The organism is Myxococcus sp. CA051A (assembly GCF_013336705.1).
Taxonomy (GTDB): domain Bacteria; phylum Myxococcota; class Myxococcia; order Myxococcales; family Myxococcaceae; genus Myxococcus; species Myxococcus llanfairpwllgwyngyllgogerychwyrndrobwllllantysiliogogogochensis.
Window position 1 is genome coordinate 228,459 of record NZ_JABUMS010000012.1, and the last position, 57,671, is coordinate 286,129.

General features: G+C 69.5%; 46 protein-coding genes (2 of these 46 cut by a window edge). 25 read left to right on the plus strand and 21 right to left on the minus strand.

The window, feature by feature from the left end; translation table 11 throughout:
- From HUA74_RS31060 to HUA74_RS31090, 7 genes are all read left to right on the plus strand, one after another.
- A protein-coding gene (locus HUA74_RS31060) for a SulP family inorganic anion transporter (RefSeq protein WP_174457439.1) crosses the window boundary here: on the plus strand, positions 1-1,107 show its 3' portion. It extends 540 nt beyond the left edge of the window; the window shows 1,107 of its 1,647 coding nt (coding positions 541-1,647); the start codon falls outside the window, past its left edge; its stop codon occupies positions 1,105-1,107.
- A 9-nt stretch (positions 1,108-1,116) separates the two neighbouring features.
- Positions 1,117-4,698 (plus strand): DUF2309 domain-containing protein, encoded by a 3,582-nt coding sequence (locus tag HUA74_RS31065; RefSeq protein WP_174457440.1) that lies wholly within the window; start codon positions 1,117-1,119, stop codon positions 4,696-4,698.
- Positions 4,685-6,040 (plus strand): NADH-quinone oxidoreductase subunit L, encoded by a 1,356-nt coding sequence (locus HUA74_RS31070; RefSeq protein WP_174457441.1) that lies wholly within the window; start codon positions 4,685-4,687, stop codon positions 6,038-6,040. The genes HUA74_RS31065 and HUA74_RS31070 overlap by 14 nt, the downstream gene beginning before the upstream one ends.
- On the plus strand, positions 6,037-7,500 hold the full coding sequence (locus HUA74_RS31075; RefSeq protein WP_174457442.1) for a proton-conducting transporter membrane subunit: 1,464 nt from the start codon (positions 6,037-6,039) through the stop codon (positions 7,498-7,500). Before HUA74_RS31070 ends, HUA74_RS31075 begins: the two co-directional genes overlap by 4 nt.
- Before the next feature lie 111 nt (positions 7,501-7,611).
- Complete coding sequence (locus tag HUA74_RS31080) at positions 7,612-8,325, plus strand: hypothetical protein (RefSeq protein WP_174457443.1); 714 nt, start codon at positions 7,612-7,614, stop codon at positions 8,323-8,325.
- A gap of 93 nt (positions 8,326-8,418) precedes the next feature.
- Positions 8,419-9,762, plus strand: coding sequence for a TIGR00366 family protein (locus HUA74_RS31085; RefSeq protein WP_174457444.1), 1,344 nt, complete (start codon positions 8,419-8,421; stop codon positions 9,760-9,762).
- 93 nt (positions 9,763-9,855) lie between these two features.
- Positions 9,856-10,365, plus strand: a complete 510-nt coding sequence (locus tag HUA74_RS31090) for a hypothetical protein (RefSeq protein WP_141641836.1) — start codon at positions 9,856-9,858, stop codon at positions 10,363-10,365.
- 105 nt (positions 10,366-10,470) lie between these two features.
- Here HUA74_RS31090 and HUA74_RS31095 read toward each other — a convergent pair whose 3' ends face one another.
- From HUA74_RS31095 to HUA74_RS31110, 4 genes are all read right to left on the minus strand, one after another.
- The gene (locus HUA74_RS31095) at positions 10,471-12,279 is read right to left on the minus strand and encodes a DUF4397 domain-containing protein (RefSeq protein WP_174457445.1); all 1,809 of its coding nucleotides are present in this window, start codon (positions 12,277-12,279) and stop codon (positions 10,471-10,473) included.
- Positions 12,280-12,332: 53 nt separating this feature from the next.
- Complete coding sequence (locus tag HUA74_RS31100) at positions 12,333-15,092, minus strand: hypothetical protein (protein ID WP_254625315.1); 2,760 nt, start codon at positions 15,090-15,092, stop codon at positions 12,333-12,335.
- A 218-nt stretch (positions 15,093-15,310) separates the two neighbouring features.
- Entirely contained in the window at positions 15,311-16,351 is a 1,041-nt protein-coding gene (locus HUA74_RS31105) for a Virginiamycin B lyase (RefSeq protein ID WP_217443604.1), read from the minus strand.
- 134 nt (positions 16,352-16,485) lie between these two features.
- Complete coding sequence (locus tag HUA74_RS31110) at positions 16,486-17,643, minus strand: substrate-binding domain-containing protein (RefSeq protein WP_174457447.1); 1,158 nt, start codon at positions 17,641-17,643, stop codon at positions 16,486-16,488.
- Positions 17,644-18,469: 826 nt separating this feature from the next.
- On the opposite strand from HUA74_RS31110, the gene HUA74_RS31115 reads away from it, so the two are divergent.
- Positions 18,470-19,555: a hypothetical protein gene (locus tag HUA74_RS31115; protein WP_254625316.1), complete on the plus strand. Its 1,086-nt coding sequence runs from the start codon at positions 18,470-18,472 to the stop codon at positions 19,553-19,555.
- A gap of 290 nt (positions 19,556-19,845) precedes the next feature.
- The gene (locus HUA74_RS31120; protein ID WP_174457448.1) at positions 19,846-22,374 is read left to right on the plus strand and encodes a sodium-translocating pyrophosphatase; all 2,529 of its coding nucleotides are present in this window, start codon (positions 19,846-19,848) and stop codon (positions 22,372-22,374) included.
- Positions 22,375-22,443: 69 nt separating this feature from the next.
- Here HUA74_RS31120 and HUA74_RS31125 read toward each other — a convergent pair whose 3' ends face one another.
- Positions 22,444-22,998, minus strand: a complete 555-nt coding sequence (locus HUA74_RS31125) for a hypothetical protein (RefSeq protein WP_174457449.1) — start codon at positions 22,996-22,998, stop codon at positions 22,444-22,446.
- 253 nt (positions 22,999-23,251) lie between these two features.
- Here HUA74_RS31125 and HUA74_RS31130 point away from each other — a divergent pair, with 253 nt between their 5' ends.
- The 3 genes from HUA74_RS31130 (at position 23,252) to HUA74_RS31140 (ending at position 24,754) form a co-directional block, all read left to right on the plus strand.
- Positions 23,252-23,455: a cold-shock protein gene (locus tag HUA74_RS31130; protein WP_015346287.1), complete on the plus strand. Its 204-nt coding sequence runs from the start codon at positions 23,252-23,254 to the stop codon at positions 23,453-23,455.
- Positions 23,456-23,562: 107 nt separating this feature from the next.
- Positions 23,563-24,129: a DUF99 family protein gene (locus HUA74_RS31135; RefSeq protein WP_174457450.1), complete on the plus strand. Its 567-nt coding sequence runs from the start codon at positions 23,563-23,565 to the stop codon at positions 24,127-24,129.
- A gap of 205 nt (positions 24,130-24,334) precedes the next feature.
- The gene (locus HUA74_RS31140; protein WP_141645432.1) at positions 24,335-24,754 is read left to right on the plus strand and encodes a hypothetical protein; all 420 of its coding nucleotides are present in this window, start codon (positions 24,335-24,337) and stop codon (positions 24,752-24,754) included.
- Positions 24,755-24,894: 140 nt separating this feature from the next.
- Here HUA74_RS31140 and HUA74_RS31145 read toward each other — a convergent pair whose 3' ends face one another.
- The 3 genes from HUA74_RS31145 to HUA74_RS31155 form a co-directional block, all read right to left on the minus strand.
- The gene (locus tag HUA74_RS31145; RefSeq protein ID WP_174457451.1) at positions 24,895-25,371 is read right to left on the minus strand and encodes an NUDIX hydrolase; all 477 of its coding nucleotides are present in this window, start codon (positions 25,369-25,371) and stop codon (positions 24,895-24,897) included.
- An 80-nt stretch (positions 25,372-25,451) separates the two neighbouring features.
- Positions 25,452-25,937 carry a hypothetical protein gene (locus HUA74_RS31150; protein WP_141645430.1) on the minus strand — a complete coding sequence of 162 codons (486 nt, stop codon included), beginning with the start codon at positions 25,935-25,937 and terminating at the stop codon, positions 25,452-25,454.
- The gene (locus HUA74_RS31155; RefSeq protein ID WP_174457452.1) at positions 25,921-26,478 is read right to left on the minus strand and encodes a DUF2378 family protein; all 558 of its coding nucleotides are present in this window, start codon (positions 26,476-26,478) and stop codon (positions 25,921-25,923) included. The genes HUA74_RS31150 and HUA74_RS31155 overlap by 17 nt, the downstream gene beginning before the upstream one ends.
- 80 nt (positions 26,479-26,558) lie before the next feature.
- Between HUA74_RS31155 and HUA74_RS31160 the strand changes: the two genes are divergently transcribed.
- From HUA74_RS31160 to HUA74_RS31170, 3 genes are all read left to right on the plus strand, one after another.
- Positions 26,559-27,284 (plus strand): hypothetical protein, encoded by a 726-nt coding sequence (locus HUA74_RS31160; protein WP_254613969.1) that lies wholly within the window; start codon positions 26,559-26,561, stop codon positions 27,282-27,284.
- A 78-nt stretch (positions 27,285-27,362) separates the two neighbouring features.
- Positions 27,363-27,818, plus strand: a complete 456-nt coding sequence (locus HUA74_RS31165) for a hypothetical protein (RefSeq protein ID WP_174457454.1) — start codon at positions 27,363-27,365, stop codon at positions 27,816-27,818.
- A gap of 6 nt (positions 27,819-27,824) precedes the next feature.
- Positions 27,825-28,322 carry a hypothetical protein gene (locus HUA74_RS31170; protein WP_174457455.1) on the plus strand — a complete coding sequence of 166 codons (498 nt, stop codon included), beginning with the start codon at positions 27,825-27,827 and terminating at the stop codon, positions 28,320-28,322.
- Positions 28,323-28,369: 47 nt separating this feature from the next.
- Here the strand turns inward: HUA74_RS31170 and HUA74_RS31175 are convergent, their stop codons facing one another.
- The 4 genes from HUA74_RS31175 to HUA74_RS31190 form a co-directional block, all read right to left on the minus strand.
- Positions 28,370-31,483, minus strand: coding sequence for an efflux RND transporter permease subunit (locus HUA74_RS31175; RefSeq protein ID WP_141645425.1), 3,114 nt, complete (start codon positions 31,481-31,483; stop codon positions 28,370-28,372).
- Between the two features lie 13 nt (positions 31,484-31,496).
- Positions 31,497-32,609, minus strand: coding sequence for an efflux RND transporter periplasmic adaptor subunit (locus HUA74_RS31180; protein WP_141645424.1), 1,113 nt, complete (start codon positions 32,607-32,609; stop codon positions 31,497-31,499).
- Positions 32,606-33,334 carry a TetR/AcrR family transcriptional regulator gene (locus HUA74_RS31185; RefSeq protein ID WP_246137434.1) on the minus strand — a complete coding sequence of 243 codons (729 nt, stop codon included), beginning with the start codon at positions 33,332-33,334 and terminating at the stop codon, positions 32,606-32,608. The genes HUA74_RS31180 and HUA74_RS31185 overlap by 4 nt, the downstream gene beginning before the upstream one ends.
- Positions 33,335-33,467: 133 nt before the next feature.
- The gene (locus tag HUA74_RS31190) at positions 33,468-34,166 is read right to left on the minus strand and encodes a DUF2293 domain-containing protein (RefSeq protein WP_174457456.1); all 699 of its coding nucleotides are present in this window, start codon (positions 34,164-34,166) and stop codon (positions 33,468-33,470) included.
- 112 nt (positions 34,167-34,278) lie between these two features.
- Between HUA74_RS31190 and rnz the strand changes: the two genes are divergently transcribed.
- A complete protein-coding gene (gene rnz / locus HUA74_RS31195) occupies positions 34,279-35,205 on the plus strand; it encodes a ribonuclease Z (RefSeq protein ID WP_141645421.1) in 927 nt (308 codons plus the stop codon).
- A gap of 34 nt (positions 35,206-35,239) precedes the next feature.
- On the opposite strand, the gene HUA74_RS31200 is transcribed toward rnz, so the two are convergent.
- Complete coding sequence (locus tag HUA74_RS31200; protein ID WP_141645420.1) at positions 35,240-35,770, minus strand: hypothetical protein; 531 nt, start codon at positions 35,768-35,770, stop codon at positions 35,240-35,242.
- Between the two features lie 360 nt (positions 35,771-36,130).
- Between HUA74_RS31200 and HUA74_RS31205 the strand changes: the two genes are divergently transcribed.
- Positions 36,131-37,816 (plus strand): amidohydrolase, encoded by a 1,686-nt coding sequence (locus HUA74_RS31205; protein ID WP_174457457.1) that lies wholly within the window; start codon positions 36,131-36,133, stop codon positions 37,814-37,816.
- Between the two features lie 7 nt (positions 37,817-37,823).
- On the opposite strand, the gene HUA74_RS31210 is transcribed toward HUA74_RS31205, so the two are convergent.
- Positions 37,824-39,824: a hypothetical protein gene (locus HUA74_RS31210; protein ID WP_174457458.1), complete on the minus strand. Its 2,001-nt coding sequence runs from the start codon at positions 39,822-39,824 to the stop codon at positions 37,824-37,826.
- A gap of 105 nt (positions 39,825-39,929) precedes the next feature.
- On the opposite strand from HUA74_RS31210, the gene HUA74_RS31215 reads away from it, so the two are divergent.
- Entirely contained in the window at positions 39,930-41,159 is a 1,230-nt protein-coding gene (locus tag HUA74_RS31215) for a DUF6068 family protein (RefSeq protein ID WP_174457459.1), read from the plus strand.
- Entirely contained in the window at positions 41,147-41,479 is a 333-nt protein-coding gene (locus tag HUA74_RS31220; protein WP_174457460.1) for a DUF4286 family protein, read from the plus strand. Before HUA74_RS31215 ends, HUA74_RS31220 begins: the two co-directional genes overlap by 13 nt.
- A gap of 1,090 nt (positions 41,480-42,569) precedes the next feature.
- On the opposite strand, the gene HUA74_RS31225 is transcribed toward HUA74_RS31220, so the two are convergent.
- The 3 genes from HUA74_RS31225 to HUA74_RS31235 form a co-directional block, all read right to left on the minus strand.
- Positions 42,570-43,115 carry a GNAT family N-acetyltransferase gene (locus HUA74_RS31225; RefSeq protein ID WP_174457461.1) on the minus strand — a complete coding sequence of 182 codons (546 nt, stop codon included), beginning with the start codon at positions 43,113-43,115 and terminating at the stop codon, positions 42,570-42,572.
- 472 nt (positions 43,116-43,587) lie between these two features.
- Complete coding sequence (locus tag HUA74_RS31230) at positions 43,588-44,025, minus strand: organic hydroperoxide resistance protein (RefSeq protein WP_174457462.1); 438 nt, start codon at positions 44,023-44,025, stop codon at positions 43,588-43,590.
- 295 nt (positions 44,026-44,320) lie between these two features.
- The gene (locus HUA74_RS31235; protein WP_141645412.1) at positions 44,321-45,922 is read right to left on the minus strand and encodes a S8 family serine peptidase; all 1,602 of its coding nucleotides are present in this window, start codon (positions 45,920-45,922) and stop codon (positions 44,321-44,323) included.
- Between the two features lie 184 nt (positions 45,923-46,106).
- Here HUA74_RS31235 and HUA74_RS31240 point away from each other — a divergent pair, with 184 nt between their 5' ends.
- Positions 46,107-46,892, plus strand: a complete 786-nt coding sequence (locus tag HUA74_RS31240; protein ID WP_174457463.1) for a HipA family kinase — start codon at positions 46,107-46,109, stop codon at positions 46,890-46,892.
- Entirely contained in the window at positions 46,870-47,268 is a 399-nt protein-coding gene (locus tag HUA74_RS31245) for a DUF3037 domain-containing protein (protein WP_174457464.1), read from the plus strand. The genes HUA74_RS31240 and HUA74_RS31245 overlap by 23 nt, the downstream gene beginning before the upstream one ends.
- 17 nt (positions 47,269-47,285) lie before the next feature.
- On the opposite strand, the gene HUA74_RS31250 is transcribed toward HUA74_RS31245, so the two are convergent.
- The gene (locus tag HUA74_RS31250) at positions 47,286-47,855 is read right to left on the minus strand and encodes a hypothetical protein (RefSeq protein ID WP_141645409.1); all 570 of its coding nucleotides are present in this window, start codon (positions 47,853-47,855) and stop codon (positions 47,286-47,288) included.
- 237 nt (positions 47,856-48,092) lie between these two features.
- Here HUA74_RS31250 and HUA74_RS31255 point away from each other — a divergent pair, with 237 nt between their 5' ends.
- Complete coding sequence (locus tag HUA74_RS31255) at positions 48,093-49,091, plus strand: endonuclease/exonuclease/phosphatase family protein (RefSeq protein WP_141645408.1); 999 nt, start codon at positions 48,093-48,095, stop codon at positions 49,089-49,091.
- Positions 49,092-49,104: 13 nt separating this feature from the next.
- Here the strand turns inward: HUA74_RS31255 and HUA74_RS31260 are convergent, their stop codons facing one another.
- Positions 49,105-50,034 carry a DnaJ domain-containing protein gene (locus tag HUA74_RS31260; protein WP_174457465.1) on the minus strand — a complete coding sequence of 310 codons (930 nt, stop codon included), beginning with the start codon at positions 50,032-50,034 and terminating at the stop codon, positions 49,105-49,107.
- Between the two features lie 138 nt (positions 50,035-50,172).
- Between HUA74_RS31260 and HUA74_RS31265 the strand changes: the two genes are divergently transcribed.
- The 3 genes from HUA74_RS31265 (at position 50,173) to HUA74_RS31275 (ending at position 55,268) form a co-directional block, all read left to right on the plus strand.
- On the plus strand, positions 50,173-52,815 hold the full coding sequence (locus HUA74_RS31265) for a M1 family aminopeptidase (RefSeq protein WP_174457466.1): 2,643 nt from the start codon (positions 50,173-50,175) through the stop codon (positions 52,813-52,815).
- 187 nt (positions 52,816-53,002) lie between these two features.
- On the plus strand, positions 53,003-54,946 hold the full coding sequence (locus HUA74_RS31270; protein ID WP_174457467.1) for a PAS domain-containing protein: 1,944 nt from the start codon (positions 53,003-53,005) through the stop codon (positions 54,944-54,946).
- Between the two features lie 154 nt (positions 54,947-55,100).
- A complete protein-coding gene (locus HUA74_RS31275; protein ID WP_174457468.1) occupies positions 55,101-55,268 on the plus strand; it encodes a hypothetical protein in 168 nt (55 codons plus the stop codon).
- Here HUA74_RS31275 and HUA74_RS31280 read toward each other — a convergent pair.
- Positions 55,262-55,864, minus strand: a complete 603-nt coding sequence (locus HUA74_RS31280; RefSeq protein ID WP_174457469.1) for a hypothetical protein — start codon at positions 55,862-55,864, stop codon at positions 55,262-55,264. The two genes, HUA74_RS31275 and HUA74_RS31280, sit on opposite strands and share 7 nt — an antisense overlap.
- Positions 55,865-55,969: 105 nt before the next feature.
- Positions 55,970-57,671 carry the 3' portion of a CHAT domain-containing protein gene (locus tag HUA74_RS31285; RefSeq protein ID WP_174457470.1) on the minus strand. Its footprint extends 1,280 nt past the window's final position, so only the last 1,702 of its 2,982 coding nucleotides appear in the window; its start codon lies beyond the right edge, outside the window — the gene reads right to left on this strand; its stop codon occupies positions 55,970-55,972.

The window sequence follows — 57,671 nt, forward strand, 5'->3', positions numbered from 1 at the left end:
ATTGCCCTCATCGGAGGGCTCAGCCTCCTGTTGCTGTTCGGCCATGCGGCGCTCTCCCGGCGGGTGGCGTGGCTCAAGCGGGTGCCGGCGCCCCTGCTGGTGCTGGCCGTCGCTGTACCGCTGGCGCTCGGGTTCGACCTGGAGCACGCGCACACGTTCACGTTCTCCCATGCCGTCTTCTCGGTGGGGCCAGGCCATCTGGTGAACCTGCCGAGCAACCTGCTCGCGGCCATCACCTTCCCGGACTTCTCCGCCGTGCCGAGCGCGCTGGGGCTCAAGTACGTGGTGATGTTCGCGTTGGTGGGCAGCGTGGAGTCGCTGTTGACGGTGAAGGCGGTGGACCTGCTGGCCCCGGAGCAGCGCCGCTCGGATTTGGACAAGGACTTGTTGGCCACGGGCCTGGGCAATCTGGTGGCGGGGTTGCTGGGCGGGCTGCCGATGATTTCAGAGGTGGTGCGCAGCTCCGCCAACCTGGGCTACGGCGCGAGGAGCCGGCTGTCGAACTTCTTCCACGGCGTGTTCCTGTGGGGGTTCGTGGCCTTCGCGCCGGGACTCATCCACCGCATTCCGTTGGCCGCGCTCGCGGGGATGCTCATCTTCACGGGCGTCCGACTCGCGTCGCTGGGTGAGCTGGTGAAGGCGTACCGGATTGGTGCGGAGCAAGTGCTCATCTTCTGCTTCACGCTCATCGTCACGCTGGCCACGGACCTGCTGGTGGGCGTGGCCTCGGGCATCGTCCTGAAAGCGGGCGTGCATCTGCTCAACGGGGCTTCACCGAGGGAGCTCTTCCGCCCCGACATCCAGGAGCAGGTGGGCGCGGACCAGGTGGTGCTGCGGGTGCGGAGCGCGGCGGTGTTCACCAACTTCCTGACGTTCAAGAAGCTGCTGAACCGGCACGCTCTCGTCCGGCTCATCGAGGTGGACCTGACGGAAGCCCGCCTCGTGGACCACACGGTGATGCAGCGGCTGCACGAGCTGGAGGCGGAGCTGTCGCGAGAGGGGCGGCAGCTTCGAGTGCTCGGGTTGGAGCAACACCGGGGAATGTCCTCGCATCCGCTGTCCGCGCGGAAGAAGGCGCCGAGCGGCAACCTGGGGCTCACGCCCTGAGGGGACACCATGAGCCACGCTCCCTGTCCCACTTCGTCCCCGTCCCCGGAGGACCGGGGTTCAAGGCTGCGCGCCGCGCTGGCCCGCGCCAGCCACGTCCTTCCCGCCCAGGGTCCCATCGGCGTGTTCGTGCACCACAACACGCTGCACGCGTATCAACACCTCCCGTTCCACGAGGCGGTGGCCAGCGCGAGCAAGACGTTCGGCGCGGAGGGGTATCTGTCCGAGGCGCGCTTCCTCGAGTTGTACCGGCGAGGCCGCATCACCGACGAGGACTTGCGAGCAGTGCTCGCTGAGCCCGAGCACCGCGTGCCGCCATGTCCTTTCTCCGCCGATGCGGAGAGACAGAGCGCCGCACTCACGGCGCAGGACGCGGCTCCCGCCGAGCAAGCGGCGCGGTTCGCGGACTCAACGAAATGGAGTGCCTTCTTCACCAACGAGCCATGCTCGGCGCAGGCGGTCGCGGCCCCAACAGGACAGGCTGTCCACTTCACCCTCGAGCCAGGCCTGGCACCGGCCGCTCGGCGAGACGCACGCGCACCTGCGTCGAGACTTTTACGGGACGCACAATCGGTGCTGGGAGGCTTGCCGCCACGCGCCCCCATGGAGCTGATGCGGCTCGCCCTGCTCCACCCCGTGGAAGTGGAGTCGGAGGCGTCACTGCGCTGGAAGCTGGAGGAGCACTCCGCCGCGTACCGCCTTCGAGCGGACCTCTCTCCGACGACGCGTCACGCGCTGCTGGAGCGCTCAGCCCAGGGGCTGCGCATCTGGATGGACCGGGTGGGACGAGGCCGGACGATGACGGAGCTGGCGTGCGCGCTGCTCGGTCCCGACGTGGAGTCCACCGTTCGCGCGGTGGCGAGCCACGTCCCCCGTCCTCTTCCCGTGGACGTGGCGCTGCGACTGCTGGGCATCCCCGCAGCCTGTGCGAGCGCATATGTCGACCGGGTCTCCGCCCTGCTCGATGGAGAGACCTCGTTCACGAGGGAAGGCTGGTTGAGCGCGGAGGCGTCCTGCGTCACTTCGGCGCTGGCCTCGGCCTTCGGAGGTGATGGGAGCCTGGGCTCACTCCGTGAGCGCATGGAGACCAATCCCGAGCCCTTCGCGGTGAGCGCCCTCTGGTCCAGTTGCCGCACGCCGCTGCTGACGAGCAAGGGACACGACAAGCCTCCGCTGACAGAAGTGCGCAGCCACCGCGAGTTGCTGTGCGAGGCCACGGGCGAGGATGTGAACGACCTGCTTCATCCCCTGCTCATCCGTGCCTGCGCGGCCTTCCTGGACGAAGGCGTCTCGCACTGGAACCTGCCAAACCGGGAGCACGGCTTCCACGCGGCATGGAGGTCGATGACGCGCGATGGGCTCGGCGCCGCACCGGACTGGCTGGAGGGACTGGAAGACGAACCGTCACTCGCGCCAGAGGATGCCGTACTGGAGGCACTCGACGCGCTGGGTGTTCCCGACGCCGACTGGGAGCCCTATCTCGTCCGCGTGCTGCTCGCGCTGCCGGGCTGGGCGGGGATGTTTCATCGACTGGAGCACCACCCCGGGGACCGCCCCAGTGGAGCACCACCCGCGCGACTGATGGACTTCGTCGCGGTGCGGCTCACCCTGGAACAACATGCACTGCGCGAGGTGGCGAGGCAGCGACTCGACTACACAGGTCCCCTGTCGGGACTGGCGGAGGCCGCGAGACGCACCATCGAGTCCAGGCGGGTTTCAGCGCGCTCGACATTGGAGGGAAGCTGGCGACTCTTCCAGTGGGCTCAGCTCATGGGCCTGTCCGCGATGGACGTGGCCGAGCTTCCCCTCCGAGCCCGACACGAGCTGCTCACGTGGCTGGAAGCCTTCGACGCCAGCGCGCGCCAACGCGTGTGGCAAGCGGCGTACGAGCATCACTACCGAAGAGACGTCTGTCGAGGTCTCGCGCGCAACCGCCTCCGCCCGGAGTCCGAGCGCACGGTGACGGCAGCGCGCTTCCAGGTGATGTTCTGCATGGACGACCGCGAGGAGTCCTTTCGCCGCCACTTCGAGGAACTGGACGCGCGACACGAGACCTTCGGCATCGCGGGCTTCTTCGGTGTGGCCTTCGACTACCGGGGACTGGACGACGCGGGCCACGTCGCGCTGTGCCCGGTGGTCGTCACCCCGGCACACGTCGTGGAAGAACAAGCGCGACCGGAGCACCAACCCCTCGCGGAAATCCGAGTCAGGCGACGAGGGACGTGGGCACGCCTCGACCAGACGTTGCAGCAGGGCACCCACGCCCTGGAGGTCTCCTGGTTGCTCGTGCCGCTGCTCGGCCTGCTGTCCGCGCTGCTCCTGCCCTGGCAGCTCCTCTTTCCACGCACACTGGGCCGGCTGCGGAGGACCTTCTCCGCGACACTCCTTCCCAGGCCACCCACTCGACTCACGAGCCTGCGCGAGCCAACCGCCCACTGTCCCTCACCCACGCTCAAGCCCCTGGGCTTCACCCTCGACGAGAAGGCGGCGCGCGTGGCCGCGTCACTGGAGAGCCTGGGACTGGTGAAGGACTTCGCGCCGTTGGTGGTGGTGCTCGGCCATGGGGCGGTGAGCGTCAACAATCCCCATCAGGCGGCCTATGACTGCGGCGCGTGTGGCGGTCGGCACGGAGGACCGAACGCACGACTCTTCGCGGAGATGGCCAGTCGTCCCGAGGTCCGGGCGAGACTCAGGGAGCGTGGCCTGCACATCCCTGAGACCACCTGGTTCATCGGAGGGCTGCACAACACCACCACCGATGAAGTGTGCCTCCACGACACCGAGGCCCTCCCCGAAGCCCTCCACGGTGAGCTGTCCGCGCTGCGTGCCGCGTTGGACCGGGCCCGCGCGCTGTCAGCCCAGGAGCGCTGTCGGCGCTTCGAGTCCGCGCCCCTCGGACTGTCCACCTCCGCGGCGCTCCGGCATGTCGAGGCTCGCGCGGAGGACCTGGGTCAGCCCCGGCCCGAACTGGGGCATGTCACCATCGCCTCCTGCATCGTGGGCCGTCGTGCGCTCACGCGAGGTCTGTTCCTGGACCGGAGAGCCTTCCTCATCTCCTACGACCCGACACGGGACGCGAGCGGCGACATCGTCGAGCGCATCCTCCTGGCGGCGGGCCCCGTCGGCGCGGGCATCAGCCTGGAGTACTACTTCTCCTGCGTCGACAACGAGCGCTACGGCTGCGGCACCAAGCTGCCCCACAACCTCACGGGCCTGCTCGGAGTGATGCACGGCGCAGAGAGTGACCTGCGCACGGGGCTGCCTCGACAGATGATTGAAATCCACGAGCCGATGCGATTGCTCCTCATCGTCGAGGCGAGCACCTCGGTGCTGTCGGCCATCCTCGCGCGACAGCCCGCGCTCCACGAGCTCATCCATCATCAGTGGGTTCAGCTCGTGAGCGTGGACCCGATGACGGGCGCACAGCATCGCTTCACGCCCTCCGGGTTCCAGTGGCTCGCGACACCTGAGACGTCGTTGCCGGAGGTGGCCTCCTCGCCCCACTGGTACCGAGGCCACCGCGACTTCCTGCCCCCTGCCCTCATTCTCGCGCCGCGCTCCTTCGGAGAAGACCGTCATGCCGATCCCTGAGCTCCCCGTGGATTGGCTCGCGGCGGCGGTACCGCTGAGTCCCCTGCTTGCCTTCTTCATCCTCGGAGCGGTGATGCTGCTCCACCGCGCTCCCAGCGAACGCTGGATGGCGCGCTGGGTACTGGGGGCGCTGTGGCTGTCACTGGCGTGTGCGGTGGCCACGGTCCTCCACTGGCGCTCTCAACCCGGGGACGTGCAGGTGAGCCTGGGCCCGTGGTTCTCCTCGGGTGAGTCGAGCTTCGAGGTGACGCTCCACATTGACCGGTTGTCGGCGACGATGATGCTGCTGACGAGCACCCTGACCCTGCTCATCGGCCGCTTCTCGGTGAGCTACCTGCATCGAGAGCCGGGCTTCGCGCGGTTCTTCCTGCTGCTGGCGATGTTCTCCTCGGGGATGTTGTTGCTGGTGGAAGGCGGCAGCCTCGACATGTTGTTCGTGGGCTGGGAGTGGGTGGGGCTCGCGTCGGCGCTGCTCATCGGCTTCTTCCATGAACGGGCCGCACCACTGAGCGCGGGGCTCCGGGCCTTTGGCACCTACCGACTCTGTGACGTGGGCTTGCTGGCGGGGCTGGTGTGGCTGCATCACCTCGCGGGCACGACCGAGTGGACTCACCTCTCCGCGATTCCGTCGACGACGCTGAGCCTGTGTCTGGTGCTGGCGGCCATGGGGAAGTCGGCGCAGTTCCCCTTCAGTGGCTGGCTGCCTCGGGCCATGGAGGGTCCTACGCCGTCCAGCGCGCTGTTCTACGGAGCGCTCTCCGTGCACGCCGGCCCGTACCTGCTGCTGCGCGCGGCACCGCTGCTGGAGCAGGCACCCCTGGCCAGGGGAGCGCTGGTGCTGGTCGGACTTCTCACGGCCCTTCACGCCACCCTGGTGTGGCGGGTGCAGACAGATGTGAAGAGCGCGTTGGCGTATGGCGTGCTGACGCAGGTGGGCTTGCTGTTCGCGGAGGTGGGCCTCGGGCTGTACACGCTCGCGCTGTTCCATCTGGTGGCGCATGCCTGTTTGCGCTGTCTCCAACTCCTCCGAGCACCTTCCGCCCTGAGGGATGTCCAGGCACGGCGCGCTGCGCTCCGAGCTACACGGGCACCCTCCATCGTCACGGCCCACAGGTCGTTACCCACGAGGCTCTACCGCTTCGCACTGGAGCGCTTCGCGCTCGAGGTCCTGACGGAGCGCTGGCTGGTGAAGCCCGTGCTGCGCCTGGGGCACCGGTTGGATGGAGCAGAGCGCCGCTGGATGGACGTGCTCGATGCCGGAGCACCACGCCCGGTTCCCGTCCAACCCGCGTCACGTGCCACCGAGTCCGCATCGAGCAACCCCACCCCGGGGGCCGCATGAGCCCGACGCTTCTCCTGGTCCTCCTGGTGTCACTCCCCCTCGTGGGCGCCTTGTTGCTCACGGTGCCGCGTCAACACACGTCGGCCCGTATCACCGCCACGGGCACCTCGGCCCTCACCCTGGGACTCGCCATCGCGGCGCTGCTCATCGCGGGGCGTGAGACACCTGCCTCCGGAACCCCAGGGCCATGGCTCGGCGCGACCTGGCGCCTTGGCGTGGACGATGCGAGCGCGCTCGCGCTGCCACTCACCGCGCTGCTCACCCTCGTCACCATCGTCGCGAGTCCCCGCCACTCCTCCGGCCAGCGGTTCCTCACCGCACTGCTCGTCACCGAGAGCGCCACACTGGGCTTCTTCTGTGCACGCGACCTGCCGCTCCGACTCGGCTTCTTCCTCGCCATGGCGGCCCCTCTGGCGGCACAGCTCGCTCGCGAAGGTCGAGCCTGGCGCCCGGTCCGCGCGTACCTGCTCGCAGGCACCCTGCCCCTCATGCTGGCCGTGGCGCTGGTGGGGCTGCTGAGCTGGCACACGGGAGTAGAGACACCGCGCGACTCGCTCGTCAGAGACCTCCCTCACGGCTGGCGCATGGGACTCTGCACGCTGCTCCTCGTGAGCGTCTGCGCGCGACTGGCGGTGGTGCCCTTCCATTCCTGGCTGCCCGTCCTGATGACCCGAGGCCCCCTCTGCGTCGGCGTCCTCTGGATGAACCTCGCCGCGAGCCTCCAGTTGCTGACACAAGTCATCCGACCGCTCCTGCCCGCGGAGTGGGCCACCGTGGCTCCCGCGCTGGGAAGCCTGGGAGCCGGCGCCGCGCTCTACGGCGCGCTGCTCGCGCTCGTCCAGACAGACCTGCGCCGCATGCTGGCCTTCCTCCTCGTGAGTCAGTCCGGCCTGCTGCTCGCGGGCGTGACGCTGGGCGGTCCCACCGGGCTCCCCGGGGCCTGGCTCCAATGTCTGTCCATGGGCCTCACCTTCACGGGCCTGGAGCTCGTCGTCCGCGCCATCGAGGCGCGCACGGGCACCACGAACCTGGACCCACACAGCGGGCTCACGGTCCGAGCGCCACGCATGGCCACGGTCTTCCTGCTGCTCGGCCTCGCCGCCCTGGGCTTCCCGGGCACGCTCGGCTTCGTGAGCGAGGACCTCCTTCTTCGAGGCACGCTCGGAGCACATCCCCTGCTCGCGCTGCCGCTGCTGCCGGCGCTCGCGCTCAATGCCATCACGCTCCTGCGAGCCTTCCAGCGCGCCTTCCTGGGCCCACGCCGAGTCCCCAGCACGCCTGCCTGCACCGAGGACCTCCTGCCCCGCGAGCGCTGGACGATGCTGACGCTGGTCGCCCTCCTCTGCGTGAGCGGTCTGTGGCCCTCCGTGCTCGCGCGTCCATCCATCGCGCCCGGGCGCTACTCGTCGCTCTCCGCCTCATTCCATTCCTGGGGGAGGACCGCTTCAGGGAACAGGTGACCCCGAAAGCGCCCGCTCTCCCGCCGCGTGCCAATGCGCGAGGAGTGTCTGGCATCACTCGCGGACGTGCCTACCGTCAACGAGAGGCCACGTGGAATCGGAGGGGTCATCATGAGACAGGTGAGCAGACGAAGAGTCCTGGGAGGAGTCGCCGCGGCCCTCATTCTCGGGCTGGGAGGCGGCTGTAGCTCCAGCCACTCCCACAAGAAGGTGGAGACCGCGAAGGTGGAGGACTCCTGGATGGCGAGGGTGCCTCCCGACCAGATGGATGACGTGCGTCAGGCGCAGCTCGTCGTGAGTACGGCGGAGGAACAACTGGAGCGGGCGAACGTGTCCGTGGAGGACGGCAAGCGAGACCTGCAGGTGGCGCAGGGGCGCGAGCAGGCCGCGGAGGCTCGCCAGCAGGCCTCGGTGGACGCGCTGTCGGCGGCCCAGGAGACGGGGCAGGCGGACGCCATCGACCTGGCGCAGAACGACCTGGCGCAGGCCAACACGGAGCTCGCCGCCGCGAAGGCGGAGACGGCCCTGAATGAGAAGACCGTCACCACGCGCGAGTCGGTGGTGCAGGTGCGGGAACGCGAGCGGGATGTCGCGAACGCGGAGCTGGCGCAGACCCGCTTCCTCACCCTCCAGCGCACCGGAGACGTCCGAGCACAGCAGGTGGACGGCGATGAGCTCGCGCGGAATCTCGAGGAGGCACGCGCCAAGGCTCGGGACGCCGGGGACCAGGTGGACGCGAACATCACGGAACAGGAGCAGGCCCAGGCCACGTGGGAGCAGCTCGACGCGCAGACCCAGGCGTACGGCGGCAGCGGCGAACCGTAGCGCGGTGAGTCAGGCGCCGCGCGGACAACAGTGGTCGCGGCGTGCGGGGATGCCATAGAACGAGGGGCACACCGTCCAGGAGCGCCCGCCCGCGTGGAGACCCTCGTCCGCATCGCCGAAGCCCTCGGCCGCTTCTCCGCGCGCTTCGTGCCCAGCGCCTTCTCCATCGCCGTCCTGCTGAGCCTGCTCACCATGGGGCTCGCCATGGGCTGGGCGGACGCGCCCGCCCCCAAGGTGCTCGACGCCTGGGGCGGCGGCTTCTGGGAGCTGCTCACCTTCTCCATGCAGATGGCGCTGGTGATGTTCACCGGCTACCTGCTGGCGCTCACCACGCCCGTGCGCGCGCTCCTGGAGAAGGTCTCCGGACTGGCGCGCACGCCGCGCGGCGCCGTGGCGATGATGGCCTTCGTCTCCATGGCGCTGGCGTACATCAACTGGGGCCTGTCCCTGGTCGCCAGCGCCATGCTGGTGCGCTACGTCGCGCGGCGCAGGCCGGACGTGGACTACCGGCTGCTCGTCGCGTGCGCGTACTTCGGCCTGGGCGCGACGTGGCACGCGGGCCTGTCCGCCTCCGCGCCGCTGCTGGTGGCCACGCCGGGCCACTTCCTGGAGAAGAGCATCGGCCTCATCCCCATCGACCGGACCCTCTTCTCCACATTCAACGTGGTGCTCACCGTGTCCGTCGTCGCCGGCCTCACGCTGCTCGCGTGGGCGCTGCACCCCAAGCCCGAACACGTGGTGCGCGTGGACCCGGCCGTGCTGGAGAAGCTCGGAGACTTCGTCCCGCCCGAGCGCCCCGCGGAGAAGAGCCTGGCCATCTGGCTGGACCACGCGCGGCTGCTCAACGTCATCTTCGGCGTGCTGGGCCTGCTGTGGCTTTCCCGCTACCTGTGGCTGAACGGCGGCTGGCGCGCGCTCAACCTCAACGTGGTGAACTTCACCTTCCTGGTGCTCGCGGTGCTGCTGCACGGCACCCCCGCGCGGCTCATCAAGGCGGCGGAGGAGGCCGGGAGCGTGCTGCACGGCATCGTCCTCCAGTTCCCGCTCTACGCGGGCATCTACGGCATCTTCAAGGCCACGGGCCTCACGGACCGCATCGGCGAATTGTTCGTGTCGCTGTCCACGAAGGAGACGTTCCCCGCCGTCGTCTATCTGTACAGCGGCGTGGTGAACTACTTCGTCCCCTCGGGCGGCTCCAAGTGGGCCATCGAGGCGCCCTACCTCCTCGACGCGGCCAGTCGACTGGGCGTCGCGCCGGAGAAGGTGGTCCTCGCGTATGCGTGGGGCGACATGGCCACCGACCTCATCCAGCCCTTCTGGGCGCTGCCGCTGCTGGCCGTCGCGCGGCTCGAGTTCAAGGACATCCTCGGCTTCCTGCTGGTGGCCTTCCTCGTGTACCTGCCGTTGGTGACGCTGGCCTTCTTCCTTCTCGGGTGAGGCTGGGCGAGGGCCGCGCCTTTCGTGCTACACAGGGCCCAGGCCGGCCGGGGAAGGCCGGCTCGAACTCACCGAACGAGGGGACCCCGAAACATGAAGAAGCTTCTGACGCGGAGCATGGTGTGCGCGGTGCTGGGGATGTCGTCGCTGGCCTTGGCGCAGGACGCGGCGCCGGAGGCTCCGGCCAAGGAGCCCGCGAAGGCGCCGAGCGCCGACGCGGTGCGTGACACCTGGAACTACTTCTACAACGGCCAGAAGCAAGGTCCTGTGCTGGTGGAGGCCAAGCTCTGTACGGAGGTGGCCAAGGACGGCCCCAACAAGTACGAGTGCATCGCCGAGGTCGGCGCCGAGGGCATCAAGGCGAACACCACCGTGATGCTGTGGCAGGCCTACCTGGTGCCCCAGGGCGACTCCTACGAGGACGTCATGGTGCAGACCAAGCAGGGCGCCGTGGTGCGCGAGACGAAGGACGTGAAGCTCAAGGGCGACGGCTGGCGCGCGCGGCAGTGGACGGGCGTGCGACTGAACAAGCCCGGCACCTGGACCGTGACGGTGATGCGCGGCGACCAGGTCCTCAAGGAGCTGCAGGTCAAGGTGAACTAGTCTCCGGAAGGCCCGTCACCGGGCTTCCAGAAACACGCGACGCCCGCCGGTGGCCAGGACAGGCCCCGAGCGGGCGTCGGTGTTTTCAGCGTCAGGCATTCCGGCTCATGGCGCCGGCAGCGGACTGAAGCTCGGGTCGTTCGGCGCGGACGGGCTCCAGGCATTCACGCGGGTGTTGATGGCGCGGTACGTGAGGGTGTTCTCCCACTCTCCAATGAGGACGAGGAAGGTGGGCGTGCCCAGCACGCGGCCCCGGATGGTGCGCTCGATGGGCGTCGCGTCCGCGGTCCTCAGGCCGAGCCAGGTGTAGACCGGCGTCGTCGTGGACACGGGCGGAGAGAACGCCGCGCCCGTGACGGGCTGCGTGGCCGTGGCGAAGGTCGCCCCCGTGAAGAGCGGCGTGAAGACCTCCCGGCTGGAGCCGTCGACCTGGAACGAATAGGAGCCGAAGGTGAGCGGCGCAGGCGAGCTGGCCGAGCAGTGGATGAAGCGCAGGAACGGTGACTGCGCGCCCTCCGCCGAGAACTCGTCCCTGACGACAGTGAGCGTGGGCGAGCCCTCCACCCGGCCACACAGCACGCCCAGGTAGCGACGACCCGCCTCCAGGGGACCTGTGGCAGCGCCCTCCAGCACCCCTTGCCCGGGCTGGCCATTCACCGTGAAGCGCAGCGAGAAGCCCGTGGTCGACACCGGCAGGTCCGCCACCTTTGGCGCGGCGCCGTAGGCCAGGGCGGTCGCGATGTTCGACGAGCCGCGGATGGCCTGGAGCTGCGGCGTCGTCCCTCCGACGGTGGCTGGCAGCAGGCCGTTGAACAAGTACACGAGCGGGCCACGCTGGAAGCGCGCGACCGTGTTCTCCTTCGCGGTCACGAACAACAGCGCGGGAGCCCCTTCGTCCGAGAGGGTGCGTCGGTCCTCGCCGGTGTTGATGGCGTAGTACGCCTTGCCCTCCGTCAGCGTCCCGTCCGCCAGGGAGTAGAACAGCCAGCCGCTCTGGGCGGGCGCGAAGATGGGCGAGGTTCCAATGACAGCCACGCGCTTCGTGTCGACGGGGACCAGAACGCCTTGCTCGACGACATCCGCCGAGTACGCATCCACGCTGTTGTTCTCGTAGGGTTCGCCCGCCTCGTTCGCGAGGCGACGCCTGGCCGAGGCCGAGAGGACCCGGTCCGCGGACATGAAGCGCACGTGCACGTTCCCTGGCTGCGCGGAGAGGGTCAACGCATGGTCCCTGAGCACCACGAGCCTGGGCTTGTCCGGGCGCTCCTGCCCGACCTGGAGCAGCGAGCCGGCACCGACGACCGTCACCCACTCGTCATCCGCCAGGGTGACTTCCGCCAGGGCCGCGAGGTCCGGGGCCTCCGACGTGCCTTCCGCGTCCCGAGCCACCACGCGCACGCTCTGGGTGGGCCCCGTCAGGATGACCTCCTGGAACTCCGACACGGCCGCCGCGCCTGCCTTCACCACCGGGAAGGGCTCCGCGTCGCCCACGCGCAGGGTGACGTGGAAGGGCTCCCACGGACGATCCGCCACGTCGGTGGGGTTGTTCTTCAATCCGACGAAGGCATTGATGAAGCGCACGTGCGCTCGGAAATCGGGAGGGCCCGCGTCGGGAGGGCCCGCGTCCTCACCGCCATCCGTTGGAGTGGGCCCCCCGTCCTCTCCACCATCCGTCGACGTGGGACCGCCGTCCTCTCCGCCATCCACGGGGGGATGGCCGCCGTCGCAACCACCCTGCCCTCCGTCACAGCCCGCATCCACCGGAGGCGCGCCACTGTCTCGCCCGGCGTCGTATCCCGAGTCGACACTCCCGGAGTCCGGCGGCCCCTCGTCATCGTCTCCACAACCGGTGACGCCCACCCCGAGGGCGAGTCCCACCATCAACAGCCACGAACCCAGGACGTTTCTCTTCACGTTGACGCTCCGGAGGAATCGACTCGCTGAAGGACTCACAGGGACGGCGCGGCTCATGGCGCCACCTGTCGCTCACACTCGGTCCGCAGGGGGTAGATGGCGCCCGGTCCCTTGGACAGCTCATCGCACAGGTAGAAGTAGGCCATCACCCCCACGTTGAACTGCGCGCGCTGAAGCCACTCACCCAGCGCGGGCTCCTGACCCGCCCGGACCGCGTCCGTCAGCGGGTTGTCGAGCGAGCAGACCTCTTCCCACATGCGCACGCCGCCAATGGCGTTGCGGTTGCCGCTCGGAGGCTCGGCGGAGGCCGTGCCGAAGTTGCCCGTGCGGATGAGGTCACAGGCGCCGCGCCCGGCGCCCAGCATGTTCGCGCCCCACTTGCTCCAGTCCGACGTGCGCGGGGAGAAGTCGATGTCCACCTCTCCGTATTTGATCCACGCGCTCATGAACTCCGGAGTGAACTGGACCGCCGTCCCACCGGAGGCCATGTACGCCAGGTAGCGCGCGCCCCCGTGCGGGTTGATGCTGTCGAACCGCGTCAGGTGGGAGACGCCATCCCTGGAGCCGAACAGGCCGGCGACGAGGTTGGCCACCCGACCGCCATTGAGCGCCACCAGCACCTTCGCCGCGCCCGTCTGTCCATCTCCCACGCGGCCGTGGCAGTTGGAGCAGATGCCCTGGAAGGCCGTCGCGCCCGGCGTCGTGTAGTAGAGCTCGCCCCAGGGCGCCCGGGGATTGCCCAGCGCATTCACCATCCACTTGTCGCGCGAGTCATTCCAGGGGTCATGCCCCGCCGGAGGACTGTCGCGCTGCGGGAAGCGGCAGGTGCGCTTGGGCAACCACCAGTTGGTGGGGAAGAGCTTCCTGGCGAGTTGCTCGTGCCGCTCGCTGATGGCGTATCGGGTGAGGTACTCGAACTCTCCCTGGCCGATGGCGTCCTTCCAGGCGGGATTGCGCGGCTCGTAGGGGACCTTGTCGGTGAAGTCCTCGGCAATCCACTGCACGTCCGCGGGGTCCGTACACGCGCCAGCCACGACGGTGTCCGCCTGACGCAGGCGCGCCTGCCGGGCTTCGGCCTGCTGGGCGGGCGGCAGGAGCTTGTCGGCGGGCCAGTCCAGCGCCGCGATGTAGCGCGCCACCAGCAGCGAGGCCCGGCAGTCCTTGCCCGGCACGTTGGTGGGCATGTGGATGACGCGAGCATCCGTGTCCCGCGCCACGCGCTGGTAGAGCGTGCTGGAGGGCGTGCGCAAAAGCAGGTCCTGCGAGTAGTCCTTCACCTCGCAGTCCACATAGACACGCTGGCCGTTGCTCTCCTTCACGCCGCACGGCTTCCAGCCGAAGAGGACGCCGCCCGCGGAGAAATCCAGCGAGGCGATGGCGGGGTTGCTCCGCACCGCGAAGCCGTTGGGGTTGTGGCACTGGCCGCAGTTGCCGACGAAGTAGCCCTGCAGCTCCAGCGTGGCCTTGTGGGCCTCCGGTGAAGGGGCCTCCGCCTGCGCCGCCTCGGCGAAGCGCTCCAGCCGGGGCAGGGATGTCTCCAGCGCCTCCAACTGGCGGTAGGCGGGCACGCCGGTGATGACGCCGTAGCGCACCAGCCGGTCCATCTGATTCAGCTCGTCCTCGTCAATCAGTGCCTTCGCATCCACCCCGGCCTCGCCAGGGGCCCGGCGGTTGAGCTGCAGGGGGGTGAAGCCCAGGATGAAGTTCTGGGCCTCGGAGCCGGTGTGGCACTGGATGCACCGGTGGGCGCCGGGAATCGCGTAGTTGCGCGTGGCGCCGCCAATCTCATACGCCTTGTAGACGAGCACACGGTCGGAGAAGGGCTCGTTGTCGCGGTAGCGCAGGTCATGCAGCTCCGCCACCGTCTCGTCCTCGTTCCAGAGGTACGTGCCGAAGAGGGATTGGTTCCAGGGCTCGCGGACGATGATGAGCCGCGTCTCCATCTTCCGGTAGCGCCGCTGACCCTGGAGGTCCGTCACCGACTTGAAGAACGTCTTGTAGAAGCGCGTGTTGGGCGGGATGTGGAACTTCTGCGTCTGCTCGTCGTACCGGATGGACTGTCCTTGTGGCACGTGGACCAGTCGCAGCTTCTTGGCGTTGTCGGAGAAGAGCGGATAGGTGGGCGCGAAGGCCACGGTGCCGTGGTTGGCCAGCCTGTCCGCGTCGAACGTCATGATGTCGCTGTCGGTCTCCGACAAGAAGCGGGGCAGCTTCGTGAGTCCGGCGAAGAAGGTGTCCTTCTCCGGGTCGATTCCCAGCGGATGGTCCTTGGCGACCTGCGGAATGCAGTGGCCCACGTCCGTCATCGAGTCGCCCACCTCCCGCGCCACCGTGACGCCGCCCTCCGAGCTGGCCTCGCACACGACGGGGAACGTGCCTGTCGGCGAGCCCCGGGCAAGCCAGGCATTGAGCGCGCAGGACAGCTCCACCGCCTCCTTGAGCTGCTGGGGTGAGGCCCTGGGCGGCATCTCTCCTTGAGAGGCTTTCAGGGTCATCCGCGCGCCGTCGCGTTTGAGGCCCTCCAGGTCCGCCGTGTACTGGAAGCCTCCTTGGATGTTGGGAGGCAGGTGGCAGGAGGCACACTGCGTCCCCACGCGCGCCAGCAGGTTGTCGAAGTTCTCCGTCACCGGCTCCCGGGTGGCGGCCCGCCGCAGGGGAATCTTCTCGCTGGAGCGCGCCGGGGTGCAGCCGCGCTGGAAGGGAGGCACCACCACGGGCACCTCCACCACGCCCGCCGGCTCCGACGTACATGCCAGCAAGGCGGGGAAGAACGACAGACACACCACCAGCACGCGGCCTGGGGCAGTCCCCATCCGAGTCATCCCCATGTTGATGTCCCTCCCGCATCCCCTTGGATGCACCGTGGTCGCCCCCAGGCCCTCCGAGTCATGTCAGACACGGAGGACCTGCCAGGATGGGTGCACCCTAGTCGTGGGTTCCGACAGGGAATGACAAGTCCTTGCAACAAAATCAGACACCACCCCGCACATCCGGAAGCATGTCTGTCTCGGAATCGTCACGCCCCGGAACGTCAGGGAACGGCGATGGCGCGCAGCTTCCCGAGCTTGTGGCCGCCGCGCTCGGTGAACCAGACATGCCCGTCCAGGCACCAGTTGCCCGGAGGCGCGATGACGATGCCAGACGGGCGGCTGCCGGGCGTGGGCAGGGCGAACTCGGTGATGGCGCCCGAGTAGGTGATGCGGCCAATGCGGTTGCCCGCGAGCTGGGTGAACCAGAGCTGGCCATCCGGCCCCAGGGCGATGGCGTTCGGCTGGCTTCCGGCGGTGGGCAGCGGGAACTCCGTCACCACGCCGTCCGGGGTGATGCGGCCAATCTGGTTGGCGGCCTGCTGGGTGAACCAGAGATTGCCATCCAGGCCCGCGACGATGGCGGACGGAGAGGAGCGCTCGGTGAGCAGGGCGAACTCGGTGATGACACCCTCGAAGGAGATGGAGCCGACCTTGTTGGTCGCCTGCTCGACGAACCACAGATTTCCATCGAAGCCCTGGGTGATGGCGCGCGGCTGGGCGGCGGCGGTGGGCAGGGCGAACTCGGTGATTTCACCCGAGGGGGTGATGCGACCGATGCGGTTGCCAATGACCTCCGTGAACCAGACATTGCCGTCCAGGCCCGCGGCGATGCCAGCCGGGCTGGCGCCCCGGTTGGGCAGAGGGAACTCCGTCACCACGCCGGCCGGGGTGATGCGGCCAATCTGGTTGGCGGCCAGCTCCGTGAACCAGAGGTTGCCATCGAAGCCAGAGGCAATCTGCTGCACGCCCGCGCCTGTGGTGGGCAGGGCGAACTCGGAGGTGATGCCCGCGCGAGTGGAGCGGCCAATCTTTCCGGAGCCGGCCTGCGTGTACCAGAGCGCCAGGTCGGGCCCCAGGGCGATGCTCAGCGGGCCCGCGCCTGCGGGAAGGGAAATCTCCTCGACGTCGCCCACTGCGCCACGGGAATCACGACACACCCAGGGTGCCGCGTGGAGGTCCGACGCCAGCGCGGGAGCGCCGAGCCAGGAGGTGGAGAGCAACAACAGGGAGGAGCGGAACAGGACGCGAAGCTGAGAGCGCATGGTGGATGGGGCTTTCGTCTGACACAGGTGGGCGCGGAGGGTCTTCCCTCCACGAGAGACGGGCCGGAGAGGCAGACAGGTGCCCTCCGGCCCGAAGCATTCAGTGACAAAGACTGTCGAGGCGTGACGTCACATCAGATGCCGGAGCAGAGTCCCGCGCCACGGCCCAGGTTGCCGCCGCAGGCCAGCGGCGTCAGGAGCTCTTCAGGCGCGCACGCGATGAAGCCCTGCTGCGTCAGGATCTCCTCGAACTCGGTCGAGTTGGTGTCGTAGATCCACTCGTAGAGGACGCCCTCCTCGAACGACTTGGCGCGGTTGACGTTCTCGTTCAGGAAGATGCGGCGAGAGAGAGGATAGACATCCGTCGCGCCAGACTGCAGCAGCTTGCGCACGTTGGCTTCGCTGGGAGCAATATACTTGCTGGTCGTCGGGGTGATGGGGGCCACGGCCTTCAGGTGGAGCTTGTCGTTGCCGGTCTGCGTGGCCGAGTCACCGGCGTAGGCGATGGCGTTGTTGTTGCTCACCGTCAGCTTGCCGATGCAGGTGGTGGCGCTGTCCGAGGACGTGCAGGGGCTGGGGTTGGAGACAGAGCCGTCGACGATGACGGTGATGCCAGGACAGAAGGTGCCGCCCTTGAGCAGCGACTTGAACGTGTCGGTGGTGCCGGAGAGGTCATCGCGGCGGTACTTGACGATGGTGGCGGACGGCTGACCGAACGCGTTCCAGTTGGTGGGGCACGCACCGGTGATGGCGACGCCAGCGCTGTCGGTGGCGAAGAAGATGCGGCGCAGCTCCTCCGTGGTGAGGCCCTTCTCCACGCCGGAACTGGGGTCGAAGTCGGGGAACAGCGCGAACCGTGCCGACGACACGAACGCGCTCACCGCGTCCAGGGCGATGGTGTTGCTGCGCTCCCCAGGGCAGCAGGCGCCCGTCGCCGTGCCGCTCACACAGGCCGCACCCGACGCCGTCTTCGGCGCCGCGAAGTCACGCGACATGGGGGCCAGCGTCTGCGCCCCCGAGCCGCAGAAGCCGCTGGAGCCCACGCCATTGCGCAGGCAGGCCTCGCCCACGCCAGAACCCTTGCCCTCGATGTTCAGCCCGGCACCCGACTGGATGTTGGCCGCGATGAGGGCCTCCTTCAGCGTGTCCGAACCATGGAAGTTCGGAATGGCCAGCGACGCCTTCTGCTCCACCGCTTGGGCAGTCTGAGCCCCCGCGCCGGACTGACCTCCACAACCCACGACCGACATGGCAACCACCGTGGCGGACATCACCCACTTCATGCTGTTCATGGACGGCTCCTTGGCTGCTGTGCTGGATTCAACGCAACGCAAGGTGCCTGAATGGACAGACAATCACTGACTCAACTCTGTCAAATCTTGGCCAGCGTCACGTCACGCCAGCACTGACACGCGAAACCCAATTCGTTGCATGTTCGTGTTTTTCATCGAATCGTGATGTTCGCATCCGCCCCGTCACCCGCCTTGTCCACGCGCCGGGATGAAACCGAGTCCCTCACGACGCCTGTCATCCCCAGGACAGATGAGGGCCACGCGCCACGCCCACCTGCCTGCTCGAAGCGCTACAGGCCTGTCTGCCTTCCGGCCGGGCGCGTCGTTTTTCCTCCAGCGTTGGCTGGTGGACAGGGATTTTTTCAGGAGAACGAACACCTTTCTCGTCCCCCAGGCCGGGGTCCCTCTCGCGCCCAGAGGGAAGCGCCTTTCGGAAGGACTGCTGGCAATCACCTTGCAGAAGCGTCCCCGCGGTTGAAGGGCAGGGGGTCGTCGGGGGTCGGGGGCGGGAGAGGTCGGGGCGGGCATGGTCGGGTGGCGTTGGGTGAGCGTGGTGTGTCTGATGGGTCCTCTCCTCGCGGCGTGCGGGGAGCAAGCCCTGGCGGCTCCACGTGCTCCGGGCTTGAGGGTGGCGGCGGCGGCGGAAGGAACAAACGAGGGCGAGGGGGTCATGGCGTGGTCGCGCCCGTTGGCGAACGGGGACAGCGAGGCGCCACACGCGGTGACGGCCCCCAACGGGGACGTCCTCGTCGCGGCGACATACCGAGAGCCTTTGGACGTGGGGGGCGGCCCCCTGCCTTTCAACCGGAGTGCATCCAGAGCTCACATGATGGTGGCGCGCTTCTCCCCGGACGGGGCCCTGCGCTGGGCGCATGGGCTCGTACCAGGTGAGGGCACGTCCAACGCGCGCGTGGGCGGACTCGTCATCGACACCCAGGGCAAGGTCTGGCTGGGCGGCGCCTCCGCGGGCTCCCAGTGGGGCACCGCGCGCCTGCCGGACGGGCCGTTCGTCGCGCGCCTGTCGGCCGAGGGCGCCGTCGAACACGTGAAGGGCTTCGCGGGTGAGGGCACGCTCACCGTGCACGCCGTCGCCCGGGACGACGCGGGCGTGGTGGTGGTGGGAGACTTCTCCGGGGCGCGGGACTTCGGCGACGCCGTGCGCGAGCCACCCGATGGCGAGCGGGGCGCCTTCGTGGTGCGGCTGGGCGCGGACGCCCACACGCGCTGGAGCCGCGTCTGGTCCGCGGGGACACAGGGCCTGCTGACGGCGCGCGCGACGGCGGTGGACGCCTTCGGCGGCATCTATATTGGTGGCGCATACGCGGGCGCGGTGTGCTTCGGCGGAGGCTCGTTCCTCACCGTGCGCCAACGCACGCCCTTCGTCCTCAAGCTTCATCCGGATGGCACCCACGCGTGGAGCCGGGACTTCCGAGGCGCCACCGGAGCTGTCTCCGCGCTGGCGGTCGGCCCGGACCGCGTCTTCGTCGCGGGCTCCTTCTCCACCCGCTTCTATTTTCAGAACAAACCTCATGACGCGGGCGCCCATCACGGCTTCGTGGCGGCCTTCAACGCGGACGGCCAAGAACGCTGGGCGCGCTCCTTCGCCGCCACCGCCACGGCGCTCGCCACGGATGACGCGGGACAGCTCACGCTCACCGGCACCCATGACGGAGGACTGGATTTGGGCCGGGCGCCTTCTCCTGCCGGCCTCTATGTCGCCCGCCTCCTGCCTGAAAAGGGAGACTCCCTTTGGGTGCGAGGCTTCTCCAGTCCCCTCCCCCCGACAGCCCGCTCGGTGTCAGTGGATGGATCTGGCAATACCCTGGTCGCTGTCGCGCTGCGGCGCGCCCAACCTGCGGGAACCCCTTACCCGCATCCCCAGGATGGCATTCTCTTCCGTCTGAAGCCCTGACATACACACACCACCTGACGGGTTGCGGGGCTCCCAGCTCCCCCCACCGTTGGATCAGGTTGCGGACAATCACACCCCGCAATTCGACTTTCAGCGCCTGTCCATGCTATTCGCGAGCCCGCCTTCAGGCGTGTGACGTTGCACCCTGAAGGGCGAGGCTGTGCTGAAGCGTCGGCGCGCGGCAACTTCGCTCGCAGGCGGCCAACCCCTCGACACCACTCCCTGTTCACTCCGGGGCGCGGCGTTGTGGGCCGCGCTTTGGACGAGCCTCTGTGAGGAGTTGCACCCCCATGACACGCACTGTTCCACGGATGGACGCCCTGCGTAGGGGCGTCACCGGTGTCGCCGTCAAAGCCCTCGGGCTGCTGACGGTGTTCGCCGCCAGCGCCGCCCACGCCAGTGAGGCGGACCTCGTTCTCCCTGACTTCGCCTCCAAGTCATTCTTTGGCGGCAGCATCAACGGGCACCAACTGTTGCTCTCCGGCATCGCGGTCTGCGTTATCGGACTGGTGTTCGGTTTCATGCAGTACGCCTCGCTCAAGAACCTGCCCGTGCACCGGGCGATGCTCGAGATTTCCGAGCTCATCTATGAGACGTGCAAGACGTACCTGATGACGCAGTTGAAGTTCATCGCCGTGTTGTGGGCGCTCATCGCCGTGGTGATGGTGGGTTACTTCGGGTTCCTGCGCCACATGGGCGTGGACCGCGTGGTCATCATCCTGGTGGCGAGCCTCGTGGGCATCGCCGGCTCGTGTGGCGTCGCGTGGTTCGGCATCCGCGTCAACACGTTCGCCAACAGCCGCACCGCCTTCGCCAGCTTGCGAGGCAAGCCCTACCCCACGTACGCCATTCCGCTGCAGGCGGGTATGTCCATCGGCATGGTGCTCATCAGCACCGAGCTGTTGCTGATGCTCGCCATCCTGCTCTTCATCCCGGCGGACTTCGCGGGCGCCTGCTTCATCGGCTTCGCCATCGGCGAGTCGCTGGGCGCCTCCGCGCTGCGCATCGCCGGCGGCATCTTCACGAAGATCGCCGACATCGGGTCCGACCTGATGAAGATTGTCTTCAAAATCAAGGAAGACGACGCGCGCAACCCGGGCGTCATCGCGGACTGCACCGGCGACAACGCCGGCGACAGCGTGGGCCCCTCGGCGGACGGCTTCGAGACCTACGGCGTGACGGGCGTGGCGCTCATCACCTTCATCCTGCTGGCCGTGGGCGAGGGCTTCCGCGTCGAGCTGCTGGTCTGGATTTTCGTGATGCGCATCGTGATGGTGCTCGCGTCGCTGGCCGCCTACGGCCTGAACAACCTGTACCAGTCCGCCAAGTACAAGAACGCGGACCACATGAACTTCGAGCACCCTCTCACCGCGCTGGTGTGGGTGACGTCGCTCATCTCCGTGGCGCTGACCTTCCTGGTCAGCTACCTGCTCATCCCCACCCTGAACGGCGACCCGACGCTGTGGTGGAAGCTGTCGCTCATCATCAGCTGCGGCACGCTGGCGGGCGCCATCATCCCGGAGGCCATCAAGGTCTTCACCTCCACGGAGAGCCGTCACGTTCGCGAGGTCGTCACGGCCAGCCGCGAGGGTGGCGCATCCCTGAACGTCATCTCCGGTCTGGTCGCGGGTAACTTCTCCGCGTACTGGATGGGTCTCATCATCGCCGGCCTGATGGGCCTGGCGTTCTGGTTCAGCGGCTCCGGCGTGCCCGGCGCGGACGTGGGCCAGTTGATGATTGCAGCCCCCGTGTTCGCCTTCGGCCTCGTCGCCTTCGGCTTCCTGGGCATGGGCCCGGTCACCATCGCCGTGGACTCCTACGGCCCGGTGACGGACAACGCGCAGAGCGTCTACGAGCTGTCCCTCATCGAGAACGTCCCCGACGTGAAGGCGGAGGTGAAGCGCGACTTCGGCTTCGACCTCGACTTCGAGAAGGGCAAGCAGTTCCTCGAGGAGAACGACGGCGCGGGCAACACCTTCAAGGCCACCGCCAAGCCGGTGCTCATCGGCACGGCCGTCGTCGGCGCCACCACGATGATTTTCTCCATCATCGTGCTGCTCGTCGGCATCACCAACGGCCAGCTCAACACCGAGAAGACGCAGTTCCTCTCGCTGCTGCACGCCCCGTTCCTCCTGGGCCTCATCACCGGCGGCGCCATCATCTACTGGTTCTCCGGCGCGTCCATGCAGGCGGTGTCCACCGGCGCCTACCGCGCGGTGGAGTTCATCAAGGCCAACATCAAGCTGGAGGGCGTGGAGAAGGCCAGCGTGGCCGACTCCAAGAAGGTCGTCGAAATCTGCACCCAGTACGCGCAGAAGGGGATGATCAACATCTTCCTCGCCATCTTCTTCAGCACGCTCGCGTTCGCCTGCCTGGAGCCGTACTTCTTCGTGGGCTACCTCATCTCCATCGCCATCTTCGGCCTCTACCAGGCCGTCTTCATGGCCAACGCCGGTGGCGCCTGGGACAACGCGAAGAAGCTGGTGGAAGTGGAGCTGAAGGCCAAGGGCACGGAGCTGCACGCGGCCTGCGTCGTCGGTGACACCGTCGGCGACCCGTTCAAGGACACGTCCTCCGTGGCGCTCAACCCGGTCATCAAGTTCACCACCCTCTTCGGCCTGCTCGCCGTGGAGCTGGCGGTGGAGCTGGAGGCCGCGGGCCAGGGCAGTCTCACCCGCATCTTCTCCGTGGTGTTCTTCGCCCTGTCGACGGTGTTCGTCTACCGCAGCTTCTACAAGATGCGCATCCAGAGCGTCAGCGGCAACAGCGGCGCGTCGTCCTCCGACGCGAAGCCCCAGGCCGCCGTGAAGACGGCCTGAGCCGTCCACTCACACGCCTGAAGTGATTGAAGCGGCGGGGTGCCCTCACGGGGCCCCGCCGCTTCGCTTTCATGCGCCAATGCCTTCCGGGTCCGTGCGCAGCTCCCCGCCCAGGTGCATGCCCGTCTGGCAGCGGTAGTCCGTCACCAGCGCCACCGCCAACGACGACAGCCCCAGGAGCACGTGCACCGTGGCGACGACGGGGTGCTTCCGGGCATACCCCAGCACGAAGGGCGCCAGGACCGCCGCCGTGCCGTGGACGTAGTCGAAGATTTCGTGCGCTTCGATGGGGATGAGCCTGGCCAGACTCAGCCGGGCGTCGGTGAACAGGGACACGCCAATGGCCGTCGCCCCCAGCACCCTCCCCGCCCGGCGCGCCCGGCTGTCCCTGGACAGCTGCCCCGACACCATCGCCGCCACGCCTCCCCGGTAGTCCAGCAGGGTGTGGACTTCGGAAGGCACCCACCGGCGCAGGGGGAGCCGCTCGAAGAGGGGCCGGGAGAGGATGCCCGCCCGGGCGCTCTTGTCCGCCACGTGCCGCGCCATCCGGCGGGGCCCTGGCTCCCGGTGAGGCGGGGCGGACACCGGGGGAAGGGTGGGATTCGGAGGGGTCGGCACGGCCATGGGACGCTCCTTTCCAAGGGAAGCCAGGGGCTTCCATGACGGTAGGCACGCATCCCCAGGCGCGCGCGGTGCCTGTCCATCCCCCGGAAGCAGGAATGGCAGCCACCACTCCGCACCCCACCCTGCTGGCAAGCAGCCAAGGGGGCTTCCACTCGGACGGTCGGCCCGGGCAAACTACGTCCCGACTTACGGCCTCTAGTTTCTCAAAGGCCGATAACCGCGGCGCGCCGCACCACCCGAGAGAACGCGATACATGGCAACTGGTACCGTGAAGTGGTTCAACGATGCGAAGGGCTTTGGTTTCATCGTGCAGGACGGTGGCGGTGAGGACGTGTTCGTCCACCACACGGCCATCAACATGGATGGCTTCCGCACGCTGCAGGAAGGCCAGAAGGTGGAGTTCGAGGTCGGCCGCGGCCCCAAGGGCCTGCAGGCGCAGAACGTGCGCGCCGCCTGAAGCGTTCCGACACGGTGTTCCCTGAAGCCCGGCTTCCGCGTGCGCGGGGTCGGGCTTCTTCCTTTTGCTGTCCTCAAGTCCCGCGCGCTTTGCGAGGCTGCCAGGCCATGCGCCTGCCCCGCTTCCCCCGAGTCATCGGCTTCGACGATGCGCCCTTCGCTCGCCGCGCGGGCTCCGCGGTCCAGCTGGCGGGCGTGGTGTGCGCGGGCACGCGCTTCGAGGGGCTCGTCTGGGGACGCGTGCGGCGCGACGGCTGGAACGCCACGCGCGAGGTGTGCCGGCTCCTGGAAGGCGGCAAGTTCCTCCCGCAGCTGCACCTGGTGCTGCTGGACGGCATCGCCTTCGGGGGCTTCAACGTCGTGGACCTGCCGGAGCTGGCGGCGCGTCTGGGCAAGCCCTGCGTGGCGGTGATGCGGCGACCTCCGGACCTGGACGCGGTGGAGCGCGCGCTGCGGCGCCTGCCCCGGGCGGACGCGCGCTGGGCCAGGCTGCGACGTGCGGGCGACATCCATCAGCTGGGCGGCTTCACCTTCCAGGTGCGGGGCGCGGAGCCCTCCTTCGTCGCGGACGCACTCGCGCTGGTGACGGACAAGGGCCGCGTCCCGGAGGCGCTGCGACTGGCGCACCTCATCGGCTCGGCCGTCCTCACCGGTGAGAGCAGTCAGCGCGCCTGAGTCATCCCGGACTCGATTTCACATCCGGCGTGGAGCATTCGCGTTGGCGTGGAACGCGCTGTGGGGTGGCGGCAATGTTCCATCGTACCGGGTCTGTCTCGACACAATTCCTTTCGACTATTCCAGGGCGGACAAAGTTTCTGGGGGTGGTTTCGAGCGGGCCCCGATGTTTGTTATTGTTTTCTCTCCCTAGGAGGGAGGGCCCATGTTCGAGGTCACCAACGATACGAACCGTCGCACGGTCACCGTTCGTCTGAAGGGCTTTGTCCGACCCAATGAGATGAAGGATTTCGCCACGGCCTATCGGGCCGCGACGGATGCGTATGCGGGAGGCCGGCACCTGGTGCTGGCGGATATGCGGGGGTTGAAGGCGCTGGAACCGGAGTCCGCCACGATTTTCGGAGAGGTGGTGGCCTACGGTCGTCAGCGAGGCTGTCTCATGTGCGCGCATGTGTCGGATTCCACCATCGCCCGGTTGCAGACGGCGCGAGTGGCTTCCGAGGCCGCGCCCAACGACGACATCACCGTGGATTGTGTGTCCCTGGAGGAGGCGGAGCGGCAGCTCACCAAGGCCCGCACCCGCCACTTCCTGGTGAACGAGCAGGCCGCCGCGCACGCTCGCTGACGTCTCGTCCTACCCGCGCGCGACCCCCTCCTCGACGCCTTGTCTTGTCGCGCGCGGTTGTCTTCACAGCCTGTCTCGACCGCGCGGCTCGCGCCGTCTGGCGATAGCCCTGCACCGGGACAACCGCTCACGGAGGTGACTCACTTCCGGCGCGGACGCGCATGCTCCAGGTATGCCCGCACCAGCGGGGAGACAGGAAGTCTCAAGGCGGTGTCCAGGTCGATGAACGCCGCCCAGGTGACCTCCCGGTCATCGATGGTGAGCGAGGGCTCGGAGTCCACGTCCAGCTCCAGGAAGCGGACATGGTCCTCCTTGTTCTCGGAGGTGCCCACGGTTTCGAAGGCGGGCCGCAGCGACGCGGGGTCCACGCGCACGCCCACTTCTTCGTGCAGCTCGCGCGCGCCAGCCTCGGCGGGGGACTCGTGCGCGTCCATGCCGCCGCCCGGCATGCTGAGCTGGTGCTTGTAGGAGTTCTGGAGGAGCAGCACGCGCCCCTCGTGCCAGACGCCCACGAAGACGCCCTGCGTCCGGGGGTGGCGCACGAGCCAGTACACCCGCGCCAGCGCGTACGCGCCCCGGTAGCCCGTGCGCGCGAGCGCATCCACCCAACGCTTCATCGACGGCTCCAGGTCCAGGGCATCTGGCTGTCATACCAGGAGCCGGTGTCCGCTCGCGGCCCCCGGATGCGCGCGTCCACCTATCTTGCCCGCACCTCGGCGGGCACCTGGGGCAGCCAGCCCACTTCCAGCACGCCCCACAGGCCCAGGAGGATGGCCTCCGCGGCGTCGTGGCGCAGTGAGGTGGGCCTCGAGGCGTGGGACCAGTCGATGACCCTGCGGGCAAGGCCATCCGCGGCGTCCTTGGCCTGGCCACCGCTGCGCTGCTCGCGTGCGTAGAGCAGCCGCTCTCGCCAGTCCTCGGCGGAGACGCGCAGCACGGGCAGCGCGCGGCGCAGGGCCTCTTTCTCCCAGACGTCGGCCACGGGCCCACCGCCTTCGAGCACCAGGAAGGCCAGGGGCCCGGTGCCCGCGAGCACGGAGGGCACGGCGCGCTTCAGCCGCGATTGGCTGCCGAAGTTCTGGGAGCGGTAGGTGCGCAGGCGGCCGTCGCGGCCGTAGAGGGCCAGGCCCGAGCGCAGCCCCAGATCCACCGCGAGCAGGCCCGGCTCAGGGGTCGAGCCCATCGCGCCAGGTGCAGCGGTAGGTGACGTCCTGGGCGGTGAAGTCGCGCACGGTGACGAGCGGCTGGACGGCGCCGGTGGCGCGCAGGCCCGCGCGCAGGGCGCCCTGGGTGAAGTAGCGGATGGGGCCCGCCTCGTTCATCCAGACGTCGACCTCCCGGGAGGTGACGTCGTCGACGCGGGCCTCGGTGTAGTTGTTGCCGGAGCGGAACATCTGCCGCGCCCGGCCCACGCCGCGTCGGGGGCCCAGCAGTTGGATGACGCTGAAGAGGGCGCGGCCCATGACTGTCTCGCGGTAGCCGTCCACCATGCGCTCGCCGAGCAGGGCGTAGCCGACCTCGGGCGGCTCCTCGGGGTGCAGCTCGCGGGCGGTGACACGGACGGCGGAGCACCAGGTGTCGAAGCCGTAGGCGGGCTGGAGTTTGCTCTCCAGGTCCAGGCCGACTTCCCGCAGCCGTTCCCTCAAGGCCGGCGTGACACGTCCCGCGAGCCCGCGAACGAAGAGGCCTTCGAAGGTGTGCTCGAAGACGAGCTTCTCCGGCATGTTCACCAGTGTACTCCGGTCCCATAAGCTGTGGCAGCGGGGTACGGAATTCCATGGGTTTACAACGAGAGCTGGCCGTCATGGCCATGAATGCAACGCCGTTGCCGGGCAAGACGAACTTCCTGGAGGAGGTGGGTATCGCGACGCCGGTGCCACGCATCCGGGGTTCGATAGGGGCGGTGGCGCGCGAGCCGTTCCTGGCGTTCGACAACAAGCGGCTGTTCGACTTGTTGGTGGCGTTCACCATCGCGGACTTCCCGGATGGCGCGGGGTGCTCGGACTACTTCAATCCGCACAGCCCCTGGTACAACGTCTTCTATGGCGCGTATGGGGTGCGTTCGTACAAGCGCGACGGCAATCCGTGGGGTTTCCGGAGTGACGGGCGGCCGGACGTGGAGGAGATGCTGGAGATTCCGCGGCTGGACTACAACTTCCTGACGGCGGGGGAGTTGGGGTGTCCGGCGTCGCGGATGTGCTTCGAGGTCCGCGAGGTGACGACGGGCCGGCAGGGTGCGTGGCACAGCGCGGACGTGGCCTGTGTGATTCCCAGCGGGCTGCACCGCACGGAGGACGCGGACGCGCCGGACCTGAGCTACTACGCGGTGTTCGGGATGCCGGAGGAGGACTACCTCGCGGGCGGCCGGGAGAGCTACGAGCCGGTGGCCATGCGAGGCCGCATGTACTGGCGCCCGGTGGCCGACCGGCTCACGCTCGTCTGGGGCGGACTGTGTCCGGACACCCCCGACGGCCAGAGCCTCATGCACGGCATCATCGACGCGATGACACCCGTGTACACGGGCGGCTGAGGTTTCGAGCGCTCACGAGCAGACAGGTGTCCGCCCATGACCTGGGCCGCACCGAAGCCTGTAGGTACCCTCGTCCGCATGACTTCGCGGGCACGAAGAAAGAGCTGGGCTCTCGCGCTCGTCCCCATCGGATGCGGCCTGCTCTCCTGCGCTCACGTCGATGAGGGCAGCGGTGGCGGCTTCGGCCGCAACAGCGCGGAAGCGCGAATCACCCACCTGATTTCGGATGGCCAGTTCGCGCAAGCCGAAGCGCTCGTGGCCGAGTCCACCTCGTCGGGACTCATTGAGCAGTCCGCGGCGACGGCATTTCGCCGACAGATTGCCGACCTCTCCATGAAGCTGGGAGAGATACCTGCCCGGCTGCAGCGCGTGCCGAGCTTCCCTTCCCGGCTCAAGGACTTCACGCGGCATGAACTCCAGAAGATGTATGACGCGGAGAACTTCAGCATCGGAACGAAGAAGGAGCTTCAGACCGCGCTGAAGCTCTTGAAAGATGTGGCGAAGGACAACTCCCGATTGCTTCAGAAGCTGTGAGCCCTCATGCACCCGAGCCCCCACGAACTGCTGGAGCTACTGTCGGAGGCGAAGCGCCTGGAATGGGGCAGCGAGGAGCAATTGCGACTGCTCGAACGCTTGCGAACCCAATGCCCCGCCCATGTGCCAGGGCTGCTGCTCTCCAGCCGGGCTCTGCTCTGGGGGAAGGAAGACCTCGCGGACCCCGCCACCTTCTTCGCGGAGGTCGAGCAGTTGCTCCTGGGCGCCGTCGACGCCTCGGACAGAACGCCTGAGGCGCTCATCGGACTGGCCCGCTTCAAGAGCGTCGTCCGCGACGCACCCCTGGAGGCGGAGGCCCTCTACCGAGAGGCAGCCACCCGGGCGTTGACCGTCCTCGAAGAAGCCTGGGCCGGCCTCATCGAGTCCCTTGGGGAGCAGGGGAAGACCGAGGGCGCCGCGACCACGGCCACCCTCGCCCGTACGCTGTTCCCTGACTCCAGCGCGCTCGCCGAGGCGCGCAAGTTCGCGGGCCTCAAGGACTGAGCCGGACACCGGGCCCGAGACACCCACGCTCGGGCCCGGCGCTGTCGTCACGCGGCCGGGCTGGGCCCGGGTGACACGGGGGCCTCTTCGGGCACGGGCGCCTCCGCCTTCGTCGTCCTCCAGAAGCCGACCTTCTCCATCGCCGCGAACACCACCGGCACCACCAGCAGCGTCAGGAACGTCGAGGTGATGACGCCACCAATCACCGAGATGGCCATCGGCGCGCGGAACTCCGAGCCCGTCCCCGAGCCCACCGCCGTCGGCACCATGCCAATCGCCATCGCCGCGCTCGTCATCAGAATCGGACGCAGCCGCCGGGGCCCCGCCTTCATCAGCGCCACGTCCACCGAGTCCCCCTCACGCAGGTGCTGCAACGCACCGTCGATGAGCAGAATCGCGTTCTTCGTCACCAATCCCATCAACAGGATGACGCCAATCATCGCGCCCATCGACAGGTGGTAACCCGTCACCACCAACCCCAGCAGCGCGCCCACCAGCGCCAGCGGCAGCGACGCCATGATGGTGAAGGGGTGCTTGAAGGACTCGAACTGGCTCGCCAGCACCATGTAGATGAAGACGAACGCCAGACCGAACGCCAGGCTGAAGGCCTCGTTCTGCTCATCCAGGCTCTTCATCTGCCCGTCATAGACGATGGCATAGCCGGGAGGCAGCGGCGCCACCGCCACCTGCTCCCTCAACGCCTTCGCGATGTCGCCCAGCGCCGCGCCCTTCGCGAGCTGCGAGTACACGGCAATCTGCCGCTCCCGATTCTCGTGCTCGATGACGCTCGGCCCGTCCCGCAGCTCCACCTGCGCCAGGTCCGACACCGGCCTCAACCCGCGCGGCGTGTACACCTCCAGCTGCCGCACCCGCTCCGGCGTGCTCCTGTCCCGCTCCGCCAACCGCACGCGGATGTCCGTCTCGTTCGTCCCCTCGCGCAGCTTCGCCACCACGTCGCCGCTGATGGCCAGCCGCAGCTGCGTCGCCAGCCCCGCCGCGTTGATGTCCGCGTCGCTCGCGCGCGCCCGGTCGATGCGCACCTGGAGCTCCGGCTTCGGCGGGTTCGCCTCCACCCGCACGTCCTCCGTACCCTTCAGCCCGCGAAGGATGCCCGCGACGCGCTCCGCCTCCTGATTGACGCGCGACAGGTCCGGCCCGGTGATGCGCACCATGATGGGGTAGTAGTCGCCCAGGCCCTCAATCGTCGGCGGGTCGCTCAGGTTCACCCGCGTCGCCACCAGCGGCGTCAGCAGCGCGCGCGCCTCGTCCTTCAGCACCGGGATGCCCTTGGTGCGCTGCCCTTTGCCCACCGTCAGCACGCGCATGCGCGCCTTGTTCACATCGCCGTTGGTGCCGACGATGGAATAGATGGCCGTGACTTCCGGCAACTTGCGCAGAAACGCCTCCGCCTCCGCCGTGCGCGCCTCCGTCTCCGACAGGCTCGCGGAGTCCGGCAGTTGCAGATCCACCAGGAACTGCGAGCGGTCCTCCGGCGAGATGAACTCCGCGCCCAGCCGGCTCGCCGCTCCGAAGGACAGCACCAGCACCACCACGGTGATTCCCGCCGTCGCCCACTTGTGCGCCAGCACCCAGCCCAGGATGCGCGCGTAGACGCGCTCCGTGCCGTCCAGGAAGCGCCGCAACCCCGACGCCACCGCGTTCTCCTTGTGGACCTCTCCCGGTACCCGCTTCTTCGCCAGCCGCGCCGACAACATCGGGTCCAGCGTGAAGGAGATGAACAGCGAGACGAGCACCGCCGCGGAGATGGTGATGCCGAACTGCTTGAAGAACTGCCCCACGATTCCGGGCATGAAGGCCACCGGCACGAACACCGCCACCAGCGACAGCGTCGTCGCCAGCACCGCGAGCCCCACGTCGTTGGTGCCGTTGGCCGCCGCGCTCATCGGGTCTTCGCCCTTCTCCAGCCGGTGCGTAATCGCCTCGCGCACCACCACCGCGTCGTCGATGAGCAGACCGATGGCCAGGGACAACCCCAGGAGCGTCATCTGGTTCAGCGTGTAATCCAACAGGTACATCACGAAGAACGTGCCGATGACGGACGTGGGCAGCGCCAGCGAGGAGATGAACGTGCCGCGCCCGTCCAACAGGAACATCAGGATGATGAGCACCGCCATCGCACCGCCGAAGACGAGCGCAATCCACACCTCGTGCGCGTTCTCCCGGATGAGCTCCGACTGGTCGATGAGCAGCGTGGCCGTGAAGCCCTGCCCCACCTCCGGAGCCATGTCCCGGAGCACCTGCTTCACCGCGTCGCTCACCGCCACCGTGTTCGAGCCCGGCTGCTTCACCACCTCCAGGATGACCGCGTCCTGGCTGTTGAGCCGCGCCACCGTGCGCCGCTCCGCCACGCCGTCCGTCACCGTGGCGATTTCATCCAGCCGCACCTGCGAACCCGTCCGGCTGCGCGCCACGGGCAACGCGCGAATCTCGTCCACGTCGCGGAACTGCCCCAGCGAGCGAACCGTCAGCTCGCTCGCGCCCAGCGCCAGTCGCCCCGCCGGCAGGTCCAGGTTCTCCGCGCCCACGCGCTGAGCGATGTCCAGCGGCGACACTCCCGCCGAGCGCGCCTTGTCCAGGTCCACGTCGATTTGAATCTCGCGCGTGTCGCCACCGGTGATGCGCACCTCGGCCGCGCCTTCGAGCTGCGCGAGCGCGGGTTTGATTCGGTCGTCGATGAGCCGGCGCAGCGACTGCGACGGCATGTCCGCCGACACGGCGTATGTGAGGATGGGCGTCGCGGAGAGGTCCACGCGGCCCACCACCGGCGCGTCCGCCGTCTGCGGCAGCTTGTTCGCGATGCCGGCAATCTTGTCGCGCACCTCCTGCACCGCGCGGTCCACGTTGGTGGACAGGGTGAACTGCACCACCACCGTGCCCAGGTTCTCCCGGCTCCAGGAGTGAATCTTGTCCACGCCGCTGATGCCCGCGACGGCGTCTTCCACGGGCTTGACGACCTGGGTCTCGATTTCACCCGGACCCGCGCCCTTGTAGACGGTGGTGACGACGACGACGGGGAAGGACACGTCCGGATACAGGTCCGTGCCCAGGCGCCCCAGGCCCATCAGTCCGAGGACGATGAGGCAGAGCGACAACATGGCCGTGAACACCGGCCGGCGAATGGAGACGTCGCTGAGGAACATGGACGGCCTCCCCTTACTTTACGGTGACGCGCGAGCCCTGTGACAGGCCCGGCGTGGGGTGGTCGATGACGGACTCGAGCGGCGAGCGGGCCAGCACCACCACCTCGCGCTCACGCCGCTCCAACACCTGCACGTCCACACGGCTCACCTCGCCGCCGCTCCCCACCACGAAGACATGGTCCCCGTTGGAGGATGACAGCGCCGTGCCCGGCAACACCCGCGCGTCCTGGTCCTCGCCCAACAGCAGCACCGCGCGCGCCAGCGTGTGCGCCACGAAGCGGCCATCCGCGTTGGGCACCGACAGCTCCACCGGCACCCGGCGCGTGGCCGGGTCCGCGGAAGGGAGGATGGTGCGCACCGTCGCGTCCTCGGTGAACACCCCCGCGCTCCCAATCGACTCCACCCGCACCTTCGCGCCGGGCTTCAGCCGCGAGCGCAGCGACTCCGACACCGTCGTCTTGAGCAGCAGCGTGTCCAGGTTCTCCAGATTGAACAGCGGCGTGCCCGGCCCCACCGTGGCGCCGGTCTGCTCGGGCGCGTCGATGAGCGTGCCCGAGAAGGGCGCGCGCAGGTCATGCCGCCGCCGCGCCGCTCGCGCCTGCGCCAGCTGCGCCTGCGCCGCCAGCAGCTGCGCCCGCGCCTGCGCCGCCGTCGCGGAGGTGGAGCGGTTCTGCAAGTCGCTCACCCCGCCTTCCTTCTGGAGCGCCTCGTTGCGAGAGGCCACGTCGGACGCCATCGTCGAACCGGCCTCCGCGGCGGCCACCGCCGCCTGCGCCTGCGCCACCTGCGCGTCGACGATTTCCACGTCGAGCTGCCCCAGCACGTCGCCCTTCTTCACCGCCGCGCCCTTGCCCAGCTTCACGGCGGCGAGCCGGCCCCCCACCTCGAAGCCCACCTGGAGCGCCTGCGCGGGGAACAGCGTGCCCGTCACCTCTTCGCGGGGCGCGGCTCGCACCGTGCGCGTGGCGACCAGCTTCACCGTGGGCGCCGCCGCGTCCGTCTTCGCGACGGCGGCCGGCGTGGAGGAAGCATCCGCCTTGCTACAAGCGGGCAGAGACAGCGCCGTGACGACGACACCCAACGCCGCGAGCGCGCGCGGGGCGGAAGGTTTCCAGGTGGGGTTCACGGGCGTTTCCTCGGGGTGTGGCGGGTCTTCGCGCGGGCGGGAGGCCGGCGCTGGGAAGTCGTGGGGCGCTTGGCCCGGGAGACAACGGGCTCGGACACGGGCACGGGCGCATCAAAGCGGGGCAGCGTGCCGCCCTCGCACAGGCGCTGGAGCGTGTACGCCCAGGCGGACAGGTCCGGCTTCTCCGGCAGGTGCACCATGCGCTGGGACAGGAGCACGTACGCGCCGACGATGACGGAGGCGAACAGCTTCGCGTCCATCTCCTGGTCCGCCGCGCCCGCCTCCTGCAACCGCCGGAAGTCTCCCGCCACGCGCTCCACCTGCGCGTCCGTCATGCGCCACAGGAGCGACTCGAAGGGCGTGCCCTGACTGCCGCTGAGGAGCACCGAGACGACGTCCCGGTAGGACCACATCAGCTCGAGCGACTCCAAATCGAACGCCGCCTCCAGCTCGCAGAACTGTTGATAACGCGCGCTGCGCTCCAGCCTGTCGCGCGGCCCCATCACACCCTGCTCACGGAAGTGGCGCTCCACCTCCGCCATCCGCCGCGTGTTCACCTCGGTCAGGTGTGACTCGAACAGGGCCAGCACCTCCGCGAACAGCGCCTCCTTCGAGGGGAAGTGCAGATAGAAGGCGCCCTTGGAGAGCCCACACGCGGCGGTGATGTCCTCGATTCGCGCCCCGCGCAGCCCCTTGCGGGCAAGCTCCGCTCGGGCCGCGGTCATCAGGGCTTCCCTCGCATGAGGGTCAGCGGGTCTCGGCATGGCGGACCCGTTACTAACCCGGCGGTCATTAATGGCGCAACTTGACTGAACGGCGGGTCAGAAACCCGTCGGTATTCCAGCCCCAGCGCCCGGGTCAGCCCTGCCGCGCACCACCACCCACATTCATCAGGGCGGTGCAGAGCGGACACGCCGTGGGCCCGTGGGGCACGTCACGGCGGTGCAGGTCCAGGACGGCGCGGGAGATTTCCGCCAGCTCGCGCCGCACCTCGCGCCGCGCGCCCTTCACGCGGGCAATCTTCAGGTTGTCGTAGCTGGTCGTCTGGTGCCGCATCCACGCGATGACGGCGGCCTCCGCGCGGCGCTCCACGGGAATGCGCTCCGTGCGGGCCACGGTGCCGCTGCCCACGGGCGTGGCATGCGCGGCGACGAGCACGGCCAGGCGCTTCGCATGGGGCAGCCACGCGGGAGAGAAGGCGAGGAAGCGCAGCACGGCGTTGGCGAAGTCGACCTCGTACTGCTCCTGCTCGCGGGCACGGCGCTCGCGGCCGGCGGCCAGCTTCTTCGCGTAGGCGGGCGTGGCGCGCTCGGAGTCCAGCGCGGCGCGGGCCTGGTGGATGTGGGGTTCGGGGGCCCACACGCCCCGGGAGAAGAGCTTGCGGCCCACCTTCTCCACCACCGTCCAGGTGGAGCCGGCGGCCTTCACACGGCGGGTGAGGCCGGCGTCACCGGGGGGCAGCAGGGCCCAGCCCTCCGGCACGGTGAGCACGCGTCCATCCGGAGCGCGCACGCGGCGAGGGTCGGGGGTGGGAGCGAACGTCAGGGATTCAGGCATGGCGGTGTCTGGGAGCGCGGCCTCATAGCACGGGAGGGTCCAAACCCTGCTAAATGGCGCCTCGCGCCGTGGGTGTGGCGCGGGAGACTCTCTTCGCGTGGGAAGTGCCGGCATGTCCCTCCTCAAGCTCACGTTCCTCGGCACCTCCGCCGCGCAGCCCACGCTTCACCGCAACCTGTCCGGGCTCGCGGTGAAGGCGGACACGGACCTGCTCCTGTTCGACTGCGGCGAGGGCAGCCAGCGGCAGATGGTGCGCTTTGGCACCGGCTTCACGGTGGACGCGGTCTTCTTCACGCACTTCCACGCCGACCACTACCTGGGAATCATCGGCTTCCTGCGCACGTTGGGGATGATGGGGCGCGAGCACGCCATCCACCTGTACGGCCCGCCCCCCGCGCGGCGCCTCTTGCACCAGGCGGTGCACCTGGGCGTGGAGGCCATGTCCTTCCCCATCGAAATCCACGAGGTGAAGGACGGCGACGTCATCCGCCGCGACGGCTACGCGCTGCACGTGGTGGGCGTGGACCACCGCATCAACGCGCTGGCGTACGCGCTGGTGGAGGATGGCCGGCCGGGGCGCTTCAACGTGGAGAAGGCGCGCGAGTTGGGCGTGCCCCCGGGCCCCAGCTTCGGCAAGCTCCAGAAGGGCGAGGCCGTGACGCTGGAGGACGGGCGGACGGTGAAGCCGGAGGACGTGCTGGGCCCGCCGCGCGCCGGACGCCGGGTGGTCATCTCCGGAGACACCCGGCCGTGCGCCGCCGTGGTGAACGCGTCGAAGGACGCCGACCTGCTCATCCACGAGTCCACCTTCTCCGATGACGAGCAGGAGCGGGCCCAGGAGACGCATCACTCCACGGCCCGGGAGGCGGCATGGGTGGCGCGCGAGGCGGGAGCGCGGCGACTGATTCTCACCCACCTGTCCAGCCGCCACGACACGGACCCCGCGAAACTCCTCAACCAGGCGCGGGAGGAGTTCAAGGGGCCCCTGGAAGTGGCGTACGACGGCCTCACCCTGGAGCTGCCGCTGCGCGACGAGTAGCGCGCGTCAGCGGCGGCTCCTGTCGGGGACAGCGTTACTGGACCTTGTCCGCTTCGGCGCGCAGCGCGGCGGCGGACTCGGCGTCCACCTTCTGCAGCAGCTCCCACTCCATCTCCGCGTCGCGGTTGATGTTGCCGCCGTCGGCGCGGACGCCCGGGTCATTCAGCTCCTGGGAACGGCCTCCGGAGCTGGCGCTCTTGGTCTCCGTGGCCAACTGCTTGTGGAACTCGATGGCGCACTGGCCGGGGCCACGCTCGGTCCCCTTGACGTGGTAGCGCACCTGCGTGGTGCCCAGCGACGAGGGGGCGCCGTGCATCAGCCACTCGGACGTCGCCTCGAAGCCCTGCGCGCCCACGCGCAGCGAGTAGCCCTTCTCCTTGAGGAGGGCCAGCGCCTGAGGCCACACCTCGGCCATGGGCTTGCGGTACACGTGGGTCCGCGTCTTGTCGTGCAGGAAGGCTTCGCGGCGGCGGCCGGCGCAACCCGCGGCGGTGGTCAGACAGAGGGCGGCGACGACCAGCAGCGCGGTGGGCCCGAGCCGGGACTTGGACAGGTTCAGGTTCATGACGACTCCAGGGAACGTGAGACGCCGCAACATCCCTCACGCCCCGGCTCGTCGCCAAGTCCCCCTCTCTGACGTCAAGCCCCCCGGACAGGAAGCTTGCGTGGCGCAACCATCTTTTCGCCGCCTGCCCTCGCTCCGCGTGCGGTGCGACGGAGGGTGGGCGCGCCCGAGCCCGACACCTGGAGCAGTCGCCTGGTCCCTCCTGGAGTGAAGGGGCCGCCCGGAGCCAGTCGGTGGGATTCTCCGTGGGCCCGGGCCGCGGCGCGTCACGCGCCGGATGCTGGCCCGTGCGGTGCGGGTGCGCCAGAGTGTCGCGCCCGTCCCACGCTCGGGGCGGTCTCCCAGGCAGGTGCGCGAAAGATGCTGCGACGACTCGGCGGACTCCTCGGTGCGGTGGTCCTTCTCTCGGCCTCGAGCGGCTGCACGCGCAACACGCCGGGTGCGGAAGCCACGGGCACGTCGGTGTACGTGGCGCGGCGCATCCGCACCCTGGACGCGGCGCGGCCGGTGGTGGAGGCGCTCGCGGTGCGCGAGGGCAAGGTGCTGGCCACGGGCACGCGGGATGAGGTGCTCGCCGCGGCGGGCGCGGGCGCGCGCGTGGTGGACCTGGGTGAGGCCACGGTGGTGCCGGGCCTGACGGACTCACACGGCCACCTGTCCGCGTTGGGCCAGTGGGAGGCGACGGTGAGCCTGCTGGGCGCGACGTCCAAGGCGGAGGCCCTGGCGCGCGTCGCCTCGGCGCCGAGCACCTCGTTCCAGGGCGAGTGGCTCGTCGGCCAGGGATGGGACCAGAACGACTGGACGGAGAAGGCCTTCCCCACGCGGCAGGATTTGGATGCGAAGCACCCCGACGTGCCGGTGATGCTGGCGCGCATCGACGGACACGCGGCGTGGGTCAACAGCGAGGCGTTGCGGCGCGCGGGCGTCACCCGCGACACGAAGGACCCGGAGGGCGGACGGATTCTGCGCGGCGCGGACGGTGAGGCCACCGGCATCCTCGTGGACAACGCCATGGGCCTTGTCTACGCCGTGCTGCCCTCGCTCACGGAGGCGGAGCTGGCCGCGCAGCTCACCGCGGCGCTCTCCCGGGCCGCGCGAGCGGGCCTCACGGGGGTCCACGACGCGGGCATGGACCTGCGCACCTTCCGCCTGCTCCAGCGCTGGGACAAGGAGCGCAAGCTGCCCCTGCGCGTCTACGCCATGGCGGACGGGCAGTCAGCGGACCGCGAGACGTACCTGCGCGAGGGCCCCTACCAGGGCGAGCGCCTCACGCTGCGCGCGGTGAAGCTCGTCCTGGACGGCGCGTTGGGCAGCCGGGGCGCGGCGCTGCACCAGGACTACAGCGACGAGCCCGGGCATCGGGGGCTCCTGATGATGACGCCGGAGGAGTACGAGCGGCGCGTGAGGTCCTTCATGGCGGGAGGCTTCCAGGTGTGCACGCATGCGATTGGAGACCGCGCCAACACGCTGGTGCTGGACACGCTGCTGCGCGCGGCCGAGGCCACGGGCACGCGTGACGGTCGCCACCGCGTGGAGCACGCGCAGGTGATGCGCCCGGAGGACATCGACCGGCTGGGGCGCGGCGGCTTCCTGGCCAGCGTGCAGCCCACGCACGCCACCAGCGACATGCCCTGGGCGGAGGCCCGCGTGGGCGCCGAGCGGATTCGAGGCGCCTACGCGTGGCAGCGCCTGAAGGCCTCTGGCGCGGTGCTGGCGCTGGGCAGTGACTTCCCGGTGGAGCGGCCGGACGTGCTCGCGGGTCTCTACGCGGCGCGCACGCGGCAGGACGCGCGCGGCACGCCCGAGGGCGGCTGGTACGCGGACCAGCGGCTGAGCGGCGAGGAGGCCCTGGAGGGCTTCACCGTGGGCGCGGCCTACGCCTCCTTCGCGGAGGCGCGGCGGGGACGGCTGCAGCCCGGCATGGACGCGGACTTCGTCGCGCTGTCGGTGGACCCGGTGGACGCGCCCGTCGCCGAGCTGCCAGGCGCCCAGGTGCGCCTGACCGTCGTGGGCGGCGACGAAGTCTTCCGCGCGGCGGAGAAGTGAGCCCCGCCTAGAAGGCCGCCTCCGAGCTGAGCGACTGGACGCGGCGGTTGAGCTCTTCCTGAGCCGCCTGCCGCTCCTTCGCCAGTCGCTCCAGCTCGCGGGTGATGGCCTCGAGCCGGTCCTCCTGCTCGTTGAGCTTGGCCACGAAGCGCTCGGCCAGCTCGCGCTGGGACACGCCGCTCTTGAGCGACTCGATGTTGGCGCGGATGCGCTCCTGGTCCTTGAAGAGCTGGGCACGCTCCGCGGTGAGTTGCTGTTCGTCGCGCGTCAGCGCCGCCACGCGCTCGCGGATGGCAATCACCTCGCGCAGCGCGTCCGCCATCTTCGCGTCCACGTAGCGCTGCGACAGGAAGAAGGCCACCTCGTCCGGCCCCGCGCTGGAGATGGAGTACTGCCGGTGGCCGCGCGTGCGCTCGGACACCACCAGTTCGTCCTGTGAGCCCGGCGCCAGGTCCCGCTTGAAGCGCCAGAAGCCGTCCGTCGTCTCCGCGGGCGCGGGCATGTCCTTCTCCAGCTCCCAGCCCGAGCGCGGGTGCTCCACGAAGAGGACCTGCGGCCGCTGCGCCTTGTTGCGCACCAGGTACTTCGTGCGCCGCACGTGGAAGTACTCCACCACCAGCGTGCCCCGGCTCACCACCGCGCGGAACACCGGCCCGTCCTCCGTGCGGTCCTCCACGGAGACGACGCAGCCCAGCTCCACCGCGTACGGCACGAAGCGCGTGTCCTGCGGCTTCATGGTGTCGAGCATCGCCTCGCCCACGTACCGCTCGTCCTCCGTCACCGTCACCGGCCCGCCCTCCAGCGTCAGGCCCGTGGTGTTCTTCAGCTCGATGCAGGCCATGGGGTTCTTCTCGCGCGTCGTGCGGTTGTAGAGGAGCACCCGGCGGCCCTCGAAGGGCTTGTGGAGGATGGGCACCAGCGCGCTCTGGTTGCGGTGCACCGTGACCGGGCGGTCCACGCCGTACTCGAAGAGGTCCCCCACCTCCTTCGTCAGCGTCGTCACTTGGTTGCTCTGCTCCAGCACCTCGCGCAGCCGGGGGCCACCACCGCCGCCCGGGCCTCCCACGAAGCTCGCCTCCTTGCGCATCATCTTCTTGGAGCGGCCCGGGGCGGCGGCGGGCGCGGCCATCACCGGCATGGCCTCGCTCTCCATCATGTCCATCGAGCCGCCGAAGCTCTCCTCGGGAATCACCGGCGCGGCGGCGGCCTCCGTTTGCACCTCCACCACCGGGCGCTTCATGTAGCGGGGGTTGTAGAGGTCGTGCACGAAGGACACCGGCAGGCCCGCGACGAGCGCCAGCGACACGTCCACCCAGTCCTCGTCTCCCGTGTTGTCCACCAGCGCCCAGCCCTGGAGCAGCGGCGGCTCGCCCTCGTCCAGGAGGATGCGGTAGCTGGTCTTCCACACCGGCGCTTCCAGCACGTAGCTGACGAAGACCTCCCGCTCACCCTCGCCGGAGGTGAGGATGGACATGCGCTTGCTGTCCTTCTTGTACGAGGACAACACCGTGGCCAGGTAGAACTCCAAATCCTTGCGCACCGCCTCATCGAGGAACTCCAGCTCCGCGATGTCGAGCACGTCGAACGTGCGCAGCGAGCCGCCCACCAGCAGCGTGAGGAAGGGCCGCACGACGCTCGTCTCCCCGGCCGCCACCGCGAGCGACTCCAGGCCGATGATGGCGCCCTCCACCTGACCGCCCCCGACGCGCGCCCGCACGCGCGCGCCCTTGATTTGACCGAGCAGCGCCGTGAGGCTGCCGTCCTCCGGAATCCGGATGGTGGCCTCCGAGAGCAGCTGCTCCAGCGGCTTGGTGGAGTCGTAGCTCACCGCGGACACCGAGCCGCCCGACAAGTCCAACACCGTCAGCGACTTCAGCACGTCGTTCATGTCGCGCGCCTTGAAGTCCAGGTGCAGCGTGTCGCTGCCCGTCACTCCGCCCCGGCGCTCGAAGTAGCCGACGCCATGCTTGTAGAGGACGACACGACGGATGGGCAGGTTCGTGGCCATGAGCGATGGAACTCCAGGAAGTTGGGGACAGCCTGCGCTCCGGTGTATCAAGCCCGCCCAGGGGTCGCGCAATGCCGCGCTCAGGCCCCGCGAGGTGACGCCCGAATGCGAAAGCCCACCGCAACCTTCCTGTCCCGTTCCGCGCTGGTGTGCGCGGCGCTGGCGCTCGGCGCAGGCTGTGAGAGCACGAAGCCGCGCGCCGTGAGTCCCACTGACGGCGTGCCCGTGACGCAAGGCGGCGCCGCGGAGAGCCCCACGGAGGCGGCCACCCCGGAGTCACCCGCGCCCCAGAAGGGAAACTCCCCCTGGCAGCGGGCCCGCGTGGGCGACAAGGTCGTCTATGCGTTCTCCGGGATTCGAGGCCAGCCGGGGGATGCGAATGGCGCCGCGGCGGCGGGGAAGCTGACGTTGGAAGTGGCGGCGGTGGAGGGCGCGTGGGTGTGGTTGACGCTCGGCTTCACCAGCGACTCGGGCAAGCCCTTGGAGCAGCCGAAGCTCTCGCGCGTGCTGACGTTTCCGATGCGCACGGACACCACGCGGACGTTGGAAGCGGAGCGCGAGGGCACGCAGAGCGCCGAGCAGCCCACCGCCGCGGGCCGCACGTGGGAGGCGAAACGTTACCTGCGTGACAATCGCCCGGTGGATGGTCCGCTGGAGAATCGGCTGTACGCGGTGGACGCGGGGCCGCTGTACCTGACGAACGGGTTGCTGGACGCGAGCACCACGCTGGCGGGCTTCCGCGTGCCGGGCAGCTATCAGCTCACGCTGGTGGAGGCGAAGCAGGGCACGGGGGACGCGGGCAAGGTGCCGGAGCGCGAGTCACCGCTGGGGCCGGGGACGTGGTTCGACTTCGAGGCGGAGTCGGAGGGCACGAAGTCGGTGCTGCGCACGTGCCTGGGCGCTGAGCGCGGCTTCGTGTTGCGCTCGGAGGGCCTGGCGCCGGCGGGCAGTGGTGGCGAGCCGTGCAAGGACTTCGAGCAGGCGGGCGCGGTGCCGCTGGAAGAGGCGCTGTTGTCCTTCCTCTGGGATGCGTTGGACCCGAAGCAGTGGCCACCCGCGATTCACAACGCGGCGCCGCCGGTGCGCGAGACGCTGACGGTGGGGACGAAGAAGCTGGCGGTGCTCCAGCTCGACTCGGCGGAGGGCGCGGAAGGGTTGAAGCAGGTGGGCTCACGGATGTTCGCCGCGGACCCGTGGGACAAGACGCTGAGCGGGCTGGCGCACGAGGCGCGCTTCTCGCCGCTCTCCGACTTCCTCTACCGAGTGGCGCCGAAGGGCAAGCGTGAGTCGATGGGTGGCCGGAAGCTGGTGGACTGGGGCGCGTGGCAGCCGTGACAGTGCTCGCGCTCTACACGGTGGTCATCGAAGTGGAGCCCGGCGCCGAGGACGCGTGGAACCCGTGGCACGAGGGGACGCATGTCCCCGAGGTGCTGCGGGAGCCCGGGTTCCTCGGCTGCCGCAAGTGGCGCGACACCGAGCCCGCGAAGGACGGGTGGGCCCGGTACGTGTGTCACTTCGAACTGGCCAGTGAAGCGGACTTCCAGCGCTACACTGCGAGCGACGCGGCGAAGCACCTGCGCGCCGAATCGATGGCTCGATTCGGCGCGGTGACACGGTATTCGAGACAGGTGCTCACCGAGGTGAAGCGGTTCTAGCTCGTACGGCCTGACCGCCTTTGGTGCCGACCGTTGAGAGCAATCCATCGGTCGGCATCAATCACCTCCCCGCGCCGCTGGAGGTACCCCTCTGGCGGCAGCATCAAGGTCCGCTTGCCGGAAGAATGGCCACGCCGAGCGCTCGCCACGCGAGTGCCTGACGGTCCCACGTGGACTCCGCCGAAAGAGCGAAGAGAACCACGAGGCCACGGACTGAAGGGGCAACGGCCACTCGTAGGGCAGTTCGGTTTCCATGAAGAGAGCGCAGCGACCCAGAAGGTCCCTCTGCTCGTCAGGGAGTGCGAACTGCCCCGTGGTCCGATACTCGCGGAAGTCGTCCTGGAACCGGAAGGTGCGCCGATAGACCTCATGCACGGCTGGGTCCAGGGATTGCCCCGGGTAGTCCCTATCCAGCTCCATGTTGGAGAGCTGTCCCTCGATGAACCCCCGAAGCAGACCAGCAATCCTGCGGCGGGCGACGACATCCACATGAGCGGTGCTTGCCATGAGGCTCCCTATCGTCCCGAGCATTCAGCGGCACAGGCGCCAATGACGCCCCATGACGTAATGCCCGCGGCGACAATCCACATGACACTGGCACGCCCCATCAGCTTCGTCGCGGGACCCGGGAACACGGGACGCCCGGAAACACTTCGTGACGCGATGTTCATGAGCCGCCAGGGAGAGGTGAAGTGCGAAGCGCCGGCCTGATAACCAAACGGCTTCCAGTACGGTCCCGCCGCGAGCGAGATTGCCGAGCCCCATGGGAAGTCGGAGCCATCATTCCCCATCGACGAATCTGAGTCCCCACACATCAGGGGATTGTTCTCCAGGGGATTGACCTCGTCGATGCATGCCGCCCAGCAAGTCTCATCAAACGCGAGGCCGGTCGGGTCGGACCAGTACAGAGGGTTGTTTGCCGCGTACGCGTACGCGGGCACGCCATACCCCTTCTCGGCCATCTCTCGGCTGTAGCCTGGGTCCTGGAGAATCGGCTCCGGCTGGAGATACCTGCCGATGCTCGGGTCGTCGTTCCGGTTCCAGTTCTAAGTCCCCCAGCCCGACGCCAACCTTCATCGCCCATCTGTCTTCACGCGCAAAGATTGCGCGTGGGCACCAGCAGGAGATGCTCCCGGGACTCGACGGGCAAATCCAGACGCAGGTACACGTAGCCACCGGGCCGTGCGTCCATGGGCGGAAAGCCCGGCACCTCCAGCGCGCGGAAGCCCAGGGACTCCATGAGCTGGAGCGATGTCCCCCTCCCCCCGCGCACGCAGGTCTCCAGGTGGCGCAGTCCGTCCAGTCGCACGCCCTGACGGATGAGCTCCGTCATCGTCCAGTGCCCCACGCCCTCCCGGCGATACTCCGGCGCGATGGCGCAGCTCACCCGTGCGTAGCGCTCCTCGCGACGGATGTTCGTGAGCGCCGCGAGCCCGATGATGCCCGAGCCCCGCTCCGCCACCGCGAACAGCCGGGTGCCCTCCGCCGCGCTCCACCGGCCGGGAGGATTTCCTCCCGCCTCCGGCCGCAACCACCCGAAGAACTCCTCGATGTCGGGCTCCTCCAGCAACATCCGCGCTGCTCCCGAGACCGCCACACCCGCTACTTCCATCGGAATGAGCTGACGCTCACGCATGCTGACTTCCCCCCTTCGACCCCACCCGACTTCAAGGGGCATGCCAGAGGGCCTCCGCGGGGCACGCCGCGAGGCCCGCTCGGAGGGGGCGCGTCGGGGCGCGACGCACGCGCGTGTCACCAGCACGCGAGCGCCTGGCCAGCACTAGGGGAAACCCCGCGAGTCCCACGGTGCACATCGTGTCCGCCACGACACGGACGCGCTCAGGCCCCGCGCCAGGATGGAGCACTCACGCACCGGAATGGAGCATCCCCGCGCCACGATGGATCACCCGCGCGCCTCGACACGGAGCGCTCACGCATCGCCGCGACAGGATGGATTCACTCACCACCTCGACACGGAGCACTCACGTGCGCGACATGGTGTGCCCACGTACCCGCCGCGACACGGTGCACTCACGTGCAGCCACGGTGTCCCCACGTACCGCCGCGACACGGCGCACCCACGCGCCGCGGCGACACGGGGCCTTCCACTACTCCGCGACGGAGAGCTTCACGTCGATGTTGCCACGCGTGGCGCGCGAGTACGGGCACACCTCGTGGGCCGCGTGCATCAGCTTCTCCGCCTCGTCGCGGGGAATGCCCGGGAGGATGCCCTGCAGCTCCACCGCCAGCCCGAAGCCTCCGTCCGGCGTCTTGCCGATGGTGACGTTCGCGGTGATGCCCACCTCGGGCCCCAGCTTCTTGCCGCCCTTGCCCGCCACCAGCCGCAGCGCGCTCTCGAAGCAGGCGGAGTAGCCCGCCGCGAAGAGCTGCTCGGGGTTGGTGACCGCGCCACCCGCCCCGCCCAGCTCCTTGGGCATCGCCAGCGGCAGGTCGATGACCTTGTCCGACGACTGGACCTTCCCGTTGCGGCCTCCGTGAGCGGTGGCGTGGGCGGTGTACAGCGGCGAAATCGTGACGGGGGCCATGGTTCTCTCTCCTGGAATTCCAGCTCGGGTTCGTAAAAGCGAAACGGTGGACTCAGATAGCGGCGACACACGACGGCGGGAGCCCCTTCACCACAACCTCCGGCCTGCTCCGTTCAACCCCCAACAACAGGGCCACCCCGTCTCCGACGGGCACCGCGTCCTACGCCATGGCCTATGATTAGGGCTCAATTAAATTGCGCGCAATCAAATCGAGCCCAAAAAAAGTCCCCGGGCCGCGAAGCTGGCGGCGACCGGGGACCTGGGACTCACCCTCTCGAGCGAGTCGCGCGGGGACTCAGCGCTCGGCGACCGTCGTGGGCGGCGTGGCGACGAACTCCTTGGCGGCCTTCACGGCGGCGGCGATGTCCAGCTTGCCGCTGGTGCTCACCTTGCCCTTGAGGTCCGGGTCGACCTCCACCGTCTTCACCAGCAAATCACGCACCTGGGCGGCCGTCAGGTCGGGGTTCGCGGCGAACATCAGGGCCGCGGCGGCCGCCACCGTCGGGGTGGCCATGGAGGTGCCGCTCATCTTCTCCCAGTCGCCGCCGGGCACGGTGCTCAGCACGTCCTCGCCCACGGCGGCCAGCTCCACCACCTTGTCGCCGTGCGAGGAGAAGCGCGCCAGCTTGTCGTTGTTCCGGTCCATGGACGCCACGGTGAGGACGTTGGGCAGGTTCAGGTTGGCGGGCATGTCCGCCACGTTGTTCATGTTGCTGCCATTGCCGTTGGCCGTGGCCGCGACGAGCAGGATGTCCGCGTCCGCCAGCTTCTGCACCGCCGCCGTCCAGCGGGCCTGCGAGGCCGCGTCGCGGTACTCGTCACCGAAGCTGGCGTTGAGGGCGCGGATGTTGGCGCCGTGGTTCTGCTTCATGTTGACCACGTAGTCCACGCCGCGCTCGAAGTTGGTGAGCAGGTCCGCCCCGTCATACAGGCCGCCGATGCTCATCACCTTCGCCTTGCCCGCGGCGATGCCCGTGTTGCCCTGGCCATTGTCCTCGGCGGCGATGATGCCGGCCACGTGCGTGCCGTGGTCCGTCCCCTGGCCCTTCATCACGTCGCCGCTGTTGAAGCCGACGTTGAAGCCGTGGATGTCGTCCTTCACGCCGTTGCCGTCGTTGTCGATTCCGTCGCCTGCGACCTCGCCCGGGTTGGTCCACATGGCGCTGTCCAGGTCGGCGTGCTTGAAGTCCACGCCGCCGTCGAACACCGCGACAATCGGCTCACCCGTGGGCTTGGGCGGCTTGGGGTCCACCGGGCCCGCCGTCTTGCCAGCGGCCTCCAGGCCCCAGCTCTTCAGCGTGCCCGTGTCCGCGCGAGCCTTGTCCTCCACGGACAGCGTCCAGGTGCCCTTGGCCGACTCGCCCTTGAAGGCGGTGCTCAGGTCGAACGTGCCCTTCACGTCGTCCGCGTTGCCACCCTGGCGGTCCGACACCGTCGCCGTCTTGCCGGAGGGGCTGGTCAGCTTCACCACCAGGTCGCCCCGGTAGGTGTGCGGCAGGTCCAGGTTCAGCTTCAGCGAGTCCAGCGCCACGTCCTGGTCGAAGCTGACCGTGGACGTCACCGTCTGGAGGTCCTTCACCGCCGCGTTCGGCGTGGCGGAGGCCGTCAGCGTGACGGGCGTGGACGCGTCGCGGCCGGCGATGGAGACCTTGCCAGGGCCGAAGGCGAAGGCCGTGGCCGGCAGCACCGGGGCGCTCGGGTCCGGACGCTGGCCCGTGGGGCGGTCCACGAAGTTGCTGGGACGCGCCGTCTTACCGGAGTCGAAGCCGTCGGTGCCGTTCTTGCCGGGCCGGGCCACCACGCGGGACTCGGTCGTCGCGGGAGCCTCCGGACGGGTGGACTCCTGGGTACGGGTGACGGGCGACGGGAGCGACGTGGGCTTGCGGGTGACGGTCATGATGGGCTCCGTGGGGGATCGGAATCGAACGGCCTGTCACCCATTGTCGCACCTCATCCGGGGCAGTTTCCTCGGGGCTGCTTTTTCCACTGCCGGTGAAGCCCTCGTGGGGCGAGGGGGCGTGGTAGAGCGCGGCCCTCGGGCCCCGGGTGGAAGACGGGCCGAGTGAGGACGGGAGCGGAGGATGCCGAGGACCATCGTCGCCACGCGTTATGTGACGCCCCTGCGCGAGGGGGGCTCGCTGCCCGCCATCGTCGAGGCGGACGACGCGGGGCTGTACGTCGTGAAGTTCCGGGGTGCCGGACAGGGCGCCAAGGCGCTCATCGCGGAGTTCATCGCCGCGGAGCTGGCGAAGGCGGCGGGCCTGCGGGTGCCGGAGATGGTGCTGGTGGAGCTGGACCCGGCGCTGGGCCGCAACGAGCCGGACAGCGAGATTCGGGACTTGCTCAAGGCGAGCGCGGGGCTGAACCTGGCGCTGGACTACCTGCCGGGCTCGGTGACTTTCGACCCGGTGGCGGGCCCGGCGCCAGACCCGGCCGTGGCCTCCGCCCTCGTCGCGTTCGACGCCTTCATCACCAACGTGGACCGCACGCCGAAGAACCCCAACCTCCTGTGCTGGCACCGGGAGCTGTGGCTCATCGACCATGGCGCCTCGCTCTACTTCCACCACGCGTGGGAGGACTGGGAGGAGCGCAGCCAGAGCCGCTTCGCGCCCATCAAGGACCATGTGCTCCTGCCCTGGGCGAACGCCCTGCCCCAGGCCCAGGACACGCTGAAGGCCCACCTCACGCGCGAGCGGGTGGAGGCCACCGTCGCCGGAATCCCGGAGGGCTGGCTGCAAGCCGCCGAGTCCCCCTTCCCCAGCGTGGACGCGCACCGCGCGGGCTACGTCACCTGGTTGCTCAAGCGCATCGAGGCCCTGCCGGCCTTCATCGAGGAGGCGGCACGTGCCCGCGCACAGCTCGTTTGATTACGCCATCATCCGCGTCGTCCCCCGCGTGGAGCGCGAGGAGTTCATCAACGTGGGCGTCGTCCTCTTCTGCACCACGCAGCGCTTCCTCGGCGCCCGCGTGGAGCTGGACGAGGCGCGCTTGAAGGCGCTCGCGCCCGACGTGGACGTGGACACGGTGCGCTGCCACCTGGAGAGCTTCCGCCGCGTCTGCGAGGGTGGCAGACACGCGGGCCCCATCGGCCAGCTCCCCCAGAAGGACCGCTGGCACTGGCTGGTGGCCCCGCGCAGCACCATCCTCCAGACGGGGCCGGTGCACTCGGGACTGAGCCAGGAGCCCCAGCAGGCCCTGGAGCACCTGCTGGACACCGTGGTGCGGGTGAAGCGCGCGCCGTGACGCGCGGGCCCGCGGGCCTACTTCACGCGGCGCCCGGTGAAGCGGACCTTGGCGGTGCACTCCTCCAGGTCCACCGTGTCGGTTCCGGCGCCCTCGTATGACGTGGCGCGCGCGTCGATGAAGCCCTCGATGGTGTCGTCCTCCAGCGAGTCGTTGGCGATGTAGAAGCGCAGCACGTAGCTCACCGACGGCGTGCCCGCGCCCACCCCGGGCACGCTGCGGAGGTGGACGTATTGGAACGGCCCGCTGTCGGAGGTCGTCCCGCCGAGGACGTCCGGGGCGTCATCCTTGTCGACGATGGCCTGGTCGCCCCGGTGCAGGGTGAAGGCGACGTCGGGCACCTCCAGGCTCGTGGCGCCATACTCCTCGGCGCGCACAATCCATCGCTGCTGGAGGGCGAGCCCCGAGGGTCCGCCGGTGCCCGGAATCGGCTGGGCCTCCTTGTCCGTCTTGTCGACGCACGCATAGGGGACGGCCTGCGCCTGGGCTTCGTCCAACGTCACGTCGTACTGCTCCTGCTCGAACTTGCCGCAGCCGGTCATCACCAGCATCAGCGGCAAGCCCCACTTCCTCGCGACCTTGAACATCGCTGTGTCTCCCTTGAGGAATGCCCCGTGCCGGCCCTTCGCGCGCGGGACGCCCGCCACCCCGTCGGGCAGGCAGACGCCTCCATCCTCGGGGGAAGGAAAGCACGGCGGCGGCGGCACGGCGAGCGCGGGCCAGCGTCGACTGTTTGACGGGAGGCCGACCGACAAGGAAGAGAGGGCGCGACGGCCGGGATGTGAGTACCTTCTGCCTGTGCCCGGGACGGGCACGGACCTCGTATGCCCGACTCCTCGTTGCGAATCGTCACGTACAACGTCCGCTATTTCGGCCACATGCTCCGGGGCCTCGCGAGCACCGTGGGCCCCAAGCGCCGCGTGGCCGCCGCGCTGGCGTCGTTGGACCCGCTGCCCGACGTCGTCTGTCTCCAGGAAGTGGAGACGACGTCCCTGCGCAGCACCATCGCCCACCGGCCCAAGCTGCCCGGCGAGACGCAGTTGATGGCCTTCATGGGGCGCATGGAGGAGACCTTCACCGCCCAGGGTCGGGAGATGCCCTACGAGGCGTTCTACTTCCGCGCCCACCACTACAAGCTGGGCGAGGTGTCGCTCTACACCACGGGACTCGCGGTGCTCGTCAACAAGCGCACCCTCCAGGTGGACAAGCACAACGTGGACGCGCCCCAGGCCATCACCCACCACCACGTCCAGCGACTGAAGGACCGCAAGCAGAGCCGCATCTGCGCGCACATGCGCCTGTTGCGGCGCGAGGACAACCGCCCCTTCCACGTCTTCAACACGCACCTGAGCCTGCCCACGCCCTTCGCGCGGGAGTTCTGGTCCACCAAGGACAAGATGGGCTGCGGCGTGAACCAGCTCCACGAGGCGCGCAAGCTGGCGGACTTCGTGGGCATCCTCTCCGCGCAAGAGCCGTTCGTCGTCTGCGGGGACTTCAACTCGCCGCCGGCCACGCCCGTGTTCCGCTACCTCACGGGCGACGTGCGCTTCACCTGCGCCCAGGCCGCCGTCGGGCAGATTGACCCGAACGTGTCGCGGGGCTTCCCCACCGCCGGCTTCATGCACATGCGCATGCACCTGGACCACATGTTCTCCGGCGGCGGCGTGCGCTGGCTCGACACGCAGGAGACCAGCCCCTTCGGGGACTTCAAGAGCCGCTTCCACGGGCTGTCGGACCACATGCCCATCGTCGCGCGCTTCGCGCTGGAGTCCGCGCCCGCCATCCTCGCCCTGCCCGGCGCGCCCGTGCCCGACGTGGGCTGAGACAGCCACCCGCTCACGTCCCCGACTTGAGCTCGTCCTCCACCTCTTCCCACGCCTCCAGGATTTCGCGCGTGCGGCGCTCCGCCAGCTCCTGGAACTCGGGCGCCAGGTGCGCCACCTTGTCCGGGTGGTAGCCGGCGATGAGCGCGCGAAACGCCTTGCGCGCCTCATCCAGCGACATGTCGCGCGCGAGCCCCAGCACCGCCCAGGCGTCCTTCCGCGCGGGCATGCGGAGCGGTGCGCGGGTGCCTCGCGGCGGAGTCGCCTCCGAGTCCGCCGCATGAGTCTCCCGCGTGTCCTGGCCCGATGCATCATCCCAGGGCCTCGACGGCTCCGAGGCGGCGGCCTGCTCGGGTCTGACGCGCCGGCTCCCTCCTGGAACGCGCGAGCCCTCGCCACCCGCGCGGCGGCGCCAGCCCTCCTCGTCCGGCGGGGGCCCTGACGCCTCCGAGGCGCCGGTGCTCGCCGGGCGACGAGGGGACCTGGGCGCGCGCTCCGGCCGCTTCGTGCCGGGCTTCCGCGCCGGGTCCGGCGCGGGGACGCGGGAGGTGAGCTGGCTGAGCGCGTCCTCCAGGAACCACAGGTCGCTGGCGGGCAGGCCGTGCTTGCGCACCACCTTGCGCGGCCGTCCGTCCTCCAGCAGGAGGTAGCCGCTGGTGACGGCGTACGCGTCGTCCCGACTCTCCGGGTAGAGCCGGTCGCCCAAATCCCCCAGCGGGTCCCTCCACATGCCGTCCGCGGTGCCCTCGTCCGCCACCAGCACCTGCGTCAGCACGCGGCCATGGAGGAACTCCAGGGTGGCGAAGGGCTCGCGCGCCTCTGGCGAGCGCATGGCCGGCCCATGACGCACCCCGGTCACGAGCAACAACCCTCGCGTCCCATCCACATGGGCGAAGAGCTGCTCGCGCACCTGCTTGTCGGAGAAGAAGAGGACGAACTGCACGGTGGACAACGTAGTCCGAAGCGCCCCCACCCGGCAGATGATACGTCCGGTGCCCCCGCGCGAGGGTGCAGGGAGAGACAGTGCGACGAAACATCGTCTCGACGGTGGCTCGCGCTTGGGAAAGAGTCCTCCCTGCTTATGCGCTGCTGCCACCGTCACTCCTCCGAGCCCGCCCTCCCTCAGTCCCGCGCCTTTGGCCTGCCTGGCGCCACCGAGCACTACGCCGCGGAGCGGCCCGTCCGCGCCGAGCACGTCCGCATCGAGTTGGAGCTCGACTTCGAGCAAGGCCGCGTCACGGGCGTCTGCACCACCCGCGTCTCCGCCGTCCGCTCGCTGTCCACCCTCACCTTCGACGCCGTGGACCTGGACGTCTCGCGCGTCCTCGTCGACGGGCGCCCCGCCCGCTTCTCCAACTCCGGGACACATGTCCGCGTGGACCTGCCCTCGCCCCTGGAGCCCGGTCACGCCGCGGAGGTCGCCGTCCACTACGCCGCCCGTCCGCGCCGGGGCCTGTACTTCTGGGGACCCGAGGCCGCCTATCCGGACCGGCCCCGTCAGGCGTGGACTCAGAACCAGGACACCGACGCGCGCTGCTGGTTCCCCTGTCTGGACACGCCCGCGCAGAAGGCCACCTCGGAGCTCATCGCCACCTTCCCCGAGGGCCTCACCGCGCTGTCCAACGGCGTGCTCGTGAGTGACAGCGTCCAGGACGGCCGCCGCACGCAGCACTACCGGATGGAGCAGCCGCACGCGCCCTACCTCGTCACGCTCGCAGTGGGCGACTTCGAGGAGCTCACCGACACGTCGGGCACCGTGCCGCTGCGCTACCTCTTCCCGCGCGGCCGGCGCGAGGACGCGCTGCGCTGCGTGCGCCGCACTCCGGAGATGATTCGCGTGTTCCAGGAGGCCACCGGCGAGCCCTACCCCTGGAGCGGCTACGCGCAGGTGTTCCTCACCGAATTCATCTTCGGCGGCATGGAGAACACCACCGCCACCAGCCTCACCGACTCCGTCCTCCACGACGCGCGCGCCCACGCCGACTACAACGCGGAGCCCCTCATCTCCCACGAGCTGGCGCACCAGTGGTTCGGCGACCTGCTCACCTGCCGCGACTGGCCCCACGGCTGGCTCAACGAGGGCTTCGCCACCTGGTTCGAGGTGTTGTGGAAGGAGCGCGCCGACGGACAGGACGAGGCCGACCAGCACCGCCTCGCGGACCTGGACGCGTACCTGGGCGAGGTGAAGGAGCGCTACGCGCGCCCCATCGTCTCGCGCCGCTTCCACGCGCCTCTCGATGTCTTCGACCGGCACCTTTATGAGAAAGGCGGCCTGGTCCTCCACGAGCTGCGCCGCCGCCTGGGTGATGCCCTGTTCTTCCAGGGCCTGCGCCACTACGTCTCCCGCCACCGCCATGGCTCGGTGGAGACGGTGGACCTGTCGCGCGCCTTCGAGCAGGCCACCGGCCACAACCTGGACGCCTTCTTCGACCAGTACGTCTTCGCGCCCGGCCACCCGGAGCTCAAGGTGGAGGTGCGCTACGAGGCGGAGGACCGCCGCCTGCGCCTCAAGGTGCGGCAGACGCAGCGCACCGACGCCGGCACGCCCCTGTTCCGCCTGCCGCTGGACGTCCTCGTCACCACCGACGGCCAGGACACCTCGCACCGGCTGGAGGTGACGGACGCGGAGCACTTCTTCCACCTGCCCTGCCCCACCGCGCCCACGCAGGTGCGCGTGGACCCGCGTCGCGACGTGCTCGGCACGCTGGAGGTCGACAAGTCCGGGGGCCTCTGGCTGGAGGAACTGCGCGCCGCGCCGGAGTCGCGCGCTCGCACCGAGGCCGCGCACGCCCTGGGCCGGGACGGAGGCTTCCGCGCCGTGGAGGCGCTGGGCACCGCCCTCACCGACACGCGCCTGTTCTGGGGCACCCGCGCCGCGAGCGCCAGGGCCCTGGGCCGCATCCGCACACCCGAGGCCCGCGCGCGCCTGCTCCTGGCCCTGCGCGCCGAGCACCCCCGCGTGCGCCGCGCCGTGGTCGCCGCGCTGGGCGAGTTCCGCCGCGACGCGGAGGTCATCGCGCTCCTTCGCGCCCTCCTGCAATCTGGAGACACCAGCTACTTCGTGGAGGCAGAGGCCGCGCGCAGCTACGGCAAGCTGCGAGCCGCGGACGCGCTGACGGTGCTGGAGACGGCCGCCACGCGCGCGTCCTTCCAGGACGTCATCGCCGTGGGCGCCATGGACGGGCTCGCCGAGTCGCAGGACCCCGCCGCCTTCCCGCTGGTGGAGGCGCGCACCGCGTACGGCCAGCCCGCCTTCCTGCGCCGCGCCGCCACCCAGGCCGTGGCGAAGCTGGCGGAAGTCGCTGGCCGACAGCGCGAGGCCGTGGACCTGCTCACGGAGCTGCTCCGGGATTCGATGTTCCGCGTGCAGATGGGCGTCTTCGAGGCCGCGCGGACGCTCGGAGACCGGCGCATCGTCTCCGCCCTGGAGAGCACGCCCCTGAGTGATGCCCGCGCCCGGCGCGCCGCCCGGGAGACGGTGCGCTCGCTGCGCGAGGGTGAGCCCCAGGCACGGGAGCTGGCCTCGCTGCGCGAGGAGGTGGACGCGCTGAAGGACGTGACGCGCGCGCTGAGGGAGCGGCTCGAGGTGCTCTCACCCACGCGTCCCGCGCCGCTGCCCTCGTCGCCGAAGAGCGCGAAGAAGAAGGCCCCGAAGGCCCGGAGCAAGCAGGCTCCGGCGCGCAAGAAGGCGGGCAAGCCCGGAGCCGGCGGCCGCCGACGCTAGGCGCCTTCGCGCGGCCGGCCGCCCGGCACACGAACGTGCCGGCTTCGCGACGTCCGGGAACGCGGGCCGACGCGCCCGCTGCCGCCGATGGCTACCTCTAGGCCAGGGGGACGGAAATCCCTCGCGAGTCACGTCGTGGGCGCCAGCGGTCGCTCAGGGCCGGCCGACGCGGAGCCCAGGGGAGAACATGGCCGGAGCCAACGCCGAGCTCAGCGCCTGGCTGGATGCCGCCGTCGACCCGCTGGTCGCCTGCGACGCGAGTGAGCGGGTGTGCTTCCTCAACCGCGCGGCCGAGCGGCTGTTCGCCTGGAAGCGCGAGGACCTCCAGGGGCAGCCCGTCTCCCAACTCTTCCCGGAGCGCATGCGGCGCCATGAAGGCCAGAGCCTGGTGCGCTACCTGCTGTCGCGCGGGGACGCCCTGGAAGGACGCCCCACCCGGGTCTTCGCGAGCCGTCGCGACGGCGTGGAAATCCTGGTGGAGCTCACCGTGGGCACGTCGGGCCAGGGTGACGACGAGCGCATCGTCCTCAGCCTCCGACGCCTGCACGAGGTCATCGACACCTTGCGTGAGCCGCTGGAGCACCCTCGCCACGCAGGGGCGGCGAGGCTCGTCGAAACGCGGGCCCGGGGGGAAGACCTCTACCGGCTGGTGGTGGAGAACGCGCCATTGGGCATCTTCCACTACGACACCTCACCCGTCATCACCGCCTGCAACGAGCGCTTCGTCACCATCCTCGGCGCCACCAAGCGCATCATCGTGGGACTGAACCTCCTGTCGCTGCGCGACGAGGGGATGATGCGCTGCGTGCGCGAGACGCTCGCGGGCCGGAGCGCGGACTACGAGGGCGACTACGTCTCCGTCACCGGCCACAAGGTGACGCCCGTCCACGTGCGCTTCGCGCCTTGCTACAACGACGCGGGCGCCGTCGAGGGCGGGGTGGGCATCGTCGAGGACGTCTCCCAGCGGCGGTTCGCGGAGCGGGAGCGCGACGAGAGCCTGGCGCTGCTCACCATGCTCTTCGACAGCGCCCCCGTGGGCCTGGGCTTCGTGGACGCGCGGCTGCGCTACGTGCGCGTCAACGAGCGGCTTGCGCGCATCAACGGCAGGCCCGCCGAGGAACACCTGGGAAAGGACCCCCATCAGGTGCTCGGCCCGGGCGGGCCCGCTGTCGAGGAGATGCTGCGACGGGTGCTCGAAACGGGCGAGCCCGTGGTGGAGGAGGAAGTGGACACGAAGGTGATGGGCGTTCCCGGCCCACGGCGGCTGCTGGCGGGCAGTTGCTATCCGGTGCGCGCACCCGATGGGCGGACGCTGGGCGTGGGCGTGCTGGTGGAGGACATCACCCAACGCAAGCTCGCCGAGGAAGAGCGCGAGCGGCTGTATCACGAGGCCCAGCAAGCCATCCGCGTGCGCGACGACTTCCTGTCCATCGCCTCGCACGAGTTGAAGACACCCCTCACCCCGCTGAGCCTCCGGCTGGCCACCCTGGAGCGGAGGCTGGAGCGGGGAGAGAGCGTGGACCCCACCCTCCTGCGCCATGCGCGCCAGCACCTCCTGCGGATGACAGGGCTCATCAATGACTTGCTGGATGCCTCGCGCATCGAGGCCGGAAGGCTCGCGCTGCACCCGCAGGCCACGCGCATGGACAGCCTGGTGGAGCATGTCCTCCAGGCCATGGACGCGCAGCGCGGTGGCCACGAGCTGCGCTACCAGCGGCCCGAGAACGCCGTGCAGGTGTTCGCGGACCCGTACCGGTTGGAGCAGGTCATCTCCAACCTCGTGGAGAACGCCTTCAAGTACAGCCCCGACGGCGGCGTCATCCAGGTGACGTTGGAGACGCATGGAGAGCTGGCGCTGCTGTCGGTGAAGGACCCGGGCATCGGCATCCCCGAGGACCAGCAGAGGCTGCTCTTCGAGCGCTACTTCCGAGCCCGCAACGTCTCCTCCCGCTCGTATGGGGGGTTGGGCCTGGGCCTGTACATCAGCCGCGACATCGTCGAGCGCCACGGCGGTCGAATCTGGGTGGAGAGCCAGGTGGGCCAGGGGTCCACCTTCCACGTCGCCCTGCCCCTGCTCAGTGGAACCTCCGCCCACCCGCCCGCCACCCAGCCGGACCGGCACGTTCACTGAAGCTCCGCCACCCTCGCATCCGAAAGAACTACAGGCCCGCCTGTCCATCCCTTCGCATCCCAGGGCGCCAATCGCCTGGATTCGCGGGTCCCAGGCGCTGGCACGCGGGCTGCTCTACCGAGAGCCAGAGGATGAACCCGAGAGGAGCAGGCACATGACGACGGAAACGGCTGCTTGGACTCGCGACAATGACGGTTGGCTCGTGCGGGTGAAGGTGGGCGGGCGCATCCAGGAGGTCCGCTGCACCACGGAGGTGCAGGCGCGCTACATCGCGGGCGTGCTGGCCTTCAATCCGCCTCCCGCCTCGAAGCTGCGTCACTGAGCCAGGCCGAGAGGGCCCGTGGGCGGGCTGACCAGGTACGCGTCGAGGTGGTACCAGTTGTTGTACGCGACCTTCCACGCGCCCTCGTGGACACCGGGCAGGGGGATGAGGGGGCCACCAATCTGGCCGCTGGTGCCCCAGGTGAAGCCCATGTCCACGCCGGTGGACGTCTCCTGCACGGTGAGGTCCGTGGCGAGCTGGGTGTTGAACCGGCGAATCTCAGAATTGGTGCCGGACACCCAGAAGATGATGCGGTGGGCGCGCACGTCGAAACCGAACGCGTAGAAGGCGCCCGAGTTGCTCGGGTCCGTGACGATGACGGTGTGCGCGCTGAGCAGGTAGGGGCTGTGGGGATACAGCGGCGTGCCGGTGGGGATGCTCGACAGGGGCGTGGGCGCGGTGGGGATGGCGTACGGCGTCCCGGGGATGGTGCCCGGGCAGTAGTTGGACAGCGGCGGAGGCACGGGGAGCGCGTGCTGCTCGGTGGAGCCCAGGGCCGCGAGGTCCTCGGAGGCCGACACGTCGGAGGGGTCGCCACCGCAGGCGGCGGTGGACAGCGAGAGGATGCAGAGCAGCGCGGAGCGGAGATTCTTCATGGTGTGTTCCTCGGTGTGAAGTGACACGTCGAGCGTCCACGGCCCTGGGGAGCCGAGGTCGCCTGTGTTGGTGTGGCGGTGGTGAAGTGAAGCGGTGAGGCCGGGCTATTCGAAGACGACGACTGTCTTCACCCAGCTGTCGGGCCGCGCGGACAGCTCGCGCAGGCGTTCATCCCTGAGCGCGGTGGCGGCGCTGGCGCCGGCGCGGATTCGCTCCATGACCCGCGCGAAGAAGGGCCCGGCTTCGGCGTCCGGGATGTCGATGGGTGAGGCGATGACGGCGCGCGCGCCCGCCTCCGCGAAGGCCACCGGGAGGCTCCACGGCGCGTGGAGGTACGGCGCCGTCCTCGCGGCCTGGCAGGCGCCAAGCAACACCACCGGCGCGCCCTTGAGCTTCTGCTTGCGCACCTCGCCCGCGGTGAGCGCGTAGCGGCCACCGGCCTCGGGCGCCATCACCAGCAGCGATGCATCCGACACGCCCAGGTTCACCAGGCCGTGCGCGTGAATCTCCACCTCGGTGGCCTCGGCCAGCTCGGCCAGCAGGCGCGACGGCGTGGCGGCCGCGCCCGTCAGCTCCACTCGGCGCGCAGACGGCCCCCCCGACAGCTCCCAGCTGCGCAGCCGGGGCAGGCGCAGCGAGGCGGGGGCATCCACGTCGTAGACCACCAGCGGGCGCGGCGCGGACACACCAGGCGCCGTGGGCTTCCGGCCCGTGTCGTAGCTCCAGGCGAGCTCCGGCGGCAGCAGGCCCGCCTGACCGTGGACCGGATAACGCGCGAACACATGCACGTGCTCGCAGGGCTTCAGCGCGGAGGCCATCGCCGGAGGCACCAGCGCGGCGACGTCGAAGTCGGGCGAGCGGCGGCTCGCGTCCTGATGGCCGAGCAGCTCGCCCGCCGGGCCGCGCGCGGCGACCAGGGTGCGCTCGTCATGCACCTCCACGCCCAGCGCGCAGCGGGTGGGGGCGGCGACGCCCGTCTCTTCCGCGAAGAGGGTCAGCGCGCCCGCCCAGTCGCCGGTGGAGCCCGCATCCAGGATGAGGGACGAATAGCTGTAGGCGCGGGCCTTGGCGGCCACCGGGTCCTGCGAGCCCAGGCGCGCGCCGTCGTCGATGGCTTTTCGCAGGAGCGCGCGGCCCGCCTCGCGGTCCGAGCCGATGACGGCGCGCCCCTCGATGTGCGTGGCGATGACCTTCTCACCCGGACGCAGCCAGCCCGCGGCGTCCAGCTTCTTCAGACCCTCGCGCACCTGCTCCACGTCCCCGGGCTTCGGGTCCAGGCGAGCGAGGTCCGCCAGCACGAGGCCGCCGTTGAGGAAGAACGGCACGTCGCAGCTCGGCGCCTTCTGGAGTTCCTCGCGCGCGGCTTTCGGCTGGAGCGCGAAGACATGCAGGGACGCCAGGCTCTCGTGGACATGTCGCCGGGCGGAACAGCTCCTGTCACGCAGCGCCTGCTCGCCCAGATAGGCACGCGTCAGGGCGAAGGCGTTGCGGAAGCGCGCCAGGTCGCCCAGCACCAGCAGCAGGTCCGCCTGGAGCTTCCACTCCTGCGACTGGCGCGCCCACTGGAGGCCCGCCAGGGCGTGCTCGCGCGACTCCACCAGTCGGTGCTCGTCCTTGTAGATGTGCGCCAGCAGGTGCTCCAGTTGGCCGCAGCGGTAGTCCGCCTTCGCGCTCTCGCACGCCGACACCGCGCGCAGGAGCCGAGCCTCGGCGCCGGCCAGGTCGCCCCGGGCATACTCGGCCAGGGCGCGCTCGCGCTCCACGTTGAGCGTCAGCCACGCGTCGCCGAGCGACTTCGCCGCCTGC

Coding starts and splice junctions, on each gene's coding strand:
- HUA74_RS31065 (WP_174457440.1), top strand. CDS start 1,117: ATGAGCCACGCTCCCTGTCCCACTTCGTCCCCGTCCCCGGAGGACCGG.
- HUA74_RS31070 (WP_174457441.1), top strand. CDS start 4,685: ATGCCGATCCCTGAGCTCCCCGTGGATTGGCTCGCGGCGGCGGTACCG.
- HUA74_RS31075 (WP_174457442.1), top strand. CDS start 6,037: ATGAGCCCGACGCTTCTCCTGGTCCTCCTGGTGTCACTCCCCCTCGTG.
- HUA74_RS31080 (WP_174457443.1), top strand. CDS start 7,612: ATGAGACAGGTGAGCAGACGAAGAGTCCTGGGAGGAGTCGCCGCGGCC.
- HUA74_RS31090 (WP_141641836.1), top strand. CDS start 9,856: ATGAAGAAGCTTCTGACGCGGAGCATGGTGTGCGCGGTGCTGGGGATG.
- HUA74_RS31100 (WP_254625315.1), bottom strand. CDS start 15,092: ATGGGGACTGCCCCAGGCCGCGTGCTGGTGGTGTGTCTGTCGTTCTTC.
- HUA74_RS31105 (WP_217443604.1), bottom strand. CDS start 16,351: ATGCGCTCTCAGCTTCGCGTCCTGTTCCGCTCCTCCCTGTTGTTGCTC.
- HUA74_RS31110 (WP_174457447.1), bottom strand. CDS start 17,643: ATGAACAGCATGAAGTGGGTGATGTCCGCCACGGTGGTTGCCATGTCG.
- HUA74_RS31115 (WP_254625316.1), top strand. CDS start 18,470: ATGATGGTGGCGCGCTTCTCCCCGGACGGGGCCCTGCGCTGGGCGCAT.
- HUA74_RS31120 (WP_174457448.1), top strand. CDS start 19,846: ATGACACGCACTGTTCCACGGATGGACGCCCTGCGTAGGGGCGTCACC.
- HUA74_RS31125 (WP_174457449.1), bottom strand. CDS start 22,998: ATGGCCGTGCCGACCCCTCCGAATCCCACCCTTCCCCCGGTGTCCGCC.
- HUA74_RS31130 (WP_015346287.1), top strand. CDS start 23,252: ATGGCAACTGGTACCGTGAAGTGGTTCAACGATGCGAAGGGCTTTGGT.
- HUA74_RS31135 (WP_174457450.1), top strand. CDS start 23,563: ATGCGCCTGCCCCGCTTCCCCCGAGTCATCGGCTTCGACGATGCGCCC.
- HUA74_RS31140 (WP_141645432.1), top strand. CDS start 24,335: ATGTTCGAGGTCACCAACGATACGAACCGTCGCACGGTCACCGTTCGT.
- HUA74_RS31145 (WP_174457451.1), bottom strand. CDS start 25,371: ATGAAGCGTTGGGTGGATGCGCTCGCGCGCACGGGCTACCGGGGCGCG.
- HUA74_RS31150 (WP_141645430.1), bottom strand. CDS start 25,937: ATGGGCTCGACCCCTGAGCCGGGCCTGCTCGCGGTGGATCTGGGGCTG.
- HUA74_RS31155 (WP_174457452.1), bottom strand. CDS start 26,478: ATGCCGGAGAAGCTCGTCTTCGAGCACACCTTCGAAGGCCTCTTCGTT.
- HUA74_RS31160 (WP_254613969.1), top strand. CDS start 26,559: ATGGCCATGAATGCAACGCCGTTGCCGGGCAAGACGAACTTCCTGGAG.
- HUA74_RS31165 (WP_174457454.1), top strand. CDS start 27,363: ATGACTTCGCGGGCACGAAGAAAGAGCTGGGCTCTCGCGCTCGTCCCC.
- HUA74_RS31170 (WP_174457455.1), top strand. CDS start 27,825: ATGCACCCGAGCCCCCACGAACTGCTGGAGCTACTGTCGGAGGCGAAG.
- HUA74_RS31175 (WP_141645425.1), bottom strand. CDS start 31,483: ATGTTCCTCAGCGACGTCTCCATTCGCCGGCCGGTGTTCACGGCCATG.
- HUA74_RS31185 (WP_246137434.1), bottom strand. CDS start 33,334: ATGACCGCGGCCCGAGCGGAGCTTGCCCGCAAGGGGCTGCGCGGGGCG.
- HUA74_RS31190 (WP_174457456.1), bottom strand. CDS start 34,166: ATGCCTGAATCCCTGACGTTCGCTCCCACCCCCGACCCTCGCCGCGTG.
- rnz (WP_141645421.1), top strand. CDS start 34,279: ATGTCCCTCCTCAAGCTCACGTTCCTCGGCACCTCCGCCGCGCAGCCC.
- HUA74_RS31200 (WP_141645420.1), bottom strand. CDS start 35,770: ATGAACCTGAACCTGTCCAAGTCCCGGCTCGGGCCCACCGCGCTGCTG.
- HUA74_RS31205 (WP_174457457.1), top strand. CDS start 36,131: ATGCTGCGACGACTCGGCGGACTCCTCGGTGCGGTGGTCCTTCTCTCG.
- HUA74_RS31210 (WP_174457458.1), bottom strand. CDS start 39,824: ATGGCCACGAACCTGCCCATCCGTCGTGTCGTCCTCTACAAGCATGGC.
- HUA74_RS31215 (WP_174457459.1), top strand. CDS start 39,930: ATGCGAAAGCCCACCGCAACCTTCCTGTCCCGTTCCGCGCTGGTGTGC.
- HUA74_RS31225 (WP_174457461.1), bottom strand. CDS start 43,115: ATGCGTGAGCGTCAGCTCATTCCGATGGAAGTAGCGGGTGTGGCGGTC.
- HUA74_RS31230 (WP_174457462.1), bottom strand. CDS start 44,025: ATGGCCCCCGTCACGATTTCGCCGCTGTACACCGCCCACGCCACCGCT.
- HUA74_RS31235 (WP_141645412.1), bottom strand. CDS start 45,922: ATGACCGTCACCCGCAAGCCCACGTCGCTCCCGTCGCCCGTCACCCGT.
- HUA74_RS31240 (WP_174457463.1), top strand. CDS start 46,107: ATGCCGAGGACCATCGTCGCCACGCGTTATGTGACGCCCCTGCGCGAG.
- HUA74_RS31250 (WP_141645409.1), bottom strand. CDS start 47,855: ATGTTCAAGGTCGCGAGGAAGTGGGGCTTGCCGCTGATGCTGGTGATG.
- HUA74_RS31255 (WP_141645408.1), top strand. CDS start 48,093: ATGCCCGACTCCTCGTTGCGAATCGTCACGTACAACGTCCGCTATTTC.
- HUA74_RS31265 (WP_174457466.1), top strand. CDS start 50,173: ATGCGCTGCTGCCACCGTCACTCCTCCGAGCCCGCCCTCCCTCAGTCC.
- HUA74_RS31270 (WP_174457467.1), top strand. CDS start 53,003: ATGGCCGGAGCCAACGCCGAGCTCAGCGCCTGGCTGGATGCCGCCGTC.
- HUA74_RS31275 (WP_174457468.1), top strand. CDS start 55,101: ATGACGACGGAAACGGCTGCTTGGACTCGCGACAATGACGGTTGGCTC.
- HUA74_RS31280 (WP_174457469.1), bottom strand. CDS start 55,864: ATGAAGAATCTCCGCTCCGCGCTGCTCTGCATCCTCTCGCTGTCCACC.